The 57,671-nt window shown below is 48.5% G+C and carries 48 protein-coding genes and 5 pseudogenes (2 of these 53 only partly in view); 41 read left to right on the top strand and 12 right to left on the bottom strand.

Annotated features, from left to right (window positions below; translation table 11 throughout):
• On the top strand, positions 1–954 hold the 3' portion of the coding sequence (locus tag DWX59_RS07445; protein WP_117557659.1) for a glycoside hydrolase family 28 protein. Its footprint begins 651 nt before the window's first position; the window shows 954 of its 1,605 coding nt (coding positions 652–1,605); its start codon lies beyond the left edge, outside the window; the stop codon is at positions 952–954.
• A gap of 204 nt (positions 955–1,158) precedes the next feature.
• On the opposite strand, the gene DWX59_RS07440 is transcribed toward DWX59_RS07445, so the two are convergent.
• Positions 1,159–1,536, bottom strand: coding sequence for a winged helix-turn-helix transcriptional regulator (locus DWX59_RS07440; RefSeq protein WP_025486764.1), 378 nt, complete (start codon positions 1,534–1,536; stop codon positions 1,159–1,161).
• A gap of 190 nt (positions 1,537–1,726) precedes the next feature.
• Between DWX59_RS07440 and DWX59_RS07435 the strand changes: the two genes are divergently transcribed.
• From DWX59_RS07435 to DWX59_RS07385, 11 genes are all read left to right on the top strand, one after another.
• Positions 1,727–2,125 (top strand): cupin domain-containing protein, encoded by a 399-nt coding sequence (locus DWX59_RS07435; protein WP_025486765.1) that lies wholly within the window; start codon positions 1,727–1,729, stop codon positions 2,123–2,125.
• 148 nt (positions 2,126–2,273) lie between these two features.
• The gene (locus DWX59_RS07430) at positions 2,274–2,669 is read left to right on the top strand and encodes an OsmC family protein (protein ID WP_207660407.1); all 396 of its coding nucleotides are present in this window, start codon (positions 2,274–2,276) and stop codon (positions 2,667–2,669) included.
• Positions 2,670–2,715: 46 nt separating this feature from the next.
• The gene (gene lpdA / locus DWX59_RS07425) at positions 2,716–4,431 is read left to right on the top strand and encodes a dihydrolipoyl dehydrogenase (RefSeq protein ID WP_117557655.1); all 1,716 of its coding nucleotides are present in this window, start codon (positions 2,716–2,718) and stop codon (positions 4,429–4,431) included.
• Positions 4,418–5,383 (top strand): lipoate--protein ligase, encoded by a 966-nt coding sequence (locus DWX59_RS07420; RefSeq protein WP_117557653.1) that lies wholly within the window; start codon positions 4,418–4,420, stop codon positions 5,381–5,383. The genes lpdA and DWX59_RS07420 overlap by 14 nt, the downstream gene beginning before the upstream one ends.
• 50 nt (positions 5,384–5,433) lie before the next feature.
• On the top strand, positions 5,434–6,432 hold the full coding sequence (locus tag DWX59_RS07415; protein WP_117557651.1) for a 2-keto-3-deoxygluconate permease: 999 nt from the start codon (positions 5,434–5,436) through the stop codon (positions 6,430–6,432).
• 231 nt (positions 6,433–6,663) lie between these two features.
• A complete protein-coding gene (locus DWX59_RS07410) occupies positions 6,664–7,872 on the top strand; it encodes a mandelate racemase/muconate lactonizing enzyme family protein (protein ID WP_117557649.1) in 1,209 nt (402 codons plus the stop codon).
• A gap of 24 nt (positions 7,873–7,896) precedes the next feature.
• On the top strand, positions 7,897–9,069 hold the full coding sequence (locus DWX59_RS07405) for a TRAP transporter substrate-binding protein (protein WP_117557647.1): 1,173 nt from the start codon (positions 7,897–7,899) through the stop codon (positions 9,067–9,069).
• A 47-nt stretch (positions 9,070–9,116) separates the two neighbouring features.
• Entirely contained in the window at positions 9,117–9,677 is a 561-nt protein-coding gene (locus tag DWX59_RS07400; RefSeq protein ID WP_166460186.1) for a TRAP transporter small permease, read from the top strand.
• A gap of 1 nt (position 9,678) precedes the next feature.
• Positions 9,679–10,959, top strand: coding sequence for a TRAP transporter large permease (locus tag DWX59_RS07395; RefSeq protein ID WP_025486773.1), 1,281 nt, complete (start codon positions 9,679–9,681; stop codon positions 10,957–10,959).
• 16 nt (positions 10,960–10,975) lie between these two features.
• Positions 10,976–12,193 (top strand): mandelate racemase/muconate lactonizing enzyme family protein, encoded by a 1,218-nt coding sequence (locus DWX59_RS07390; RefSeq protein ID WP_117557643.1) that lies wholly within the window; start codon positions 10,976–10,978, stop codon positions 12,191–12,193.
• A gap of 143 nt (positions 12,194–12,336) precedes the next feature.
• The gene (locus DWX59_RS07385) at positions 12,337–13,080 is read left to right on the top strand and encodes a FadR/GntR family transcriptional regulator (protein WP_117557641.1); all 744 of its coding nucleotides are present in this window, start codon (positions 12,337–12,339) and stop codon (positions 13,078–13,080) included.
• Between the two features lie 219 nt (positions 13,081–13,299).
• On the opposite strand, the gene DWX59_RS07375 is transcribed toward DWX59_RS07385, so the two are convergent.
• Complete coding sequence (locus tag DWX59_RS07375; RefSeq protein ID WP_025486778.1) at positions 13,300–14,007, bottom strand: helix-turn-helix domain-containing protein; 708 nt, start codon at positions 14,005–14,007, stop codon at positions 13,300–13,302.
• A 229-nt stretch (positions 14,008–14,236) separates the two neighbouring features.
• Between DWX59_RS07375 and DWX59_RS07370 the strand changes: the two genes are divergently transcribed.
• The 3 genes from DWX59_RS07370 to DWX59_RS07360 are packed head-to-tail and all read left to right on the top strand — an operon-like array spanning position 14,237 to position 18,032.
• Complete coding sequence (locus DWX59_RS07370; RefSeq protein WP_117557640.1) at positions 14,237–15,439, top strand: MalY/PatB family protein; 1,203 nt, start codon at positions 14,237–14,239, stop codon at positions 15,437–15,439.
• Positions 15,440–15,494: 55 nt separating this feature from the next.
• Complete coding sequence (locus DWX59_RS07365; RefSeq protein ID WP_117557639.1) at positions 15,495–16,832, top strand: Na+/H+ antiporter NhaC family protein; 1,338 nt, start codon at positions 15,495–15,497, stop codon at positions 16,830–16,832.
• A gap of 21 nt (positions 16,833–16,853) precedes the next feature.
• On the top strand, positions 16,854–18,032 hold the full coding sequence (locus DWX59_RS07360) for a MalY/PatB family protein (protein WP_117557638.1): 1,179 nt from the start codon (positions 16,854–16,856) through the stop codon (positions 18,030–18,032).
• Positions 18,033–18,107: 75 nt separating this feature from the next.
• Here the strand turns inward: DWX59_RS07360 and DWX59_RS07355 are convergent, their stop codons facing one another.
• Positions 18,108–19,013: a LysR family transcriptional regulator gene (locus DWX59_RS07355; protein ID WP_117557637.1), complete on the bottom strand. Its 906-nt coding sequence runs from the start codon at positions 19,011–19,013 to the stop codon at positions 18,108–18,110.
• A gap of 263 nt (positions 19,014–19,276) precedes the next feature.
• On the opposite strand from DWX59_RS07355, the gene DWX59_RS07350 reads away from it, so the two are divergent.
• The 6 genes from DWX59_RS07350 to DWX59_RS07325 all read left to right on the top strand — a co-directional run bounded on the left by DWX59_RS07350 (position 19,277) and on the right by DWX59_RS07325 (position 28,326).
• A complete protein-coding gene (locus DWX59_RS07350; protein WP_166460185.1) occupies positions 19,277–20,590 on the top strand; it encodes an APC family permease in 1,314 nt (437 codons plus the stop codon).
• 41 nt (positions 20,591–20,631) lie between these two features.
• A complete protein-coding gene (locus DWX59_RS07345) occupies positions 20,632–21,846 on the top strand; it encodes a mandelate racemase/muconate lactonizing enzyme family protein (RefSeq protein WP_034578089.1) in 1,215 nt (404 codons plus the stop codon).
• Between the two features lie 31 nt (positions 21,847–21,877).
• A complete protein-coding gene (locus DWX59_RS07340) occupies positions 21,878–23,173 on the top strand; it encodes a nickel pincer cofactor-dependent isomerase, group 22 (protein WP_117557633.1) in 1,296 nt (431 codons plus the stop codon).
• Between the two features lie 31 nt (positions 23,174–23,204).
• A complete protein-coding gene (locus DWX59_RS07335) occupies positions 23,205–24,497 on the top strand; it encodes a GntP family permease (protein WP_117557628.1) in 1,293 nt (430 codons plus the stop codon).
• 163 nt (positions 24,498–24,660) lie between these two features.
• Complete coding sequence (locus DWX59_RS07330) at positions 24,661–26,487, top strand: ABC transporter ATP-binding protein (RefSeq protein ID WP_117558004.1); 1,827 nt, start codon at positions 24,661–24,663, stop codon at positions 26,485–26,487.
• A gap of 3 nt (positions 26,488–26,490) precedes the next feature.
• Positions 26,491–28,326 carry an ABC transporter ATP-binding protein gene (locus tag DWX59_RS07325; RefSeq protein ID WP_117557626.1) on the top strand — a complete coding sequence of 612 codons (1,836 nt, stop codon included), beginning with the start codon at positions 26,491–26,493 and terminating at the stop codon, positions 28,324–28,326.
• A gap of 109 nt (positions 28,327–28,435) precedes the next feature.
• Here DWX59_RS07325 and DWX59_RS07320 read toward each other — a convergent pair whose 3' ends face one another.
• A complete protein-coding gene (locus tag DWX59_RS07320) occupies positions 28,436–28,696 on the bottom strand; it encodes a hypothetical protein (protein WP_117557624.1) in 261 nt (86 codons plus the stop codon).
• 164 nt (positions 28,697–28,860) lie between these two features.
• Positions 28,861–29,115 (bottom strand): IS110 family transposase, encoded by a 255-nt coding sequence (locus tag DWX59_RS07315; protein ID WP_227116571.1) that lies wholly within the window; start codon positions 29,113–29,115, stop codon positions 28,861–28,863.
• 216 nt (positions 29,116–29,331) lie between these two features.
• On the opposite strand from DWX59_RS07315, the gene DWX59_RS07310 reads away from it, so the two are divergent.
• Positions 29,332–29,586 carry a PTS sugar transporter subunit IIA domain-containing protein gene (locus DWX59_RS07310; RefSeq protein ID WP_117557622.1) on the top strand — a complete coding sequence of 85 codons (255 nt, stop codon included), beginning with the start codon at positions 29,332–29,334 and terminating at the stop codon, positions 29,584–29,586.
• Between the two features lie 142 nt (positions 29,587–29,728).
• Here the strand turns inward: DWX59_RS07310 and DWX59_RS07305 are convergent, their stop codons facing one another.
• A complete protein-coding gene (locus tag DWX59_RS07305) occupies positions 29,729–30,229 on the bottom strand; it encodes a CarD family transcriptional regulator (protein WP_117557620.1) in 501 nt (166 codons plus the stop codon).
• Between the two features lie 111 nt (positions 30,230–30,340).
• Complete coding sequence (locus DWX59_RS07300) at positions 30,341–30,544, bottom strand: cold-shock protein (RefSeq protein ID WP_008717240.1); 204 nt, start codon at positions 30,542–30,544, stop codon at positions 30,341–30,343.
• Between the two features lie 347 nt (positions 30,545–30,891).
• Here DWX59_RS07300 and DWX59_RS28995 point away from each other — a divergent pair, with 347 nt between their 5' ends.
• From DWX59_RS28995 to DWX59_RS07275, 6 genes and pseudogenes are all read left to right on the top strand, one after another.
• On the top strand, positions 30,892–31,188 hold the full coding sequence (locus DWX59_RS28995) for a hypothetical protein (protein WP_207660415.1): 297 nt from the start codon (positions 30,892–30,894) through the stop codon (positions 31,186–31,188).
• A pseudogene (locus tag DWX59_RS07295) lies at positions 31,118–31,651 on the top strand (methyl-accepting chemotaxis protein); the annotation flags it as partial. The gene DWX59_RS28995 and the pseudogene DWX59_RS07295, both read left to right, overlap by 71 nt.
• A gap of 58 nt (positions 31,652–31,709) precedes the next feature.
• Positions 31,710–33,194 (top strand): AAA family ATPase, encoded by a 1,485-nt coding sequence (locus DWX59_RS07290; RefSeq protein ID WP_117557618.1) that lies wholly within the window; start codon positions 31,710–31,712, stop codon positions 33,192–33,194.
• Between the two features lie 76 nt (positions 33,195–33,270).
• Complete coding sequence (locus DWX59_RS07285; RefSeq protein WP_117557616.1) at positions 33,271–34,122, top strand: TrmH family RNA methyltransferase; 852 nt, start codon at positions 33,271–33,273, stop codon at positions 34,120–34,122.
• 119 nt (positions 34,123–34,241) lie between these two features.
• Entirely contained in the window at positions 34,242–34,451 is a 210-nt protein-coding gene (locus tag DWX59_RS07280) for a DUF255 domain-containing protein (RefSeq protein ID WP_235844948.1), read from the top strand.
• A 38-nt stretch (positions 34,452–34,489) separates the two neighbouring features.
• On the top strand, positions 34,490–36,376 hold the full coding sequence (locus DWX59_RS07275; RefSeq protein WP_117557611.1) for a thioredoxin domain-containing protein: 1,887 nt from the start codon (positions 34,490–34,492) through the stop codon (positions 36,374–36,376).
• Between the two features lie 62 nt (positions 36,377–36,438).
• On the opposite strand, the gene DWX59_RS07270 is transcribed toward DWX59_RS07275, so the two are convergent.
• On the bottom strand, positions 36,439–37,437 hold the full coding sequence (locus DWX59_RS07270) for a LacI family DNA-binding transcriptional regulator (protein ID WP_117557609.1): 999 nt from the start codon (positions 37,435–37,437) through the stop codon (positions 36,439–36,441).
• Positions 37,438–37,865: 428 nt separating this feature from the next.
• Here DWX59_RS07270 and DWX59_RS07265 point away from each other — a divergent pair, with 428 nt between their 5' ends.
• The 10 genes and pseudogenes from DWX59_RS07265 to DWX59_RS07210 form a co-directional block, all read left to right on the top strand.
• Positions 37,866–39,083, top strand: a complete 1,218-nt coding sequence (locus DWX59_RS07265; protein ID WP_117557607.1) for a DUF3798 domain-containing protein — start codon at positions 37,866–37,868, stop codon at positions 39,081–39,083.
• Between the two features lie 180 nt (positions 39,084–39,263).
• Complete coding sequence (locus DWX59_RS07260) at positions 39,264–40,856, top strand: sugar ABC transporter ATP-binding protein (protein ID WP_117557605.1); 1,593 nt, start codon at positions 39,264–39,266, stop codon at positions 40,854–40,856.
• Positions 40,857–40,858: 2 nt separating this feature from the next.
• A complete protein-coding gene (locus tag DWX59_RS07255; RefSeq protein WP_117557603.1) occupies positions 40,859–41,899 on the top strand; it encodes an ABC transporter permease subunit in 1,041 nt (346 codons plus the stop codon).
• Between the two features lie 5 nt (positions 41,900–41,904).
• The gene (locus DWX59_RS07250; protein WP_166460184.1) at positions 41,905–43,149 is read left to right on the top strand and encodes an ABC transporter permease subunit; all 1,245 of its coding nucleotides are present in this window, start codon (positions 41,905–41,907) and stop codon (positions 43,147–43,149) included.
• Positions 43,150–43,228: 79 nt separating this feature from the next.
• Positions 43,229–44,356 carry an alpha/beta hydrolase family protein gene (locus DWX59_RS07245; RefSeq protein ID WP_117557598.1) on the top strand — a complete coding sequence of 376 codons (1,128 nt, stop codon included), beginning with the start codon at positions 43,229–43,231 and terminating at the stop codon, positions 44,354–44,356.
• A gap of 93 nt (positions 44,357–44,449) precedes the next feature.
• Positions 44,450–44,866 (top strand): annotated as a pseudogene (locus DWX59_RS29865) (peptidoglycan binding domain-containing protein); the annotation flags it as partial.
• Between the two features lie 51 nt (positions 44,867–44,917).
• Positions 44,918–45,238: pseudogene (locus DWX59_RS07230) on the top strand (L,D-transpeptidase); the annotation flags it as partial.
• Positions 45,239–45,327: 89 nt separating this feature from the next.
• Positions 45,328–45,432 (top strand): annotated as a pseudogene (locus tag DWX59_RS29250) (ATP-binding protein); the annotation flags it as partial.
• Positions 45,433–45,769: 337 nt separating this feature from the next.
• Positions 45,770–47,005, top strand: a complete 1,236-nt coding sequence (locus DWX59_RS07215; protein WP_235844972.1) for an AAA family ATPase — start codon at positions 45,770–45,772, stop codon at positions 47,003–47,005.
• A gap of 103 nt (positions 47,006–47,108) precedes the next feature.
• Positions 47,109–47,693: pseudogene (locus DWX59_RS07210) on the top strand (RloB family protein); the annotation flags it as partial.
• Between the two features lie 694 nt (positions 47,694–48,387).
• On the opposite strand, the gene DWX59_RS07200 reads toward DWX59_RS07210, so the two are convergent.
• The 4 genes from DWX59_RS07200 to DWX59_RS07185 all read right to left on the bottom strand — a co-directional run bounded on the left by DWX59_RS07200 (position 48,388) and on the right by DWX59_RS07185 (position 53,141).
• Positions 48,388–49,566 carry an aminotransferase-like domain-containing protein gene (locus DWX59_RS07200; RefSeq protein WP_117557592.1) on the bottom strand — a complete coding sequence of 393 codons (1,179 nt, stop codon included), beginning with the start codon at positions 49,564–49,566 and terminating at the stop codon, positions 48,388–48,390.
• 28 nt (positions 49,567–49,594) lie between these two features.
• Positions 49,595–51,136 carry a MocR-like pyridoxine biosynthesis transcription factor PdxR gene (gene pdxR, locus DWX59_RS07195; protein WP_117557590.1) on the bottom strand — a complete coding sequence of 514 codons (1,542 nt, stop codon included), beginning with the start codon at positions 51,134–51,136 and terminating at the stop codon, positions 49,595–49,597.
• A gap of 90 nt (positions 51,137–51,226) precedes the next feature.
• Positions 51,227–52,171: a LysR family transcriptional regulator gene (locus DWX59_RS07190; protein WP_117557588.1), complete on the bottom strand. Its 945-nt coding sequence runs from the start codon at positions 52,169–52,171 to the stop codon at positions 51,227–51,229.
• Positions 52,152–53,141 carry a LysR family transcriptional regulator gene (locus DWX59_RS07185; protein ID WP_117557585.1) on the bottom strand — a complete coding sequence of 330 codons (990 nt, stop codon included), beginning with the start codon at positions 53,139–53,141 and terminating at the stop codon, positions 52,152–52,154. Before DWX59_RS07185 ends, DWX59_RS07190 begins: the two co-directional genes overlap by 20 nt.
• A gap of 215 nt (positions 53,142–53,356) precedes the next feature.
• Between DWX59_RS07185 and DWX59_RS07180 the strand changes: the two genes are divergently transcribed.
• The 3 genes from DWX59_RS07180 to garD all read left to right on the top strand — a co-directional run.
• Positions 53,357–54,637 (top strand): SLC13 family permease, encoded by a 1,281-nt coding sequence (locus tag DWX59_RS07180; RefSeq protein ID WP_227116568.1) that lies wholly within the window; start codon positions 53,357–53,359, stop codon positions 54,635–54,637.
• Positions 54,638–54,698: 61 nt separating this feature from the next.
• Complete coding sequence (locus DWX59_RS07175) at positions 54,699–56,561, top strand: CE1 family esterase (RefSeq protein ID WP_117557581.1); 1,863 nt, start codon at positions 54,699–54,701, stop codon at positions 56,559–56,561.
• Between the two features lie 137 nt (positions 56,562–56,698).
• Positions 56,699–57,671: the 5' portion of a galactarate dehydratase gene (gene garD / locus DWX59_RS07170; protein ID WP_117557579.1), read on the top strand. The gene runs 545 nt beyond the window's last position; 973 of the gene's 1,518 nt are visible here — the first part of the coding sequence; its start codon is at positions 56,699–56,701; its stop codon lies beyond the right edge, outside the window.

Here is a 57,671-nt window from a genome sequence, read left to right as displayed (position 1 = left end):
AACGTGGTAATCTGCGGAGGCGGGACCATTGCCAGCGGCGGCAGGGAACTGGCGCGGCGTGTGATTGAGTCGGAACGTGAACGGCTGAAGGACTATCTTACGGAGCTGGGCGACGGGGGACGGGCGTATGAGAATCCTGACACAATACCCGGACGGGTGCGCCCGCGCCTGATTCATATGAGCAATTGCCGGAATGTGGTGTTATCCGGGCTTACGCTTAAAAATGGCGCAAGCTGGAATGTACAAATGATTTATTCGGACGCAGTTGTGACAAATGCCTGTCAGTTCCATTCGGAGGGCGTCTGGAATGGAGATGGCTGGGACCCGGATTCCTCCACGAACTGCACGGTGTTTGATTGCAATTTTTATACGGGAGATGATTCTGTTGCAATTAAATCCGGCAAAAATCCCGAAGGGAACAGAATCAACCGGCCAAGCAGACACATCCGTATTTTTGGCTGCCGAAGCGTCTGCGGACACGGTATTGCCATTGGAAGTGAGATTTCAGGCGGAATTGAAGACGTCTGCATCTGGGATTGCGACCTGTCTGGTTCCAGGTATGGGATTGAGATTAAGGCAACGAAAAAACGGGGCGGCTATGTGCGGGAAGTCCATGTGAGGGATTGCGTGATTCCCAGACTGATGATTCATTCCGTAGATTATAATGATGATGGAGCAGGTTCCGAAGTCCCTCCTGTTTTTGAAAATTACAGTTTTGAAAGACTCCATATCCAGGGACGTTATATGGATGGGGGAGAGGGATGGAGGAACTGTAATGCAATGGAACTGTGCAGGTTTGATGAACCTGGATATGAGTTGAAACAGATTGTGTTCCGGGAAATCATGTTGGGAAATGAGGAGGGCGGCAAAGAGGGGATAGTGATGCGGTATTGTAAGGGCGTTGTGTTTGAAGATATCGGGGCAGTTATGAAGGAACCATTGCAAAAGAACTGACCCTCTTGGGAAATACCGAAAGGTATGGATATACGGGGATAACAATATCTATTCAAATGCCCGTTCTAAAACAGGATCCGACTCATTTACATTAGGGTGCTGATGTGAATGAGATGGAAAAAACACCTTGGCTTCTGAAACTGTCATTCAGGAACCAGGGTGTTTTCCATAAGCAGATAACACGGACACTATTCGATTTAAAGGTTAACAGTTATATTTTGTATCCTGGCATTGTCTGCATTGCAGACATTTTACTGATTTCTTTTCATAATTCAGAAGATTGAACATCCCCCATCGTTTAATTTCTTTAAAGACATTTAAAAGGCTTTCGCCCATATCAGTCAGGACATACTCAACATTAGGGGGCATTTCACTGATGACAATCCGTTCGATAATGCCGTCCTCCTCCATTTCTTTCAGCTGCTGCGACAGTACTTTCGGGGAAATATCAGGGATATTTTTTAATATCTGTCCGAATCTTATATTGGAATGCAGCAATTCTTTTATGATCCTTAATTTCCATTTCCCGTTAATCATTCTTAGTGTGGTTTCAATAGGGCATTGTGCCTCTTCCGTATTCATGATAAGTCCCCCTCCGTTGATTGAATATTCCGATTACTTTTAGGTAATTGCTTACATTTTGGTGAATGGTTACATTAAAGTGCGTAATTGACTGAAATTGCATAATGATATATTATCAAATTACAACAAACAATTCAAGGCATTCAAACCGGTTGTATGCAAAAATATGAAGTGAATAAGGAGAAGTTAAATGATGGAAGAAAATGTAAAACTGGTAGGAAAAATCGAGGAGTTACCCACTGTGGATGCATCTAATTTTATCCTGGGAGCAGAAAAGCGCATTGTTTTTGGACCGGATGGCCGGTTCTGGGACAGCCATGTCATGAGAAGCTTCCTTCTGGACCCGTTTTCAGTAGCCCCGCCAAACAGCCACCCATGGGCACATTGGGCGCTGTGCATTGGCGGAGAGGGGAAATTTGTAATCGATGGGACGGAGTATGACATTGAAAGCGGTTCATGGATGCATGTTCCTGGTGGTTTAGAGCATACATTCTGGAATACCTCCAAAACTGAGAAATTACATATCCTTTGCATTGTACCAAAAGAGGGAGATGTAAACCCATTAAATGGGCAGGGAGGATTCTGCTAATAAGTCATTTACCATATATACCCCTTCCTTTGGAGGGGGTATTGCAATATACGATGTAATGGCAGGTTTGTAAGTTAAAGTGAGAAAGGAATTAATAATGGCGATAAAGACATATCAGGTTTCAGTAAATCAGGTTAATGGAGTCAAAATGGAAATAGAAGCGCGGTCACATAAGATTATAGTGGATGAGCCGCTTACTGCAGGGGGGACGGATGAAGGTATGAATCCAGTGGAGATAATGCTGGGAAGCCTTGGTGCCTGCCAGGCCATTACGACCGCTATTTTTGCAAAAATGTACGGGATTAAAATTGATGGAATAAGGGTTGAAGTGGAAGGCGACAAGGATTCAGACGGGATATCAGGTGCCGATCCGAATGTACGCCCCGGCTTTCAGAACATCCGGTTCCACTATTATGTGAAGAGCAACATGCCGGAAGAAAGGATCGGTCAGCTGTTAAGCATTGCAGAAAGGAAATGCCCGGTAGGCGACTCAATCAATCATGGCGTACCATTTGACGAACCGGCATTAACCATGGTGGAGTAAAGGCTCCTGAAACTGGAATGAAGGATTGGTATACAGGGAGGAAGTCATGGATATAAAATTAGAATTTCTTATGGGGGCGGATGCAATTGTCAGTTCCCTATCTGTTAAGGCAGGCGACCAGGTGAAGGCGGGAGATGAACTTTTGCAATATGAGGCTTCAAAGGGAATCCTGCCTATCCTTGCTCCTGCAGATGGTATTGTGGAAGAGGTGCTTGTTGACCAAGGAGACCGCATCGTCCTGAATGATGTGCTTGTGAGGATGGACACAGATACCGTATGTAAAGAGGAAGAGGCAGGAAATAGGAGCACGCCGGTTAAGAAATGCAGGGAGGAAAAGACTGATTTACTTATTATTGGAGCTGGCCCAGGAGGATATGAGGCAGCCATATATGCGGCGCAGAATGGGCTTAAAGTAATCCTTGCAGAGGCCAAGACAGTAGGAGGGACCTGCCTGAATGAAGGATGTATCCCGACAAAGGCCCTCAACAAAGGAGCCAGGACGTATCAGGATATATTAAAGGCGGCTAAGATGGGGATTGAAGTACCGCACCCGCAGATTAATATGCCGCGCCTGATTGAATGGAAGGATGAGGTAAAGGAAACGCTTGTTTCAGGAATACTCGGCCTGCTTAAGAACCATAGTGTCAAGCTTCTTACAGGTACGGCCAGATTCCTGTCAGGGAATGAGGTGATTGTGGAACAGGAAGAAGGTCAGGTGCATGTAAGTGCCGCCAACATCATCATTGCGACAGGCTCTAAATCCGCTGGACTCAGAATACCCGGAGTACAGCTGCCACAGGTAATGGACAGCAGGGAAGCCTTGTCTTTAAAAAAATTGCCGTCATCCATCACGATTATCGGAGGAGGCGTCATTGGTATGGAGTTTGCGTTCATATATCACAGCCTTGGCGTCAGCGTACAGGTTATCGAGTATCTGGAGGGCATACTCCCAATGGTTGATAAAGACATCTCAGGCAGGCTGCGGTTAATTGCAGAACGTAAAGGTATCCTGATCCAGACAGGTGCCAGGGTCAGCCGGATTGAGAACGGATTAAATCAGGAAGCGGTTGTCATTTACGAAAAAGACGGAAAAGAAGCATTTGCAGTAAGCGAGAAGGTTTTAATGGCTGTTGGACGCGTGCCGGATTATGAAACCCTTAATATTGAAGCCGCCAACATAGAAACCAGAAGGGACAGACGGGGTATCCAGGTGGATGGGCACATGCAGACCAACAGGCCTGGTATATATGCTATCGGTGATGTGAACAATATCCTCCAGTTAGCCCACGCGGCTTCACATCAGGGGATGGCGGCCGTACGTCATATACTGAAAATGGATGGCGGGGAGAAACAGGATATTGTACCTAATGTTATTTTTACCATGCCTGAGATTGCTTCTGTAGGAAAAACGGAAATGGATTGCCAGAAGGATGGAATATCCTATGAGGTCTATAAGTTCCCATTCTCCGGAAATGGAAAGGCGCTGATCATGGGAGATACAGATGGGTTTGTCAAACTGGTTAAAGACCGTGTTACAGACGAAATAATCGGCGGCTCCATCATAGGACCCGATGCCTCTACCCTTATAAATTCCATAACAGAACTTGTACAGTTCCATATCAGGCAAAGGGATGCGTCTGAAGTGATTTTCCCTCATCCCACAACAGGAGAAGCCATATCCGAGAGCATCCTTGGTTTAGGGGTAGGGGCGCTGCATTCCGTCAACAAAAAAGAGGAGCATATAATCCATGCGGTTGATTGATAATACATCCGTAAATCCATATTTTAATATGGCAGCAGAAGAGTACCTTCTCAATACCGGCAAGGATGATGTGTTCATGTTATGGCAGAATGCCCCCTGCGTAGTCATCGGAAAAAACCAAAATGCATTGTCTGAAATTGATTCAGATGTTCTCAGACGGGAAAATGTGGGACTGGTCCGTAGGTTAACCGGAGGAGGAGCTGTTTATCATGATCTGGGCAATTTAAACTACTCCCTCTTTTTACATCACACTGACAGGAACTATGATTTTTCCCAATTCAGCAGAATCGTGGCTGACTGCTTAGGGCGGATGGGGCTAAAGGCGGAATATTCAGGAAGGAACGACCTGCTGCTGGACGGATGCAAGATTTCAGGCTGTTCCCAATTATTACATAACGGCCGTTTGCTGCATCATGGAACATTATTGATATCCTCGGATCTTACCGCACTGAGCAGGGTACTGAGGCCATCTGCTGAGAAATATACGGGAAGGGCCATACGTTCAGTTGCCAGCCGTGTCTGCAATGTAAATGACCATCTCAAGGTAAAGGTAACCGCAGCCCAGATGAAAGACAGGTTGTTCCGGTCAATGGACATAAATCCGGCGGATACTTTCTCTGAAGAAGAACTTAAGGAGATAGGGCGCCTGCAACATGAAAAATACTCCACATGGAAGTGGAATTATGGTGATTTTCCAAGATATGATTTTGCGAATCAGGCAAAATTTGCATCAGGGCTGGTTCATGTTACATTTTCCACAAAACATGGTTATATGGAATGTTTAAAGTTTTCCGGGGATTTTTTTGGTAACAGGGATATCCGGGAGTTAGAACTGCTGCTCAGGGGAAAGCGCCATCAGGAAAACAGTCTTATGGAAGCGTTAAATAGTATAGATATGGAAGATTATATACACGGTGTTTCGGCCAAAGAAATTATAGGGCTATTATTTTAATACATGAAAGGTTTTAAAACTATCATTATGGACTGTGGAGGGAACTATATATGAAAATATTTAAGAATATCCAAAAGATACCAGGCGGGCTTATGATTGTCCCGCTCTTTCTGGGAGTGCTGATGAACACCTTCATTCCACAGATATTACAGGTTGGCGGCCTGACGACGGCTATGTTTTCTTCGGCAGGAACCAACACTACGATTGCGATAACATTATTCTGTGTGGGAGCCCAGATTGACTTCAGGCAGGCGGGCGAGGTACTGAAACGGGGAACCGTATTGATGTTATCCAAATTCCTGGCCGGAGCTGTCCTGGGTGTAGGAATTGCACATCTGTGTGGCATGAGCGGTATTATGGGAATCTCAGCCATTGCTATTGTTGCAGCGGTAACAAACTCCAATGCCGGACTGTACATGTCACTGACCAGTATCTACGGCGATGAGAAGGATTTAGGCGCTCAGTCCGTGCTGTCCATTAATGACGGGCCTTTTCTGACCATGCTGGTATTTGGGGCGACCGGTCTGGCCGATGTACCGGTTATGGCACTGCTGGCCGCAATCGGACCGGTCCTGGTGGGGATGATTTTGGGTAATTTGGATAGGGATATAGCAAAATTCCTTCAAAATGGCCCCACCTTCATGATTCCGTTTTTCTCATTCTGCCTGGGGGCGGGAATTTCCATTAGGACATTGGCTACAGGAGGGCTTCCGGGAATCATGCTGGGGATTTTAAGCGCCGGTGTTTCTGGGCTGTTCTGTATCCTGGGTGATAAATTCATTAACCGGAGACCAGGTTATGCCGGCGCAGCTATTGCAAGTACGGCGGGCAATGCAGCTGCCACGCCTGCCATGTTTGCGGCAGCTGTTCCGGAGATGGCGCCTTATGTGGAAAGCGCAACGGCACAGTGCGCATGTGCGGTTATTGTGACTTTGATATTGATACCGCTCATGACTAACTGGGCAGTAAAAAAATGGGGCAGTGCCGCAGAATTTGAGGAGAGGAAGGCTGCCAAAACCATCGGAAGGGCAGTGGAAGAGTCGGCTTAGGCAGGCAATGGCATCGTATCATACAGATTATCATGTGATTTGAATAATGATCCTGCAGCAGGCTGGAAGTATTTATATTACTTCCAGCCTGTTTTTGTATGCCGGAATCGTATATTAATAATTACGAATAAAAAAATATAAAAACAGTTGACAAAACTATACAATTTGCTATAATGGAATCGGGCGAACAACTAAACAACCAATCATTTAATAAAAATAAGGAGGGTATATATGAAGATTGTCAGTGTTGACTGTATGATAATAGACAGCGGCAACCCATGCAAGGGAAGGAACACCTGGAATCCGGTCATCATCAGAATCAATACGGATGAAGGAATCTCCGGCTTTGGCGAGGTCGGCGTGGCTTACGGAAAAGGATTCCGTGCCGGATTTGGTATGATACAGGATTTTGCAGAGGTCATACTGGGAGAAAATCCCATGAACAGTGAGAAGATATGGGAGAAAATTTACCGGACCACATTCTGGGGGCTTGGGGGAGGAACCATTGTCAGCGCTGGTATGAGTGCAATTGACATTGCCTTATGGGATATTAAGGGAAAGGCCTTCGGTGTGCCTGTATATAAACTGCTTGGCGGAAAGACCAATGACAGATTAAGGGTCTATGCGAGCCAGATACAATTTGGATGGGGAGCGGACCGGGTTGTACCGGACCGGGATTTAATGATCCGTCCCGAGGATTACGCGGCTGTTACAAGAAAAGTCATGGAAGAGGGGTATACCTGTGTGAAGGTGGATCCCATTGCCCTCAGCAGGCAGGAACCGGATGGAAAAGGCGAATGGAGGACCAGGGGAGTACTGTCTGAGCGGGAGCTTAGCACTGCGTACGACAGGGTCGCGGCCATAAGGGAGGCCGGCGGGCCGGATATGGACATCATTATCGAACTGCATTCCTATACAGATACGACTACCTCCATCCAGTTAGGGCAGCGGCTGGAAAAGCTGAACATTTTTTATTACGAGGAACCCGTCCACCCCATGAATCCCCAGAACATGCTGGAAGTACATAAGAAATTGAATATCCCCATTGCCAGTGGGGAGCGGATTTACGGACGGACAGGCTTCAGGGAGTTCCTTGAGGACCGCTCGCTGCAGATTGTACAGCCGGATATCTGCCTGTGCGGGGGTATTACTGAAGCAAAGAAAATCTGTGATATGGCAAACACCTATGACTGTGCTGCACAGATCCATGTGTGCGGCAGTCCCATTTCCAAGGCGGCAGCCCTTCAGATTGAGGCGGTCCTGCCTAACTTCATCATTCACGAGCATCATGGGTGGGCACTGCATCCGGATTGCAGAAGCACCTGTTTATATGACTATCAGCCGGTGAACGGATATTATGATATTCCGGAACGTCCGGGGCTTGGTCAGGAATTAAAACCTGAAGTCATCAAAACAGCGCAGATGGTTACTGTCAAGTAAAATGGATTGGAAAAGGAGAAGAGCATGAAAAGAGGAATAAAGACATTATTGGCGATGGGGATGGTTCTTTCATTGTTAGCAGGCTGTGGGGGACAGAACAAGGCAGGAGCGGACAGCGGACAGCCGGCCCAGGATAACAAAGGCAGCGGCAAAACAGCCAGCGGGGACAATGGTGATGGATATACTGGAATCAGCGCAATAGAAGCCTGTGAATGGGCAGCTGACAAGTATCCGGACGCAAAGGTGATACGTTATACCAATAACACATCCAGCAATACATTTGACACAAACGGCGGGGCGATTCCTGCAATGGTCCTGCATCTGGCAAAAGAACTGCCCTTAAGGACCGATGGGAGATACCGATTGGAATTATATGCAGACGGTACGCTGGCCAAAACGGTTGATGATATTGTATCCGGGTTAAAGAGCGGGGCTTTTGAGATGAACTGCCTGTCAATTGGAAATTTTGGCGATTACACCAATGCATTTTCCGAAATGAATATACCATTCTTTTTCAGCAATGAGGAACAGGTCAGGGGTATCCTTGAGGCAGGCCTGAAACAGGATATGTGCAGCCGTGCAGAAAGCGATATAGAGGGAGTGATATTTAAGGGAATAGCACCCTTCGGATTCCGGCAGATGACAAATAATAAGAAAGAAATTGTTGCGCCCTCTGATTTAAAGGGTTTAAAGATGCGTATACTGACTGACCCGCTTCAGGTTGCTGCGTTTGAGACCATGGGAGCCTCTGTTACTAACGTTACTTACAGTGAACTGTACACGGCCCTGCAGCAGGGAGTCGTAGATGGTGAAGAAAATCCGTACCAGAACCTGTATGTGGATAAGTTATGCGAAGTACAGAAATATTGTACCGAAACAAATCATCTGTTCCAGATGTCAGTACAGGTAATCAGCAAGAACTTCTGGGATGGGCTGACACCGGAGGATCAGGAAATATTTGAGACACTGATTGCAGAAGCAGAAGAAAAGGGATATGAGCGGGTAAATGAATTAAACCAGTTCTATAAGGATGAATGTGAAAAGACGGGAATGCAGGTAAGGATCTTAACGGATGAGGAATTGGCTGCTTTTAATACGATGATGGAAGAAAGCGTCCATGAAAAAGCGGTTGCCATCATGGGACAGGACCGTTGGGATAAGCTGAATCAGTATCTGTCGGACCAGGCAGCCAAGTAAGCCAAGGGAAGGGTAATTAATACGGACATATGAAAGGAGCGGGGGGATTGAAGACACAGAAAGATATAAAATACTATCTGTCCCATTTTGAGGAATATATAGCGGCAATCCTGTTTGGGTTCACCGGGATACTTTTGGCAATCCAGGTGTTCAGCCGGTATGTTTTGAACCATTCATTTGCATGGACGGAAGAACTTGCCACATTATTATTTGTTCCCATGATTTACTGCGGTATAGCGGCAGCTGTCACCAACAGGAAACATGTATCAATTGAAATTGTCCAGCAGTTCGTGCCATACAAGATAAAAAAGGCATTAATGATAACTAGCCAGATCATATTCCTGTTTTTCTGTATTTACATACAAAGACCTTTGTATAAGGTAATTGAGGCCCTGGGGGACAGTGAGACTTCATTGCTCAGGATACCTAAGAAAATCATATATTTGTGGATACCGGTTCTTTTAATCCTTACCGGTATCCGCATCATACAGGATATCATACGTTTATGGAATGAAAATGAAACCAATCTGGGATATTCCAAGCCTGCAATTGACCTGGATTCCTGCGAGAAAGAGGCGCTGGAAGCCAAAGAAAGGGGGGAATTATAGTATGGAATTGACAACTATGTTTATTGTGATGTTTGCAATGTTTTTCATCGGTGTACCAATCGGTGTCTGCCTGTTGCTTCCCATCTTCCTGTTGATTGCGATGAACGGAATTACGACACAGGAATTCATAGCGTCCATTATGTATACAGGAGTTGCCAGTTATACCATGATAGCGCTTCCTTTCTTCATACTGGCTGGAAACCTGATGAATGCCGGCGGCCTGTCAAAACGTCTGGTGGCCATTGCCAACAGTCTGATTGGCAGGATTACAGGAAGCCTGGGCATGGTAGCGATTCTTGCATGTATGTTCTTTGGGGCGGTATCCGGTTCTGCTCCTGCGACAGTGGCGGCTATCGGCGGGATCATGCTTCCGGAGATGGTCCGCCATGGATATAACAAGTACTATGCAGTTGCGCTTATTACGGTTGCCGGTTCATTGGGCGTGATTGTGCCGCCCAGCTTTCCCATGGTGGTGTACGGGGTGACGATGGGGGTTTCCATTGGCGATTTATTCATGGCAGGATTAGGACCGTCCCTGTTGGTTGGGCTTATTCTTATGTTAATCAACTACTTCTATTGTAAGAAGCACCATATTGTAGGAAAGAGGAAATTCACTGTAAAAGAACTGCTGTTTTCCATGAAGGACGGCTGGCCTGCGCTTTTCATGCCGGTTATTATCCTGGGCGGTATCTATGGCGGGATTTTTACAGTAACGGAGGCATCCGTCGTTGCCTGTGTGTTCGGTGTGGTGGTTGGCTGCTTTTATTATAAGGAACTGAAACTGAAGGAGATTTTCAACCAGCTGAAATCGACCAGCACATTTGTTGGCGGGACCTTGCTTACCCTGGCGCCTGCCGCCGCCCTGGGGCAGATATTTGCCTATATGGGTGTAACCCGCTCCATTACGAGATTTTTTACCAACACGGTAGACAGCAAGGTGGTTGTCATCCTATTGGTATTCCTGATTCTGTTCATAGCGGGAATGTTTGTCCAGACCACGCCTATGATTGTTATCTTAGGACCCATTTTATTAAATGTACTTCAGCCCTATGGAATTGACCCCATACAGTTCGGTATCATCATGGTGTTGGCTTTATCCATTGCCTTTTGTACACCGCCCTTGGCCACCAACCTGTTTGTGTCCTCTTCCATGACGGGGATACCCATGGAACGGATAGTCAAGCCGATGATCCCATTCGTGATTGGACTGGCCATTGTTTTATTTGTTGTAGCGTTTGTACCGGCGGTGATTTACCTGCCGCTCAGGTTATTTGGTGGATGATAAGGAGGAAATTAAAATGAAGATTACAAAGATTGACGTAATGCTGTTACATTCCAGTAAGGAGATGAAGGAGGTAGAACCAGGAGCACCGGCAGATTGGAATAATATTGCGTGGAGACCGGTTGTCTGCCGGATTTACACAGATGAGGGAATCTATGGGGATGGCGAAGCGGCTATGGCATACGGCTCTGCTGCTCCGGGCGCTTTTGGTATGGTAAAGGAACTGGCCGGTATGATCATAGGGGCCGACCCCATGAAAACAGAACCCATCTGGGAGAAAATCTACAAGCAGACATTCTGGGGACAGAACGGCGGACCGGTATTCTTTGCAGGGTTATCCGCATTGGACATGGCCTTGTGGGATATAAAAGGAAAGGCACTTAATGTTCCCCTCCATGTCCTGCTTGGCGGCAAGTTCCGCGATAAGCTGCGTACCTATGCAAGCCAGCTGCAATTCGGCTGGGGGGATTCCCTGAATCCGGCTTTAAGTGCGCAGGATTACGCTGATAATGCCTTAAAAGCAGTAGAGGAAGGATATGACGCGGTAAAAATAGACTTCTTCACATTTGACAGGGCAGGAAAGACCTTTTCAGAGGAACAGCGTACAGGTTTATTAAAACCGGAATATGTGGATTTGGTTGAAGAACGTGTGAAGGCAGTGCGTGAGGCAATTGGTCCGAATGTTGACATCATCATGGAAAACCATTCCTTCCTGGATGCGCAGTCAGCGGTGCAGATTGCCAGAAGGGTGGAGCAGTATAACATATTCTGCTACGAAGAGCCGAATACACCGACACCCAAGACAGCCAGGTTCATTGCAGACAGAATCAATATACCGGTTGCCAGCGGCGAAAGGATTTACACGAGATGGCAGTATGCGCCATATTTTGAGGACCAGACAATCCAGATGATCCAGCCGGATATCGGTACCTGCGGAGGTATCACGGAAATCAAGAAGATTTGTGACATGGCCCATACGTATGATATTGGAGTCCAGGTACATACCTGCGCCAGCCCCTTATGTACGGCAGCAGCCCTCCATGTGGAAGCATGTATACCCAACTTTGTGATTCATGAGCATCATGTATATAATCTTCAGAAATTTAATAAGGACTTGTGTATTTATGATTACCAGCCGGTTAATGGAGAATATGGGATTCCCTCCCTGCCCGGACTTGGAAATGAATTATCAGAATACGCCCTGACCCATTGTGATAAGGTAGAAGTAAAATAATGACATGAAAGCGCAGAAAGCCTTAGTGCTTTCCGCGCTTTTTGTAAAAGCCGTGGAATGCCTTGCCAGTTATAGGAAAAAACGGTATAATCCTTATAGCTGGATTAATCCATTTAAAATTGAGAAAATTGGGAAGTGATGATATGAGTGCTTTTGAAGAGGGTATGAAAGTAAAGAGGATGCCTGTAAATGAACAGGTTTTTGAGAACATGAAGGAGGCCATCAAGAATGGCAGGTGGAAGGCCGGAGAAAAAATCCCGTCTGAAATTGAACTTTCCTCCATGTTTGATGTAAACCGTCTGACGGTACGGACTGCCATGCAGAGGCTGATTGGGATGGGGCTATTAGAGACACGGGTCGGGGATGGTACGTACGTAAAAGAATTTTCATTTGGAAGTTATCTTGAAAGGGCCAGCGAATTCTATCTGGGGCCGGAGCTGCTTGATAAGGTCTGCGAATTCCGGTATGCCATTGAGATTGAGGCTTCCAGACTGGCGGTCATTCATGCCACGGAGCAGGATATAAGGATATTGGAGGATGCCTGCGAAAAATTTGAAAATTTAAAACGGGATTACTTAGAGCAGCCATCGGAAGATACATTTAAGGAGATAGTAAAAGCAGATACGGATTTCCACAAGAAGATCTGCGAAGCTTCCCATAATGACTTATTTGTATATGCATTCCTGATGTTCCAGGAGTTACTGAACCAATATATCCACATTGTCCTGCAGGAGCGCCTTGAATATTGGAAGAAGCAGAAAAAGAAGGGCGAACCATGGAGCGATTTACACCGTGTCATTTGTATGGCAATCAGGAACCATGATTTTGACGCCTGTAAAAGGGCATATACAGATGTGATTGATTATAAGATAGATTTGGAAAAATAGAAAAAGTACGTATATATCAAAGAACCCAGGTAAAGCCGGAATTGCTTTTCGCTGGGTTCTTTTTATTACTACTGCCTGACAGAGAAGGGGAGTTCAGTCGTCCCCATATTGAAGAGCATCTGCCTCTGGTCCGGGGCCTATCATCGGGAGGGCAGTGAAAATACACTATCCCAATGCCAGAAATGTGACTACCATGCAGGGATGAAGTGACTGGTAAAATCAAGTGACGGAAAGCATGTTATAAAGCTTCAGCAGCCGGATATCGTCTTTGGAGACCTTCAACAGCCGGACTAAATCAGCATCCTCCTTCAACCGGTTTTTTGAGAACAGCATCTTGATGGCAATCGGCATCATGGGGCGGGAAGAAAAGCCATTGAATAAGCCCCATTTAGTGTCTGAATCCAGATAGGACGCCAATATCTGGACGCTGGCTTTTTCCATCGGCGTATCCTGGTTGGTCAGTGAAATATACGTCATGGCGTCGTAGTGCTCAATATAGCCCCAATATGTATTTTCACAGTTCTGATAATTCTTGAAATCTTTGAAGTTCATATACATCATAATCTTGTATTGCCCTTCCTCTGTTTCTGACAGGACATCAAATACACAGCCGACAATATGGTTGCTTCTGCCATCGTATAGATAGGAGTAGATTTGTGATACCCCATTAAAAAATGCGGGACTGCTGTTCTTTGAAGATATGGCAGTGCGTTTTGGGGAACAATACAGCAGCTGCTCCACATGGACCTGAATGGCATCCGCGATTTCATAGAGGGTTTCGATATCCACGGCAATCTCACCTTTTTCATATTTTGAAATAGTGGACTTGCTTTTATGGATTGCATTTGACAGATCATCCAAAGTCATTTTCCTTTTTTTGCGTATCAGGCGTATCTGGTTCCCAATCTGTGCGCTGACTTCTGACATACTCATTTACCTCCTGAAAGTATCGTACAAATCAACATTATTTCGAATTTTTTGTTTTTTTTCGATGTTATCCATAATTCTATCATATAGAACTATAAAATTCTATCCTGAGTAGAAAAATTGTATAAAAATTCCACTGTGAAGAAAAAATGGCTGCTTTGACCTGAAAGCATTTGGTTGTTAAAATTAACTTATCAAAAAGCAGCTGCAATGGAAAGGAATGTAAATTATGTATAATTTTGATGAAATTATTGACAGAAGGCATACAAATGCCATGAATACGGATGGATTCCGGGACTATATTTTTCATGCGGATGAGACCATGACGTTTCCATATAAGGATGAGGAATTTATCCGTATGTGGGTGGCCGATATGGAGTTTGCCACTCCGGATGTAGTCATTGACGGGATGAGGGAACGTCTGGATAAACGTATTTTCGGGTACACCAGGGTGTTTGAAAAAAGTTATTATGACGCTTTGGCGGACTGGTGCATGCGGCGTTATGGCTGGACCTTTGAACGGAAGGAACTGGTGATGTCAAATGGTATCATACCGGCGCTGTATGAACTGGTGGAGTATATCTGCCAGCCGGACGAGAAGGTGCTGTTCATGACCCCGTCTTATGCATATTTCAAATATGCGGCAGATTTTAATAAGCGTGAGTACGTATGTTCTGATTTGAAGAATGATGAGGGGCGTTACAGCATTGATTTTGAGGATTTTGCCAAGAAGGCCGCGGATGGGAAAACCACGCTGTTCATTCTCTGCAATCCTCATAATCCCAGCGGCCGTGTCTGGACGGAGGAAGAGTTAAGGAAGATGGCGGACATCATTGAGAAGAACCAAATGTGGGTGATTTCCGACGAGATACATTGCGATCTGCTCCGCAGGAATCAGAAACATATCCCCATGGGCAAGGTAATGCCTGATTACGGGCGTCTGATTACATGCATGGCACCCAGCAAGACGTTTAACCTGGCCGGAATGATGATTTCTAATGTCATGATCCGTGACGAGGACTTAAGGAATACCTGGCTTGGCCGCCACTATAATTTTGATAATCCGCTGAGTGTTGCCGCAGCACAGGCTGCATATGAGAAGGGAGAGCCATGGCTGGAGGAACTAAGGGCTTATCTGGATGATAACTTCCGCTTGGTCGGGGAGTATCTGGCAGAACATCTTCCAAAGGCAAAATACCGTGTTTCGGAGGCAACCTATCTGGCCTGGGTGGATTTAAATGACTATTTTGCCATGGATGAGGACCTTCCAATGTTCTTTGCCTACAAGGCAGGGGTCCTGTTAGAGGGCGGGAACATGTTTGTGCAGAATTCAGATGGTTTCATCCGCTTGAACCTGGCATGCCCAAAGGCCACGCTGGCAGAGGGGCTGAGACGTATCTGCGAGGCTGTGAATACAAAACATACGGTGTGATTGATTCTAACCGGCACATATTGGCCGGGGTTAATAAAATAGGGGGTACACATACATGGATGAGAGGTGCGGTAAGAATTACAAAGCGCTGGCATTTTTGCCAATGCTGATATTTTTAGGACTATATGTTGGATGCGGGGTGGTATTTACCATCATGGGGGTGGAAAATCCCTTTGGAAAAATGCCGCGTTATGTAGCTGTCATGGCTGCAATCATAATCGCAATGATATTTTATGACCGGAAAACGCCTATAAGTAAAAAAATAGATATTTATTGTCAAGGCGCTGGAAATTCCGGGGTTATGCTGCTTGGAATCATCGTGCTGATGGCAGGAGGATTTTCCTCCGCCGCAGCCGCTATGGGAGGAAAGGAGTCCATTGTGAATATGGGCCTTACCTTAATCCCGTCCCATTTCCTGATACCGGGTATATTCATCGTGACCTGTTTTATTTCCACCTGTATCGGCACATCCATGGGAACACAGGTTGCCATGATACCGGTGGCGGTTGCTGTTGCCCAGGGAGCCGGCCTGAATGTGGCAATGGCAGGTGCATCAGTGATTGCAGGCGCATATTTCGGTGATAACCTGTCCATGATTTCAGATACCACAATCTGCGCCACCAAAGGGGTAGGGGCAGAGATGAAGGATAAGTTTAAGATGAACTTCCTGATTGCATTGCCGGCAGCAGTGATTACAATTATCCTTTACGCAGTCCTGGGTTCCAATGGAAGCGGTCCGATTGATACGGAAGGGCTTCATTACAGCGTGCTTGAAGTATTGCCTTACATAACGGTCCTTGTCACTGCAATTGCAGGTTTGGATGTACTTCTTGTCCTTCTTATTGGAATCCTTATGTCGGGAATCATAGGAATGGCCATGGGGACCATTACCTTTTTTGAGTGGACAATGGCCATCGGTTCCGGCATGGAAGAAATGTTTTTCCTTGCAGTATTTTCCATGCTGGTATCTGGCCTGATTGAATTGATTAAATACTATGGGGGTATCTCCTGGCTGGTTAAGACGATGACAGAGAAAATCAAGGGCAGGAAAGGCTGTGAATATCTGATATCCCTGGTAAGTATGGTCATATCCGGGACCACGCTTAATAATCCGGTAGCCATCATCATTACGGCCCCGGTTGCAAAAGAGGTGGGCTCTAAGTATAAGATTGCACCGAAACGGCTGGCCAGTCTTTTGGATATCTTCTCCTGCGCAATCCTGATGCTGGTTCCTCATGACAGCAGTGTCCTTCTGGTACAGCAATACGGAGGCGCAACCTATCTTGAAACCGTGAGATACGCTTTTTATCCTGTTTTATTGATTTTGTTTACCTGTATTACAATACAATTCGGTTTGCTGAGGACAAAGGAAGAGAAAGAAAGTGGATTTTAAATCAGGAGGAGGAAAGACAATTTGGACAAACAGGAGTTTTTGCAATCATATCTGGTGGACCGCCACAAAACAGACAGTTTAAAATGGGATGGACTGCAGCAGAAATTCGGGGAAACGGATTTACTTGCCATGTGGGTGGCGGATATGGAATTTAAGACCTGTGACGGGATTGTGGATGCGATGACAAAACGGACGCGGCATGGGGTGTTTGGATATAGCTGTGTTCCGGATGATTACTATGAGGTGTTTTCAGGATGGATGGAGCGCCGGTATCATTTTCCTGTCAAAAAGGAGTGGGTACGTTTCTCAACGGGATGCGTGACGGCAATTGCATGGATGATTCATGCATTTACCAAGCCGGGGGATTCCTGCATGATCCTGACGCCGGTATACTATCCTTTCCACAATGTGGTTACAAACGGGGACAGAAAGCTGGTCAAGGTGGAACTTGATTATAACGATGGGTATTTCACCATGAATTACGAAGCAATTGAGAAAGCCATCGTGGAGAACCAGGTAAAAATGTTCATCCAGTGTTCGCCCCACAATCCGGCGGGCAGGGTATGGACAGAGGATGAGCTTGACAGGGTTTTGGCTGTCTGCCAAAAGCATGATGTCCTTGTTATCAGTGATGAAATCCATCAGGATATTATATTAGGGGACAAGCCCTTTGTCCCGGCTGCGGTCGTATCAGGAGGCAGGTACAGGGATATGGTGGTTACCCTCAATTCCGCTTCCAAGACATTTAACCTGGCCACGCTCCTTCACTCCCATATTATCATTACCGATGACGGACTACGGGGAAAATACGATCAGTTTGCGTCGGCCCTGAACCGTACGGAGGTCAGCATCATGGGTATGGTTGCGACAAAAGCCGGTTACACATATGGCGGGGAATGGCTTGGACAGGTACTGGATGTCATACGGGACAACTACCGGTATCTTAAGGAGGAACTGAATAAACGGCTTCCCGGGATGACGGTGTGCGCGCTGGAAGGAACATATCTGGTAATGATTGATTTACGAAGTTATGTGAATCCGGAACAGACCTTGGATTTCGTCCAGAAACATTGCAGGCTGGCTGTGGATTACGGTGAATGGTTCGGCCAGGCATATAAAGGATTCATCCGCCTGAACCTTGCCACTGACCCGGTTTATATAAAGCAGGCGGTTGAAAGAATTGCAAAAGAGATAGGATAATGGATTTTTCAGCAAACAGCCCTTATTGGCCATGTATTCCATAAGGGCTGTTTATTTATGTATCCGGCAGTATCATCAAAGTTTCTTTGGATCCATAAGGGGATGTTCCTTAAAGTAACCAACCGCAAAATCCAGGAAAGTCTGTTCCATATCTGATAACAGTTTATCCTGCTCCCAGCTTATGGCCTGCGTGCGGGTCATGATGGGGGATGACAAAGGGATGGCGGTAATGGTATCCAGGGGAATTGCATTCACGGTGGCCCCTACCATTGTGGTGATGTTGACACCACGGTTTTGCTGGACCAGCTTTACACGCATCAGGTAGTCCCCATAATAGACTTTTCTCGGCTCGAAACCAGCCTGGCGGCACAGTGCCATCATGAAATTATGGGCAGAAGAATTTTCCCTTCTTACGGATATGAAATTCTCATCCTTCAGTTCCTCCAGCCGTATATCAGAGCGGCCAGCCAGGGGATTATGGACGGACATTAAAACAACAGGCCTTTCAGGCGGAAAGACCTTGTGGGACTGGAAACGCCCCGTGTCCACATCTTCAATGATTCCCAGGAAGAAGTTCCAGGGAAACGGCGATGGGGCATTGTTCAGCTCGTCTAACGTGATGACCGTGTACTCAAGAACCACCTCGGGATGTGACTGCTCATAGGCATAGATCATATCAATCCACACAGGAAAACTGGTCAGGGCCACCTTGAGTATGGGACAGTTGGTCTGGGTCAGGGTAAGTACTCCGCAATCCAGTGTATTGAGTGCAGTCTGTACATAGCGGTAAAAAATCCTTCCATTTTCATTAAGGCGCATCTGCTGCCTGCTTCTGTCAAAAAGCTGGGTGCCCAGTTCATTTTCTAGTTTTTTGATTGTGCTGCTCAGGGAGGGCGGTGATATCATCAACTTTTCTGCAGTCTTAGATAAATGCTCCATATTAGCCAGCTCTGCGAAATAACGTAACTGTAATAATTCCATGATAGGACCTCTAAAAATCTTATGAGAAGGAGTGAAATGGCATATGTGCAGCCAGGCGGCACCTGTACGTTAGTCTTAAGTCTAACAACTCTTAAAAAAGAAAGTAATTCACTAAAGTATGGAGATATTGTAACATAATATTAGTCAATTGTACAGAATATCTGTATGATTCCAGTGCGCACAGCCGATATCGTACAAAATCTGAAAGTACATGACGGAGGAAGGAAACTATTTTAAAAGTGTAAGTTTGAGGGGGTGCTATTTTGACAGAAACAAAAAAATTGGGGCTGGTTGATTTGGTTGCCATATCCTGCGGTCAGGTAATCGGGGCAGGCGTGGTCACATTAATCGGAACAGCCATCGTGGCCACCGGGACATCTGCATGGCTGGCTTACGGAGCAGCGGTAGTGGTTGGATTCATCAGTATCATACCTTTTATCTTCATAAGCAGTACGACCATGCTTCAGGGCGGGGAATACAGTATTGTAGCCGATATGCTCAATGAGAAGATGGCTGGTTTTTACGCCACGGCATTCATATCACAATGCCTGAGCCTGTCTTTGCTGGGGACATCGCTGGGGAGTTATGTCAATTCCATATTTCCTGAGATGAATGGGAGGCTCATTGGTTTAATCGCTGTCTGTTTCTTTTTTGCCCTGAATCTGCTGGGGGTCAATATGATGGCAAATGCCCAGAAGATCCTTTCAGCCATATTGGTCATTGCCCTTCTGATATTTGGGATATATGGAATGACAATGGTGAATCCTGCTGTGTACGATATCAGCAGTCCGGGATTTTTTACAGAAGGTTACGGCGGTTTTGTGAATGCGATTGCGATTTACGCATTTTCCACATACGGCCAGTATATGGTAATGAACTTCAGTAAGGATGCGAAAAACCCCACCAGGGATATTCCGCTGGCAATCCTGATTTCAACTGGCGTCATATTGATTTTATATGTGACGGTGGCAATTGCTAACTGCGGTGTCCTTCCCATAGAGGAGGTGGCAGGGAAACCATTGACCCTGGCGGCAAAGGAGATATTCGGCAATCTGTATCCTGTATTTATCATTGGAGGGCCGGTGATGGCTCTTATGACAACAATGAATTCCACATACGGTTCCCGGGCCAATCCGCTTTTGAGGGCGGCAAGGGATGGCTGGTTTCCTGCATCCATTGCAAAGATGAATAAAAGAAATGTCCCGTACATCATCATGACATTGATTTTCCTTGTGGGAATCATCCCCCTGCTTGCGGGGCTGAGCATAAAGACCATTACCAATAATCTGGTATTGGTAGGCTATACCCTGCGTATGGTCACGGCGGTATCAATCATACGACTGCCAAAATTAATGCCTGAACAATGGAAGAAATCCTTCCTCCATGTACCGGACAGTGTATTTTATACAATCATGATACTTACATTCGCAGCTAATTTTTACATGGTGTATCTGTCGGCCAGGGGGCTGACCACCAAGATACTTCTTATTAATGTTGTATTTATTGTCTTTTGTGCAATCTATGCCGTGGCCAGATACAACAGCGGCAAAGTGAACCTGGAAAGCGCTAAACATTGAAACCTGGATAAACAGGATGAATCTTAAAAGGAGAATTGATTATGAAGATTACGAGTATTGATGCATTACAGTTGCCAAGCGGTAATAAAGGAGCCACGACACGGGGCGCATGGAGTCCGGTGCTGGTCCGTGTGAACACGGATGAGGGCATATGCGGATGGGGTGAGGCAGGCCTTGCGTATGGAAAAGGCTGGAGGGCCGGCCGCGGAATGATTCAGGATTTTGCAGAGCAGATTATTGGGATGAATCCCATGAATACAGAAGAGGTCTGGGAAACCATATTCCGCAAGACATTCTGGGGAATGGGCGGAGGGACCGTTGTTTCCGCGGCCATGAGCGCCATTGACATAGCCCTTCTTGATATCAAGGGCAAAGCATTGGGTGTTCCCATCTATCAGCTTCTGGGAGGTAAGACCAATGATAACCTGCGTACATATGCCAGCCAGGTGCAGTTTAACTGGGGTTCTGATATCACCAAGCAGGAACTGGTGGAACCTGAGGAGTATGCGGACGTGACCCTGCGGGCAATGGAAGAGGGATATGACTGCGTTAAGGTAGACCCCATCATTGTACCTGATTCATCCGGAAAATCATGGAACATACGCGGACCGCTCCAGAACCATGTCATAAAAACAGTCTATGACCGTGTTGCGGCAATGCGCGAAGCTGGCGGGGAAGACCTGGATATCATCATAGAAATGCATTCTAATACGGATACCATGGCAGCCATCCAGATTGCACAGGTATTGGAGCCTCTTCGGATATTCTACTATGAAGAGCCGGCCCATCCGCTGAATGTGGAGAACTTTACGGAAATCAAGAAAAAGACCAGCATCCCCATTGCTTCCGGCGAACGGATTTATACAAGACAGGGATTCAGGCAGTTTTTTGAGAAACGGTTATTGGATGTGGCGCAGCCGGATCTGTGCCTGTGCGGCGGTCTGTCAGAAGCAAAAAAGATATGCGATATGGCGTGGCTGTATGACTCCAATGTTCAGATCCATGTATGCGGAAGCCCGATTTCCAAGGCTGCTGCCTTGCAGATTGAAGCTGCAATCCCTAACTTCCTGATTCATGAGCATCATCAGAGGGCGCTGAATCCCGTGAACCGGTCCACCTGCAAATATGACTATCAGCCGGAAAATGGAACATATAAGGTTCCGGAACTGCCGGGACTGGGACAGGAACCAACCGAAGATTGTATTGCCAAGGCAGATATTGTTACAGTGGCAGCTGGTATGAAATATATGAAATAAGTTTTGCTAAAACACAGCCGGGAGGTGGGTTATGGGAAATGTAATATCAAATCTGGTTCAGGATGTGAAGGTTCCCAAAATGTTTAAGGTACAGCAGGTATTTGACGACCGTCATATTGAACCGCAGGAGATACCGGAATTAATAGAAGGCATGCTTCGGCAGGACAGATTTGCGTCCCGCATTCAGCCGGGTATGGATATTGCAATCACATGCGGCAGCCGGCAGATAAAAAATATTGTAATCCTAACGAAATCCATTGTTGCATTTGTAAGAAGCAAAGGCGCCAATCCGTTTATTGTGGCGGCCATGGGCAGCCACGGAGGCGCCACGGGTGAGGGGCAGCGCGCCATACTGCGTGCCCTTGGGATTACCGAGGAGACAGTGGGCTGCCCCATCCAATCCGGCATGGATGTTGTGAAAATAGGATGTACTGAGGATGGAAGGGACGTACTGATTGACAAGAATGCGGCTGGGGCAGACGGTATCATTGTATGCTGCCGGGTTAAGCCGCATACCAATTTCAGGGGGCCTTATGAGAGCGGCATCATGAAAATGATGGCCATTGGACTGGGAAAACAGATTGGGGCAAGCGTGTGCCATGATGAGGGTTACGGACGTATGGCGGAGAATGTTCCTGCCTTTGGCAAGGCTGTCATCCGGAATTCAAATATCCTTTTTGCAGTTGCCGTTATCGAGAATGCATATGATGAAACAGCGGAAATCGCAGTGCTGGGCAGCAGTGAGATTGCTGATAAAGAGCCTGAACTGTTAAACAGGGCCAAGGCGCTGATACCGAGGATACAGGTGCCGGAGTGCGATGTCCTGATTGTTGACCGGATTGGCAAGAATTTCAGCGGAAGCGGTATGGATCCTAACATAACAGGCACCTTCCTTACCCCGTACGCATCGGGCGGAATCAGGAGCCAGCGCGTAGCGGTCCTGGACCTGAGCGATGAAAGCTGCCATAGCGGGGTCGGGATTGGAATGGCCCATGCAACCACACGCCGCTTTTTTGAAAAAATGAGTTTCGGCCAGACATATCCGAACCTTATTACTACCAAGATGATAGAAAACGCAAGAATCCCTGTTGTCATGGAAAACGACAGGGAGGCAATCCAGGTATGCCTGAAGACCGTGACCAATGCAGATTCCCATAACTGGAGGCTGGTAAGGATACCTAACTCCCTGAATATCAGGCGGATATGGTTATCCGAGGCATTCTATGAGGAGGCAAAGGAAAATAAGGGCCTGATAATTGAATCAGAGCCACGGGATATGGAATTTGACTGTCATGGAAATCTGATTGGATTAGGTGAAACGCCATGATGCTGCCGTTCACCCAGAAGGAGTTGTTACAGTGAATTTAGCCGGAGTGATTATAGCGATTTTATTATTGATTATTTTGATATACAGGCGGGTCAGCCTGATACCTGCTACCATGGTCTGCGTCCTGGTACTGGCATTTACCAATGGGATATCGTTTACAAATCTCATGGTGGACCATTATGCGGTTTCCATGTCGGGCTTCATTGCCAAGTATTTTATGGTATTTGTCACAAATGCATTGTTTGGCAGGGTGATGGAGGAAACGCTTTTGGCAGCGTCATTTTCCAAAATGGTGGGAAAGGCGTTTGGGGAACGCAATGCTGTTTATGGAGCCATGCTGGCAACGGCGCTGCTTTCCTATGGAGGGGTCAGCGTATTCGTCATCGTCTTTACCGTATACCCTATTTTTCTGGCAACCTTCCAAAAGGCAGACCTGCCCAGAAAACTGATTCCTGCATGTATCATGAGCAGTTCCTGTACATTCCCGCTTTCCATGCTGCCGGGCGGGGCCCAGCTCAATAATATCATCCCGGTCACGTATCTGGGCACATCGCCAATGGCGGCCCCGGTTGTGGGAATGGCCTGTTCCATTGTGGCAATGGGTTTCCTGTTCCTGTACTTCTGGTCCGTATTTGCAAGGGTAAGGGCAAAAGGCGGACATTTTGATGCGGATAAAAACATTCAGGAGCGGATTGAACGCTTCCAGGCGGAAGCGGGTGTCAGGCCGTGGTTATCCGCCCTTCCAATGCTGCTCATTATTGTCCTGATCAATGGATTCGGAATGGACCTTTCCTATGCAGTGCTTGCAGGGACTGTCCTGGCCATGGCAATCGGCCGCAAAAACCTTCCGGATAAATTAGGAACAGTGAATGAAGGGATTAAAAAGGTTGGGTCCGCCATGGTCACCACGGCCGTATCAGTGGGCTTCGGCGGCGCGGTCCTTGCCTGTTCAGGGGCCAAGGTCATATTGGACGCCATCGCGGCCCTTCCCTTAAACCCCATGGTTTCCTTAAGCGTGGCATCGGCATTTGCAGGAAGCCTGACAGGTAATGGGGGAGGCGGGGCCGATGTTGCCATGGGTTTATTATCCGGCCCTTACCTGGCCATGGGGATCCAGCCTGAAATCATGCACCGTATTGCAGCCATTGCCACTGCGGGATTCAGCTGTCTCCCCCACAACGGAATGCTTATTACCATAATGGATACCTGCGGGTTTACTGCAAAGGATAGCTATAAGTTTATTTTTGTTTCTACCGTCATATGTTCCCTGCTGTGTCTGATTGTGGCGGATTTATTAGGATTTGTTTTATATCCTGTCATGTAGGCATTAAGGGCAGGCATTAAGGCTGCAAAAGCTATTGATTTTGAATGGCGCATCATGTATACTACATGTAACAGATTGGTGAGTCATCGCCATTAAGGAAAAGCCTAAAAAAGGGGCGAGCAATCGTCTCTTTTTTCGTATGGGAAAAGGGTATGGAAACAATATGAAGAAAAATACGAAGTCCAGATATAGGAAAATCCAATTAATATTCAGGTTCCTTCAGGGGTCCAAGGTTTATTTCGGGGCAGCGGTGGCTGCATCGCTGATATCCACTGTGTTAAATGCACTGACACCTCAGATCTTCCGGTTCAGCATTGATGAGGTACTGGGCGGGAACGGGGGAGGACGTCTGTCAGGCAACCTCTGGGAACTGGCATGGATGATTGTGGCCGTGGCGGTGGCTTCAGGGATATTCACCTACATAAGCCGTACCAACACGGCCAAAGCAGGTGAGAATTTTGCGAAGAACTTAAGGGATACGCTATTTATCCACGTACAGAAGCTGCCGATGAAGTGGCATGACAGGAACCAGACAGGGGATATCATCCAACGGTGCACCTCTGATGTGGAAGTAATCCGCGGCTTTGTGGTGACACAGCTTTTGGAGGTGTTCCGCACCGTGTTTCTTGTGATTACGTCCTTTGCCATGATGTTTTCCATGAATGTGAAGCTTTCCTGCGTGGTCCTGCTGTTCGTACCGGTGGTAATCGTTTATTCCACCGTGTTTTATAAACTGATAGCAAAGCGGTTTACCATCGCGGATGAGGCAGAGGGGGAACTTTCCACCGTTGTGCAGGAAAATGCCACAGGGGTGCGGGTGGTCCGGGCATTTGGCCGGGAACAATTTGAGATGGAGCGGTTTGATGAGAAGAATAAGGCCTTTGCCAGCCTGTGGATCCGGCTGGGCACCTTGTCTGGGCTGTATTGGGGGATTGGCGACCTGATAACGGGGCTTCAGGTGGTTGCGGTGATTATTTTCGGGGTGGCACAAGCAGTAAACGGCGCTATCTCAGTAGGTGAGTTTATTGCATTTGCAGCATACAATTCCACCCTTGTATGGCCCATCCGCGGCCTGGGTCGTATCCTTTCGGATATGAGTAAAGCAGGCGTTTCTTTTGAGCGCGTGGACTATATCATCCGTTCCCGGGAAGAAGCCTATGGGGAAGAAGCCTATGGGGAAGAAGCCGATGGGAAGGAAGCCGATGGGAAGGAAGCCGGGATGTCCGGCGGCAGGTATGATATTTCCTTTCAGCATGTGACGTTTGGATATGAGGAAGGCAAGGAAGTGCTGCGGGATATTTCATTTACAGTGCCCCAGGGCAGGACCTTTGGGGTGTTAGGCGGAACGGGAAGCGGGAAGTCTACCATCATCCAGCTCCTTTCAAGGCTGTATGAGCTGGAGGATAAAGGGGGCTGTATTTATATCGGCAGCAGGAAAATACAGGATATCCCCATTGAAGAACTTAGGAGAAACATCGGGATGGTGCTGCAGGAGCCATTTCTTTACTCCAGGTCAATCCGTGAAAACATAGCGGCTTCGGTACCGGATGCAACCATGGAGGAAATCCGCCATGCTGCGCGGATTGCGTGTGTTGACGAAGCCATCATGGGATTCCCGGACGGATATGAGACCCTTGTGGGGGAGCGCGGGGTCACTTTGTCCGGAGGGCAGAAGCAGCGGATTGCCATTGCAAGGATGCTGCTTCGCAGAACACCCATCATGATATTCGATGACTCGTTATCAGCTGTGGATTCCCAGACGGATTATGAGATCCGCCGCGCGCTGAAGGAACATATGAGGGAGGCAACGGTCATCCTCATATCCCACAGGGTCACATCCCTGATGGGTGCGGATGAAATCATGGTGCTCAGCCAGGGCAGGATAGAAGAATGCGGGACCCATGAAGAGCTGATACAGCGAAATGGGATTTACCGCAGGATTTATGAAATACAGATGAGCCGCGACGACAGAGAGAAGATGGAGGGATGACAGATGGCAGCATACGAAGAACAGGAATATAACAATCCTTTCAGCTTCAGGATATGGATGAAACTGTTTCCGTTTTTTAAACCATATAAAAAATTTTTTGCAATCACCCTGGGACTTAATATCCTGCTGGCAGGCGTGGATATCCTGGTACCGCTGTTCCAAAGCTATGCCATTGACACGTTTATCATACCGGACCGTTTAGACGGGCTTGGGGTATTTGCCCTGGTATACATTCTGGTCATTGCATCCCAGACCGTCTGCGTCTATCTGTCGGTCCATGCGGCCACCTCCATTGAGATGAATGTGGGAAAAGATTTAAAAAGGGCGCAGTTCCAACATCTGCAGACCTTATCATTTTCCTATTACAATACCACCCCTGTGGGATATATCCATGCCAGGGTGATGAGCGACACCTTAAGGATTGCCGGAATGATAGCGTGGGGACTGGTGGATATGTTCTGGGCCTTTATTTATGTCATCAGCGTGTTCATCATCATGTTCATCCTGAATGCGCGGCTGGCCCTTATCATCACTATGATTGTTCCCTGCATTGCCCTGCTGACCGTGTATTTCCAGAACCGGATCCTTAAGTGGAACCGGAAGGTAAGGAGGATTAATTCCCAGATCACAAGCGCCTACAATGAAGGGATTACCGGGGTCAAGACGTCAAAGAGCATGGTCATTGAACGGGACAATGAGAAACGCTTCTTTGAAAAGACATCGGATATGCACCTGGCGGCCGTCCGTTCAGCGAAGCTGAATGCGGTCTATATCCCGGCCATCCTGTTTTTTAGCTCAGTGGCCTCGGCGGTGGTCTTGGCAAAGGGCGGCTATATGGTGCAGGAAAATCTCATAAAACTCGGCACATTGTCTGTGTTCATCTCCTATGCCCTTGTCATATTTGAACCGATTCAGCAGCTGGCCAGGCTGCTGGCAGACCTGATTTCCTGCCAGGCGAACATCGAAAGGGTGATGGACCTGCTGGAGCAGAAGCCCCATGTGGTGGACCGGCCCGATGTGCTTTTGAAGTACGGGGACACCTTTTCGCCCAATAAGGACAATTGGGAGAAAATCAAGGGGGATATTGTGTTTGAGGATGTTTCCTTCATGTATCCGGACGGCAAGGAATATGTATTGGAGCATTTTAACCTTCATGTGCCCGCGGGCATGAATATTGCCATTGTGGGCGAGACCGGGGCAGGGAAATCCACCCTTGTGAATCTTGTGGGCAGGTTCTTTGAACCCACCAGGGGAAGGATATTGATTGACGGCGTGGATTACCGGGAACGGTCCCAGCTGTGGCTTCACAGCCAGATCGGCTATGTGCTGCAAAATCCCCATCTGTTTTCAGGAACCGTGAGGGAGAACATAAGATACGGCCGTCTGGATGCAACGGACGAAGAGATTGAAGCGGCGGCGGAGAACGTGTCTGCGGATAAGGTTGTCATGAAGATGGAAAAGGGATATGACAGCGATGTGGGCGAAAGCGGAGGACTGCTGTCCACCGGGGAGAAGCAGCTGATTTCATTTGCGCGGGCGGTTTTAGCCAATCCTGCCATCTTTGTCCTGGATGAAGCCACATCCTCCATTGATACACAGACGGAAAAGCTGATTCAGGAAGCAACGGACCATCTGCTGAAAGGACATACGTCTTTTGTGATTGCACACCGTTTATCCACAATCCGCCAGGCAGACCTTATATTGGTTGTGAAGGACGGGAAAATCATTGAGCAGGGCACACACCTGGAACTGCTGGATAAAAAGGGATACTATTATGAACTGTATTCCAGGCAGTTTGAAGAAGAGGCTGCCATGAAGATATATGCCGGAAACATGTAAAACCTGGTAAAAACCCATTCGTGTAGAATAAGCTGCCGGTCCTTTGGAACCGGAGTCCGGAATATAAATACTGTGCCAAAGAAACCGATTCATAGGAACACGCCCTGGTTCAACCAGCACCATGATATTCCAGCAGGAAGTACAGGTTGACTGCAATCATAAGAACAGCCAGGGCAATGAATACCCCGTTGGCAGCCTTGACCACTATGGATGAGGTATTCCTGATGGAATAAACAAGGTACCCAATCCATGCCGTACAGGCAATGAAAATAATCCCTCTGTTGGGAATCAGCAAGGATAAGAGGAAAAGCAGGTTTACAACAGACATTGCTTTCCCGGAATTGAAAACCGATTTTAGTTTATCCTTCATGACGGTACCTCCTGACCTGGTTTAATCCATGACCTGCCGCGGGTCCGGCAGACGCCACATTGTATCTATCTTTAGTATAGACGAAAAGTAATCCATAATCAATACATTGAGACTGCCTGATGTATGGGAGCCGGCAAGGCCGGCCACCCCCCGTCAGGCAGTTTTTATTTTGTTCCGAATAAGATAATAATATTATAAACCAGTTCCTTATTGGAGAAGCAATCATATGTATTAAGGTTTTTGTGATGGACCATACAGCTGGCAATCATACCGGCAAGCTCATCAGCGCCAGGCTGATTGTTTTTAAAGGATGAGGAAATGTATCGGTTCTCATCAAAGTCCATGGCGCAAACAACGTTGGATTTTGAACTTACATCAATACCAATGAACAAAGTGGACATATAGTTGATTTTAACCATGTCATTACGCTCCTTTCCAATCAGGATTAGTGAAGGTTTATCCTGCGCTGCATATGGTGACCGCAACCTCGCGTTATGAGCATTCACCCAGCCTTTTCTGCTGGTGCTGCGGCTGGGGATGCAGCTTCTGTGTGAGCGGAAGGTGCCATAAGTGCCAGGCTGCTTATGAAAATGTAACTGTTGACTGTATAGATGGAATCAGGATGAGCGGGGTATTTGGCGCAAAAGGAAAATCAGGGCCGCGGCTCCATACTGTTTCTGACGGATATTCTGGGAGGTTCCCCCTTTAAGAATGCGGCGGTAATAAAATCTGCCATGGAAAACTGTTCGGTCATATACGGAACAAATCTGGCAATGCTGGTGGAGTGCGTCATGAGATTACAGTTTCCTGAGCAGCATGAGGGAAACGGATGGGAAGAAAGTGTTCAGGACATCCTGCAATCAGGGATGGAAATGGCCGGGGTGTTTTAAACGCCCCGGCCATGCCGATATCTGCTTCATATAAATCCGGTAATTCCTCTTGGACACTGTTTTTGCTGTTTATCTTTTCCGCATAGTCTGCCTTTCCCATGTCCCGGTCTGGCAGTATGCTGCACCGGGACATGGAACGCGCTTAACAGGCACAGCCGGTCACATTGTGTATATAAGCGGGCACCGTGTCGGGTCCGATATCCAGCGCTGCTGCCAATTCGCCAAAGAGCAGCTTCCGGGCTGTTTTCACACCATCTTTTTCGCGGATGTTCAAAACGCTTCCCCTGCTTTTGCGGGATTGCTCCATCTGCAGGATTTCCTTAATCATGGCGGCCAGTTCCGTACAGCTTCCGGATTGGAAGACCTGCTTGTAAACCAGAGGGCGTTCCTTATCATTCCGATACCCTTTGCACTTGACATTGGGCCAGGACTGTATGAAAGTCTGCGCCTCCCGCCTGGTCATGATGGAACGCATCATAACCTTGGTGGTGTCTACAGGGATGCAGATTGTCCGGTTAGCTTCGAATTTTGGTATTAAACGATAGTATAATTTATCATTATCTGAAAAATCAGTCTTTGATATATCATCTACCTGGCAAACACCCACGGTTCCATAAACAATAAAATCTCCTTTTTCAAACAAGCTGCCACCTTTCTGGACAAATCCTGTCCAAACAAGTTAACGGGTATTGTTGAATCTTGCGTTTTTTACATGCAGGACCGCCGGAACATCTGCCTGACCAATATCTTAAAATTACGCTGCGCAGACGTTGACTGCCTGCAGGCCGCGGTTGCCGTTGGTAATGTCAAATGTGACGGACTGACCGTCATCCAGTGATTTAAAGCCATCGGTAGCAATTCCGGAAAAGTGGACAAAGATGTCCTCGCCGTTTTCTGCGTTCGTAATAAAACCAAATCCTTTTTGTGAGTTAAACCATTTTACTGTACCTTTATTCATGAAAGATACCTCCTAATATTATAATATGATTTTATATAAAATAAAAAAATCACATATTTTTGTAAACCATCATAGGAATAATGACTTACAAAAACATGTGAAATCAAAATCTTATAGAAAATACTTTTCAAGTATACTTTACTTTTAGAACTTTGTCAAGGATAATAATATTATTTCTGAAAACAGCGGAATATCCATTAATGGTCCGGCTTGCCTTTAAACTAAGCCAATCTCCTTGCCTGCTAACACATTCGCTGCCGCCTCCGGTTGATATTTTCCCAATGCTTTGTTATACTTATGTCGGTATGATATATGTTTAGGGAAAGCAGTCCAAAGCAATCCGGTTGATGGGGCTGAATATAATCTGGCAGGAGACAGTACATAATGAAGGATATGAAGCTTGGAAAAAACTGGTTATATCATATGCGGTATTGCTTATTTTACTTGTTGCGGGAACCGCGGTGAGTATCATCAGCCTGGTAAGCTTAAACCGCCAGATTGAGATATTTTACGACGGCCCGTTCCTTGTAAAGGGCAGCGCCAATATCATAAACTCTAATTTTGAACGGATGCAGGATGCGGGATATGATGGCCGCCATAAGCAGCAGTTCCCGCGAAATTGGCAAGATAATCAAGACAATTGACGGCATAGCGTTCCAGACCAATATCCTGGCCCTGAATGCGGCTGTGGAAGCGGCAAGGGCAGGTGAGGCCGGGAAAGGATTTTCCGTGGTCGCGGAGGAGATACGCAATCTTGCAATCAGATCATCCGAGGCGTCTAAGAATACGGCAGCATTGATTGCCACGTCCCTGGACACGGTACAGGCCGGTCCGGATATTGCGGATGAGACCGCCCGCTCCCTTGGGATGGTGCTTGAGAGTGTCCGGCTTGTGACCGGGAGCGTGGGGCGGATTGCCGCCTCCTCCAGACAGCAGGCCCTTTCGCTCCGCCAGATTGAAAAGGGAATGGGCCAGATTTCCGATGTGGTGCAGACCAATTCCGCAACAGCGGAAGAAAGCGCGGCTGCCAGCGGGGAACTGTCGGCCCAGGCCCAGTTCCTGAAAGAACTGGCAGGGCAGTTCCGGCTGAAACCGGAAAACCTTTAAGACAGGAAGGATATACCTGTCTTAAGAAAGTGAAAGACAGTGAGGGAGGATTCATATCATGCCGGTATTTGATTTCAACAATACACCAGATAAGAAACAGGAGTGCGTATGCACATACACGGTGCTGCATTCCAATGAAAAGGCCGCCACGCCGGAGAGGCCCATGCTGGTCCTGGATAACAGCAGGCGGGAGTGGAAACATCATTCCTGCGGTGTGTTTGCCAACCAGGCCAGACAGACCGCTTTTGAATTCAAGGAGAAGGACGGAACCTATCCGGCGGATATCCTGCAGGTTGACGCCCGTTTCATCAGCCTTCTTAAGTGGCTGGGGGAGAACCACATAAGCGTCCGTCTGTCCGGCCAGAACCGGGAAGAAGGGTATGCGGTTTATAAGATACGTGAGGTGGCCTTTGGGGGCGGGACCAAGCTTTCTGCCGAGGACGGTTTTCTCCAGTTCATGATAGACAGGCTGCTGGCAAGCAGCGCGCCGGCAGAGGAGCTGGAAGAGGAGGAACAGGAGGAAGGCGGCGACAATATGAAGCTGACCAGCCTGCAGAGCATCTCGGATTTCATGAACTGCGCCGGCAGGACGCTTCCGGACAATATCCGCCTTTGGGCCAGAAGGAACCTTGCAGTGGCCCGTTCCCACGAAGTCACCCCGGAAGAAAGACGCCATGCACAGCGGGCCCTTTCCATCATGATGAACATCCAGTGGAAAAATAATTATTTTGAGTCCATTGACCCCAGGGAGGCCCGCCGCATCCTGGATGAGGAGCTTTACGGCATGGAACGGGTGAAGCAGAGGATTATTGAGACCATTATACAGATTAACCGTACCCATACCCTTCCCGCATACGGCATGCTGCTGGTAGGACCTGCGGGAACCGGTAAATCGCAGATTGCATACGCGGTGGCCCGCATCCTGAAGCTTCCGTGGACAACCCTTGATATGAGTTCCATCAATGATTCGGAACAGCTCACAGGCAGTTCCCGCATCTATACCAATGCAAAGCCGGGAATCATCATGGAGGCATTCTCCATGGCAGGGGAATCCAACCTTGTTTTCATTATCAATGAGCTGGACAAGGCGTCCTCGGGCAAGGGCAGCAGCAATCCGGCGGATGTCCTGCTGACCCTTCTTGACAATCTGGGATTTACGGATAATTATATTGAGTGCATGATTCCCACGGGAGGCGTTTATCCCATTGCCACTGCCAACGATAAGAGCCAGATCAGCGCGCCCCTCATGTCCCGTTTTGCAGTGATTGACATCCCGGATTATACGTCAGAGGAAAAGAAGATCATTTTCTCAAACTATTCCCTGCCCAAGGTGCTCAGGCGCATGGGCCTGGATGAACAGGAATGTGTGGTGCCCCCGGATGCCGTTGACGCGGTGATTGAAAAATACTCCAATACCACGGGTATCCGGGATTTGGAGCAGGCGGCGGAGCACATGGCTGCCAACGCCCTTTACCAGATAGAGGTAAACCATGTATCATCCGTCACCTTTGATGCAGGGATGGTGCGCGGACTTCTGGGATAGAAGGACCAGGGCTGCCCGGCGTCCATATGCCGGATTGCCCCGGATATCTGACAGACCATGGATCAGGAGAACGTTTATGGCAAATATCATTGAAATAACGGATTTTTCCGCGCCGGAGCTGGATATCTACGCCCGGCTCACGGAAGCGCAGCTTTTAAACCGCCATGAGCCGGAGAAGGGGATTTTCATTGCGGAAAGCCCGAAGGTCATTGAGCGTGCCCTGGACGCGGGATGTGTCCCCATATCCCTGCTGATGGAAACAAAGCACGCAGGGACGCAGGCCAGGGAAATCATACGGCGCTGCGGGGAGGTACCTGTTTATACCGCTGAATTCCACGTGCTGACGCAGCTTACCGGATTCCACCTGACCCGGGGCATGCTGTGCGCCATGTACCGCCCGCAGCTGCCGGGCTTAGAGGATATCTGCGCGGGCGCCCGCCGGATCGTGGTGCTGGAAGATGTCATGAATCCCACCAACATCGGGGCTGTTTTCCGCTCAGCGGCCGCCCTGGGCATGGATGCCGTCCTGCTGACAGCCGCCTGCAGCAATCCGCTGTACCGCCGTGCCATACGGGTAAGCATGGGGACTGTGTTCCAAATCCCGTGGACCATCCTGGACAGTCGGTCCTCCTGGCCCGGGCCGGGAATCAGCCGGCTGCGCGGACTGGGATTTAAGACGGCGGCAATGGCTCTTAGCGATGATTCCATCTGTATTGACGATGCAAGGCTGACGGCGGAAGACAAACTGGCGCTCATCCTGGGTACGGAAGGGGACGGGCTGTCGCAAGGAACCATTGCGGACTGCGATTACACGGTCCGGATTCCCATGTCCCACGGCGTGGATTCCTTAAATGTTGCGGCGGCAAGCGCGGTTGCGTTCTGGCAGATTGGGAGGTCTTTCCGTGAGGATGGGGAATGGGGGAAATGAACACAGGCAGCGGATTCACTGCAAAAGGACAGCTGCATTTCCGGCCGGGAATATTTCATGGCCAAAACGGGGAAGCTAACTGAGAAAAAACAATACCAAATAAGACAAAAAGGATATGTATGCAGCTGCAGACATATCCTTTTTCTGAGAAAGGAGGTGGTCCCGTGGACAATCATAAGAATAAACCCAATAGGTTAATCAATGAAAAATCACCCTATCTGCTGCAGCACGCATATAACCCGGTGCAGTGGTATCCGTGGGGGGAGGAAGCATTTGAGAAAGCAAGGTCGGAAGATAAACCTGTTTTCCTATCTATTGGGTATAGCTGACGGTCTGCAGGAAAAGTACGTGTCACTGGTGCCATGTGATGGAACGGGAGTCCTTTGAAGATGATGGGATTGCCAGGATTTTAAACAGGGACTATATCTGTATCAAGGTGGACCGGGAGGAACGGCCGGATGTGGATTCAGTATACATGTCAGTGTGCCAGGCCATGAACGGGCAGGGAGGATGGCCATTGACCATCCTCATGACCCCTGACTGCAGGCCGTTTTTTTCCGGGACCTATTTTCCGCCCAAAGCGCGGTATGGCAGGGTGGGACTGGAGGAACTGCTGGCCGCTGTGTCTGCGCAGTGGAAGGAGGGAAGGGAGCGGCTCCTTAAAGGCGCCGCTCAGATAGAGGCATTCCTAAAGGAACAGGAACAGGCGGATGTACAGGCAAAACCGGGGTTGGAAGTGGTGCACCGGGCCTTCAGGCTGTTTGCGGACAGCTTTGATAAAAGGAACGGGGGCTTTGGCCAGGCGCCTAAGTTCCCCACGCCCCATAATCTTATGTTTTTAATGGAATACGGTGTAAGGGAAAATCAGCCAAAGGCAGTGGACATGGCAGGGTCTACCCTGACACAGATGTACAGAGGAGGGATTTTTGACCATATTGGCGGAGGGTTTTCCAGATATTCCACGGATGAACAATGGCTGGTGCCCCATTTTGAGAAAATGCTCTATGACAATGCCCTGCTGGCAATGGCCTATGCAAAGGCATACGGCCTCACCGGGCGCGGCCTGTATGGATATGTGGTACAACGGATCCTTGGTTATGTGGAAGCAGAGCTGACCCATGGCGGCGGCGGTTTCTACTGCGGGCAGGATGCGGACAGCGATGGTGTGGAAGGCAGGTATTATGTGTTTACGCCAGAGGAAATCAGGCAGGTTCTGGGGCCGGACAGGGGAGATGCCTTTTGCAGTCAATATGGGATTACCGGGAAAGGGAACTTTGAAGGAAGGAATATACCGAACCTGTTGGAAAATGAGGATTTTGAGGCTGCCGGAGGAGAAGCGTCCCCTGGGGCGGGAATGGATGTTCAGACATGCTGCAGGAAGTTATATGATTACCGCATCCGCAGGGCGCGTCTCCACAAGGATGATAAGATCCTGGTCTCATGGAACGGATGGATGATATGCGCCTGTGCAATGGCAGGGGCAGTGCTGGGCATGAGGAAGTATGTGGACATGGCTGCGGGGGCAGAGGCATTTATCAGAACACATCTTGTAAAGGACGGGCGTCTGCTGGTGCGCTACCGGGACGGGGATGCTGCGGGCCAGGGAAAACTGGACGACTATGCCTGTTATGCACTGGCATTACTGGAACTGTACAGGGTCACATTTGAGACGGATTACCTGAAGCAGGCAGTTGGCTGGGCAGACATCATGGTCCGGCAGTTCTTTGACCGGGAACGCGGCGGTTTCTACCTGTACGCAGAGGACGGGGAGCAGCTGATCGTAAGGACAAAGGAAGCGTATGACGGAGCCGTGCCCTCGGGGAATTCTGCGGCTGCCCGTGTGCTGCAGCAGCTGACCCAGATTACCGGACAGACAAAATGGCAGGAGATACTGGATAAGCAGCTTCACTATCTGGCCGGCGCCATGGCCGGATATCCTCCGGGACACAGCTATGGGCTGCTGGTCATGATGGATGTGCTGTATCCAACAAAAGAACTGGTGTGTGTCCTGTCCCCGTCTTATGGCGGTGAAGGGCGGATGCGGCTGTTGGCCAGGCTAGGATATCTGGCGCAGACCACGCCTGGATTGTCGGTGACGGTAAAGACAGAAGACAATGCACAGGCGCTTGGGGAACTGGCCCCTTATACCAGGGATTACCCGCTGCCTGGGAAGGGGGCAATGTTTTACCTTTGCAGCGGCAGCAATTGTATGCCGCCGGTTACGGAGCTGGGAGCAATCGTGGATAAGCTGTAGGAGCGGAACCTCCCCAGCAGGGGGCGAAACCTCCCTTGCGGGGGGAGGAACCTCCGCAAGGCTTACGTGCTCCCCCGGATAATCAGCCTGCCTTTGTACAGACGGTCCTCCGGCGTTTCACCGTTGGCCATACAAAACAATGCATCCGCAACTTCGGATGCAAAGTCCGGGATTCCGCTGTCAATGGTGGTTAACTCAGGGGTTGTTATCTGGGAACTGGCAATATTTCCTGATCCCACAATGGCAATATCATCGGGTATGCGCAGATTCAGTTTCCTGATACATTGCATGACCTGGGCAGCCATATGGTCATCGCTGGCAACAAATGCGGTTGGGCGTTCACTGGCATTGTAGGAGGTCATGATATAAACCACATCTTCCAGAAGGCTTGCCTCGGACTGCGTATGCCTGCAGAAGAAATCCGGATTGACCTGGATTTGATTGGACCGGAGGGTTTCTGAATACGCCCTTGCCCGGAAATCATCGCCGTCAGCCCCGGCTGCCCTGTATTTTAACGGGGCAACGAAAGCAATCCGCCTATGCCCCTTCATGATTAAATAGTTTAATATCTGTTTCACATCGTTATATATATCAGGAGCCCGGATGACAATCCTTGGATCAAGGCCTATATATTCGCGGCTCTGATATAATATCAGGGGGATGCCGTTCTGGACAATCCGGTTCAGCTGTTCAGCCGTAAAGGCATTGCTCGCCATGAATATGGCGGCGAACCGTCCTTCTATGAGCCTGTTAATGAAAGTATCTTCCTTCTGGCTGTAAAACAGACAGGAGAAAAACCCCTTTTGGAATAACTGAGCCGAAAGCTCTTCATATAATTCTGCCTGTAAGGTATCCCCAACCAGTGCAATCTGGTTGGAACGGTTGGTCCTAAGGCTTTTAGCAAAAACATTGGGGGTGTATTCAAGCTCTTTTACAGCTTTCAGGACAGCCTCCCGTTTTTCCTGGCTGACATAATTTGAATCATTAATCACATATGAAACAACGGCCGGGGAAACTCCTGCCAGTTTCGCAACATCATTACGTGTGACCCTCTGCCTCATGGATATACTCGCTTTCTAACCTGTTTGGGACTATTGAAAGTACCTGGATATTTTCCCAATTTATTTTATCATAGTTTTAAAGTTTGCGCCAGATGATTGTTCGGTTTTTTATAAACTCGAGTATATACAAATGGGGATTTTAGAGTGATATCGTGAAATGGACACGCATCACAGTGCGGATATAAAATGGGAAAACAGAATATGAATTGACTAATTTGTTTATATAATTGCGTTTAAAAACAATTATATATAAAATATATACAAAAATTAGGCGCATTTTCCTTGAAGGGACTAATATAGAAATGAAAAATAAAATATAAATTCGTGTCGATATTTTATTGACAGCCATCTGGGACATATGCTAGAATGTAATTGCTTACATACATGTATGGTTGTGGAAATAGTACAATGATCAGGAGGAGAAGAATATGTTGAAAAGTTTTTTAGCAGCAGCACTAGCGGTATCTATGGTTGCAGGTATGACGGCATGCGGTTCAAGTTCAGGACCAGCTGCCCCTGCGGCGGCAAAGGACACGGCGGCAGAAGCACAGTCACAGGCAGAGGCAGCGCCGGAGGAGACATCCGGAACTTATAAAATCGGACTGATGATCAGTCCCCTGGCCACCCGCGAGGAATATTACAGGACGGCTGAACTGCTGGTTGAAAAGCATGGGGCAGACAAATTCATCATGGATGTTTTTCCGGAGGACCCGCAGAATGAGCAGGAGGTTACAATCTCCAAAGCGTTAAATATTGCCATGGACCCGGATGTAAAGGTAATGATATTTGATAATGCGGATATCGGCACCATTGCAACGGTGAACAAGATTAAAGAGGAACGCCCTGACATTAAGTTCCTGTTTGGTTCCCTGAATGAAGACGTATATGAGATGGCTAAGGTTGGGGACCTGCTGCTGACCATTGACCCGGAGCTGTACGGGAAAGCAGTTGCACAGATGGCGGTTGACACAGGCGCCAAGGTTTTTGTTTTCTACAGCTTTGCCCGCCATATGAGCAATTCCATGAAGGTCCGCTACAGGGATGCCATGCAGGAAGTATGTGAAGCAAACGGAGTCAGGTTTGAACAGGTCACCATGCCGGATCCTGCCGGTGATGCAGGAATCAGCGGCGCCCAGCAGTTCCTGTTAGAGAACATCCCTTCCCTGATGGAGCAGTATGATACCAAGGATGTTGCCTATTTTGCAACGGTCAGCACAATCCAGGAGAGCATGTTAAAGGCGGTTGTGGAAAACGGCGGTATCTATCCATGCCATACGGACCCATCACCTTTCAGCGCATTTTCCGGCGCCCTGGGCCTTGAAGTGGATGATGAACATAAGTACGATGCAGGGTACGTGACAAAGCTGATTTCCGATAAGCTGGGTGAGTATGATATGAACGGAAGGGTTGGGGGCTGGGATAAGTCCTATATCCGCTGCGAACTTGAGTTCCTGTTCCAGTATGCGGTTGACTACTGCGACGGCAAGGTGGACGAGGCGGACGGCCTTCCTGACGTGGAAGAAGTGAAGAAGCTGATGAAGGACATTTATGGGGACAGCGTTACCTACCAGAACTGCGTGAATGACCAGACCGGTGAGGAATATAAAAACTGGTACACTGTTTCAAGGGATATGTATATATTCTAACCGGTACGGCCCGGCGCAGATGGCGGGTGCTGGATTCACTGGCATTTGTGCCAGGCTGTACCTGTAACGGGCAGGCCCTTATACAGGGCCTGCAGGCATCCTGCCACAGGCGGGGTGCCGTGGCAGCGCAGGTTATATCATGAATGTTATATCATGAACAGGGTTTGTCAGGAGAAAAGAATGCAGAATACAATTCTGGAAATGAAAAATATTGTAAAAGAATTCAATCGGAACAAGGTGCTCAAAGGCGTCAGCCTGCAGGTGGACAAAGGGGAGATTGTCTCCCTGGTAGGTGAGAATGGGGCTGGAAAGTCCACATTGATGAACATCCTGTTTGGGATGGCCGGCATTGTGAATACAGGAGGATATGAAGGGCAGATCATATGGGAAGGACAGCCCGTACAGATGGTCTCGCCGGGACAGGCCATGAACCTGGGCATTGGGATGGTGCATCAGGAGTTCATGCTGCTTCCGTCCTATACGGTAACCGAAAATGTAAAGTTAAACCGTGAAAATACAAAACACAATGTGGTCAGCCGCCTGGTGGGCAGCAGCATGAGCACCCTGGACCGCCGGCATATGAAGTCGGACACAAAGGAGGCCCTGGATAAAATCCATCTGAAGGTGGACCCGTCCACCGTGGTAGGAAGCATGTCGGTGGGCTATAAGCAGTTTGTGGAAATAGCCAGGGAAATCGACAAGAAGAATATCAAGCTGATTGTGTTTGATGAGCCCACGGCAGTCCTGACCGACATGGAATCTACCTGGCTCCTGGATACAATCAGGGAGATTTCAGCGGCCGGGGTTGCCGTGATCTTCATCAGCCACAAGCTGGATGAGGTCATGGAGATATCGGATAAGATCGTGGTGCTCAGGGATGGGGAACTGGTGGACACCATTGGAAAAGGGGAAGTGGATGTGGTGGGGCTGGCAAAGCTGATGGTGGGAAGGAATGTTGACTTTTCAGCCATTGAAGGCAGGCCCCCGGAGGAGATGGGAAAAAACGGCCCGATCATGCAGATTAAAGGTCTGGGCGTTAAGATGCCCGGGGAGAATGTGAAGGGCGTTGATATCGATATACATAAGGGCGAGATACTTGGGTTCTGCGGACTGGCAGGACAGGGGAAGCTTGCCATTGCCAACGGGATAGCCGGCCTATATCCCTCCACCGGGGAGGTCATATACAAAGGAAAGAAGCTCCCCTTCGGCCGTCCCCTGGAAATCCTTAAAAGCGGGATCGGTTTTGTATCCGAGGACCGAAGCGGAATCGGCCTTCTTATGGATGAGAGCATCCGGATGAATATCTGCCTGCTGGCAATGCAGATCAAAAACCGTTTTTTCAAATCCTATGGTTTCTTCCGGCAGTTAGACCGCAGGAGCATGAAACGGACCGCGGACGATATGGTCCGGGAACTGGGAATCAAATGTGTAAGCAGCGAGCAGCATCCATCGGACTTAAGCGGCGGGAACCAGCAGAAGGTCTGTATTGCCAAGGCAGTGGTATTTGAACCGGACATGCTGTTTGTATCGGAACCCACCCGTGGGATTGACATCGGCGCCAAGAAGGTGATACTGGATTACCTGCTGACCCTGAACCGGGAAAAGGGGATTACCATTGTCATTACATCCAGCGAGCTGGTGGAACTGCGTTCCCTCTGCGACCGGATTGCGGTGGTCTATGACGGCCGTGTGAAAAGTGTCCTGAAACCAACGGATTCCGATGAGACATTCGGCCTTTTGATGTCCGGCCTGGACGCAGTGGAGGTGCAGTAAGGATGAAAGTTAAATTAATGAAATACATAGAGGATTTTGGATTTACAAGGATTGTAGCAGTGACCTTTTTCCTTGTGGTGGCCTGCATGGTCCCGGCCCTGGGACTGAATACCGCCACTTTATTTTCCCAGGCATTTACGCGTATGGCCATGAACGGCGTGCTGGTGCTGACCATGGTGCCGATCATGGTCTGCGGCGCAGGCATGAACTTCGCCCTTCCCATCGGCATCATATGCGGGCTGATCGGGGGCCTTATCAGCCTGAACCTGAGGCTGACGGGGCTTGCGGGCTTTGCCGCGGCAATCATATGCTCCATTCCTTTTTCACTGGTGTTCGGATATCTTTACGGGCAGCTGATGAACCGGGTCAAGGGTTCTGAGATGATCATCGCCACTTATGTTGGTTTTACCATGATTTCCATCATGTGCATTGTCTGGCTGTTCGCCCCCCTGAACAACCTTGTCCTGCGGATGCAGATGGGCCGCGGGGTCAGGAAGGATGTTACGCTGGCAGAATACTGGGCGGATATCCTGGATGGATTCCTGCCGATCCATTTGGGGGACCTGGTCATTCCTACGGGAACCTTCCTGTTTCTTTTTGCCATGTGCTTTCTGATGTATCTTTACCTGCATTCCAAGACAGGCACCATGATGCGGGCCGCGGGACAGAACCCCGGACTTGCCAGGGCCAACGGAATCAATGTTGACCTAATGCGGATATGGGGCATTACCCTGTCCACGGTCCTTGGCGGTATCGGAATCCTGGTCTATGCCCAGAGTTTTGGGTTCCTGCAGTTTTATGATTCGCCGAAAATGATGTCATTTTCCGCAGTGGCCGCAGTGCTCATAGGCGGGGCTTCCAATAAAAAAGCATCTATTTTTAACGTATTGTTTGGAGTCATGATTTTCCAGGGGCTGCTCACATTGTCCCTGCCGGTGGCCAATGTTATTTTGCCGGAAAGCAATATTTCGGATATTGTAAGGATGATTATTAGCAATGGTATTATTCTGTACGCGTTAGGAAAGGGCTCGAGGCAAAAATGAATCAGATGAAAAAATGGATTTCAGAAAATATTGTGGTTTTATTCTTTTGTATGCTGTGTATTGCGGCATATACCATTGCGGGACAGAATCCCTATGTGGTTGCCAGCGACCTGATTAACCGTGTCATGAGGAACAGTATCATGGTCCTGGCCCTTATCATACCCATCCTTACCGGTATGGGACTGAACTTCGGCATTGTGGTGGGGGCCATGAGCGCACAGGCAGCCCTTATCTTCGTGACCCACTGGCGGCTTACTGGCGCGGCCGGTATTGGGGCGGCGCTTTTGATGTGTACGGCGGTTTCCGTGCTCTGCGGCTATCTTCTGGGCAGGTTATTTAACAGGACAAGGGGCCAGGAAATGATTACCGGCATGATTGCGGGCTATTTCGGCCAGGGCATATATCTGCTTATATTCCTGGTGCTTCTGGGAACCGTGATTCCGTTCTGGGATGACCAGCTGAGTATCAGCACGGGCATTGGGGTAAAGGACACCCTGAACCTGCAGGAAGGGATGAAGGGCGCCCTGGATGCGGCGTATAAACTGCCGCTTTCCACTGTGTGCATCATCGGTTTTGCCATATTCACTGCCTATACCGGATTCCGGCTTTGGAAATCAAAGGATGAGGAACAGAAAGCAGGGCGTGTGAAGCAGATTGCCAGATGGGCCTGTCTGGGTATCCTGCTGGCAGCGCTGCTGGTGGTTCCGGTGACCTCGGCCGTCATCCGCAGATGCAGCATCCCGGTCATTACACTTATTTTTATCCTGCTGGTGAGCCTGCTGTGCCAGTTTGTCATGAACACAAAGCTGGGGCAGGATTTCAGGAGCGTTGGGAACGATATCCACATAGCGGAGTCCGCGGGTATCAACGTGAACAAAATACGTATCATTGCAACCATATTTTCCACGGTCCTGGCATCCTGGGGGCAGTTTGCCTTCCTGCAGAACATGGGTACCTTCAGCACCTATACGGCGCAGCAGAATGTGGGAACCTTCTCCATCGCCGCACTGCTGGTGGGGGGCGCGTCCATTGACCGGGCCAATGTAAAACAGGCCTTTATCGGAGTGGTCCTGTTCCAGCTGCTGTTTTTGCTGGCCCCGGCTGCCGGTACAAAGATTTTCAATGACAGCCAGGTGGGGGAATATTTCCGTACCATCATATCAAACGGCGTCATTGCCGTGGCATTGGTGCTGCATGCAATGCATAAGGCCCAGGAGAATGCAAAGGCAGCGGCGGAGGCGGAAGCCTAAGGCGTGTCTGAAAATTGGAATCAAGATGCACAGGCTGTTTGCAGGAATGAAATGAATATAAGAAAAAGGAGAATCCTAAATGATACATATACCAGAAAACAAGAGGAATGTCCCCTCGTTATTTACCTGTCTTGACGGAACAGAGGTGAAAACCGCAGAGGACTGGACAGGAAAACGCAGACCGGAGATTTTAGGGATTTTGAGAAAGGAAGAGTATGGATGTCTCCCGGATATGGGCGACGTGCAGATCAACATACGTGTGGCCGCTGTCAGGCAGGGCGGGAAAATCATGAACGGACGGGCGGTCCGTAAGACCGTGGAGGTTGAGGCAATCCGCGGGGACCGGAATTTTATCTTCACCTTCGAGGTGTTCATTCCCGCCAATGCGGATAAACCGGTTCCGGCTTTTGTGGAAATCTGCAACAGGGGCACAATGAACTGTGACCCGGCAAGGGAGTTTTACAGTTCCTTCTACCCGGCTGAAACCATTATTTCCAGAGGTTATGCATGCGCCGTGTTCAGGACCCAGGAGGTGGCCCCGGATTATGAGGAGGGATTTTCCATTGGTTTTCACCGGCTGTTTCCGGAATACCAGGATTCCCGCCCGGACGATGCATGGGGGACCATTACGGTGTGGGCATGGGCTGCAAGCCGGGTGATGGATTACTTTGAGACAGAGCCCCTCATAGATGAGAAAAGGGCTGCCGTGGTAGGCCATTCCAGGGGAGGCAAGACAGCCCTGTGGTGCGGGGCCCAGGATGAGCGTTTTGCAATGGCTGTCAGCAGCTGTTCGGGAAACAGCGGGGATGCGATTTCCCGGGGAAAAACAGGAGAGAGCATCAGCCAGATCCTGAACCGCTTCCCGTTTTGGTTTGCGAAGAATTATCAGAAATATGCGGGACATGAGGAGGAAATGCCCTTTGACCAGCATTTCCTGGTAGCACTGATGGCGCCCAGGCTGGTATACACGTCAACAAAGACCAATGACAGCTGGGCGGACCCTGCTTCTGAGTTTGAATCCCTGGTACAGGCATCGCCCGTCTATGGGCTGTTCGGTCTTAAAGGGCTGGACCGGCAGGAACCGCCCCTGCCGGAAAACCCGCTTCATGAAGGCAGTATGGGGCATCACCATAAAACCGGGGACCATGATATGGACGAGTATGATTGGAACCAGTATATGAATTTTGCGGATAAGCATATGGTATGATAGGGGACAGGATATGGTCAATGAAGGGGGTGTAAAAAAACTCCCCTAAAGAAAAATGGGGATGGTAAAAAAATAGTGATTCTGGCCAATCAGATGGAGAAATGGAAGCCGTATATGGATATAAGGGTAACATATTGTTTTGGGAGCAAAAGGGAAGTCCTGGACGGCAGTACCATTGTCCAATGGCTGGATACGGACCATAAGGGAGATGTTACGATTGACCGGAGCAAGGTGGAAGAATATGTCCGGGAATTATCGGTAAAATTTAATACGGCTTATTGCACTAAAAAATTGGAAACTTCTTATGGACAGGTTGTTTCCATCACAAAAGGACATTATGGCTGGATGATTGATAAGAAATCAGAGATAGAGGCGCTGATTGGAATCATACAATCCGGGGCTAGAGCGTGTTTGAAAATTCATTCCCGCCATCTGCACGCCCCACTTCGCGGTATATTTGGTCCCAATTCGGTCAACGTAGCCCGCTACGCCTCCCTCATCGGGACCAAATCTCCCACAAAGTGGGACGCACAGCTGACGGAAAGCAATTTTCAAACACGCTCTAGCCAGGAACGGGAGCCGGTTTATCTGCAGACAGCAGCCAGTCATGATGGACCAGATTTTGGAAATACCTATGTGGAGATGAACCTCACATCACAGCACATGTTTTTTTATAAAGAGGGTAAGCTGCTGATTGAGTCTGATTTTGTGTCAGGAGATGAGGCAAAGGGCTTTCGTACCCCGGCTGGTGCTTATGAAATCACATACAAGCAGATGAACGCAACCTTAAAGGGAAAGGACTATAAGACTCCAATCAAATACTGGATGCCGTTTAATGGAAATATCGGAATGCATGACGGATACTGGCGCACCAGTTTCGGACCTGTGCTCTGTTATTACCCGGAAGGAGCAGCCATGCCGCCACTATCCGCTACTGGATTGCCAAAGACCGGGAAAAGGCGGGGAAAAAGAAAGGCCACAAGCCCCTGATAGTCACCACCAACCTGTCCTTACAGGAACTTCAAAACCCGGAGAAAACAGCTTATGCCCAGATTTATGACCGCTTGCTTGAAATATTTCCGCTTTCGCAATCCGAATACGGCGGAGGAAACTGCCGATTACATAGCAAAAATATTTGTGGAAGTGAACAAAATCAAAATGGAACGGATATTACAGGAGGAAGCAGCGCAACGGAAGATGCCATGTGCAGGGAGTGAGAGCCATTCGATTTGAGTGGCTCTTTTTAACGAGTAAAAAAGCAGGTTATTTTATGATTTATGTTTTTGGTCTATGACTAAACTCGTTTTAATTTAGTCTTAAAAATAAAAATTATAAGCACATATTTGAGAAAATATCTCGAATAGTGTTTGTAAAAAAGGAAAAAGCGGTATAATAAGGATATAAACATTGGAGGTGGATATCATGCTATGTCAATTTACTGTTAAAAATTTCAAAAGTATTAGGGATGAAATGACTTTTGATATGCAGGCCACTGCTATATCAGAACACGAAGATAGAGTAATCAAAGACAAGGATGGGGAATTGTATTTGCCGGTATCTGCCATTTATGGCCCTAATGGTGGCGGAAAATCAAATGTGCTGGAAGCACTTCATATATTGGCAGCAAAAGTATTACGCCCATTATACGCAACAGATGATAATAGCTATCATCCTTTTCAAATGAAGAAAATTTTGATTGAACCTTTCGCGTTTGGCGAAGAAGAGAAAGAAGCGCCTACGGAATTTGAACTTTTCTTTCGTACTAAAACTGCGGAGTATAGATACGTCTTAACGGTCAAAAAGGATATCGTGCTTTACGAGAGGATGGATCGTGTGAAGTTAGATACTGGAAGGCAATCGGCGCTTTTTGAACGATCAGACGAAGGTATTGAGTTGAAAGGTGTTTTTGCAAAGTTGAAAATTAGTGATGAACTTTCTGAGACACTGACATTGCTTTCTTACTTAGGAATCACATACAGAAAAAATGAAGTGATAAAGGATATACTGAATTGGTTTGAATATGGTATTGACTTTTTGAATTATGGAAATTCGATTCAGGAATTACGGATGGCAATAGCAAATTCTGATGATGTGAAGTCACTTGTTTTGGACATGATTCAGGAAATGGATTTGGATATTGTAAATTTCCGTGTAGAAGAAATGGAAAATGAACGGATTGAGGTTTATACCAAACATATTGTGGATGGTTATGAATCCGAGCTGAATTTGTCCGATGAGTCCAGCGGTACAAAAAAATTATTTGGATTGCTGCCATTTATTGCAGATAGTTTGGCTTCCGGCACTACATTGGTAATTGATGAATTAGATGCAAAAATCCATCCGGCTTTACTGCGTCACATTATTATGATGTTCAATGATATGGAAATTAATCGGCATGGGGCACAGTTGATATTTACATCCCATGACCTCTCTACCATGAACAGCGAAGTATTCCGAAGAGATGAAATCTGGTTTGTCGCAAAAGGAAACAGGCAGAATTCAAAGCTGTATTCTCTGGTAGAGTTCAAAAACGATAAAGGAGAATCTGTCCGCAAAGATGCAAAATTTGATAAACAGTATCTGGAAGGCAAGTATGGGGCTGACCCGTACCTCAGAAAAATCATAGATTGGGGGAAGGTCAATGCCTAAGAAAGCTGGAATGGAGGCGTGGAAGAAAAAGCGTCGGCAGGAACATTTGGAGAAAAAAGAATTCCGGTACTATATCTTCTGCGAAGGTTAGCAGACCGAGCCATTATATTTTGAGGGATTTAAGCGATGTATTGAAGACAATCCAATTTATAGAGATATGGTGCTTATTGAAATAGAGCCATGTCAGGCGGAAACGATGCGTGTAATTGGAATGGCTGAGAAGTATGTGAAGAAGAACAAAATCGAGAAAGGGCAGATTTGGTGTGTATACGAGAAAGACAGCTTTCCGGCAAAAGATTTTAATGGTGTAGTGCAGAGAGCGGAACGATTGAATCAGGAAAATCCGGATGTGCAGTACCATGCTGCATGGAGCAATGAGTGTATTGAGTTCTGGTTTCTTCTGCATTTTGCGTATTACACAGCAAATAATCACCGGACAGAGTATATTGCGTTCCTGAATGATAAGTTCAGAGAATTGGGGATAGGAAAATATCAGAAGAACATGAAAGATATTTTCAATATTCTGATGGAAAAAGGGAATCCGAAATTGGCAATTCGATATGCGAAACGTATCATGAAAGATGGACAAGGCAAAATGCCGGCAGATATTGCACCAGGAACGAAGGTGTATGGGTTGGTAGAGGAACTGGTGAAGTATTTGCCGGAAGAAAACAAGAAAAAATTTTAGGAGAAGGTAAAATGAATATGTCTTATGCCAAAATGGATATTAGGAAAACACTCACGACAGGAGTGGCACCTCCCAGACTTAGTAAAACCGGTTCGCCGGAATACATAGGAAAGGTCGCTGGATGTCCGGTGGACATCCGTTTAGCGAGGACCGAAGCGGAGCGAAGACGGTAGCGCCTATGACAGCATACGAGATTATTTCAATCTTTATAGGTATATTAGCATTGCTGATGTCCTTTGGAAGCTTGATTGCCCACCCTGTCTGATCCACAGGGTGAGCGGTGTCCGTAAGGGCATAACATAACCTTTTGGGAGCATCCACTTTTGAAGTGGGTGTTTTCTTTTTACATCTCTATTATAATCAATCCATTCCACAATTTCAAATGATTCTTAGAAATTCCCTCTCAAAATCCCACGCCGGTGAGAGCGGTTCGTCTGTTTTTTATCCCATATCCATCAAAAACGCCCTCATTTCCAGCCGCCGGCACCCAGATCAGCCTTCACTAAATTATCAGTTGGCTTGCAATATTTCTACCTTAAATCAGATAATAAGCGCTTTACCAAAATGTGTCTGATTCTGGCAGATCCCGCCAGGGAGCACCGCTGCGGGCAATCCAGACCATGTAATTTAACATCGTACGGTTATCCTTGGCCTTATATGCCCGGTGAATTAATAAGACTGCCGTCAGATTGTCTTATACATCCAGTACCTGTCCTATCCGCGCAATCCCTTCCTCAATCCTGTCCTCCGGCATATTGGAGAAATTAATCCTCAGGGTGTTCGGTTTATTCCTGTTGGGATAGAAGGAATTGCCGGGCACGAATGCAACGTTGTATTCAAGACACTTTTCAAGCAGCGCAACCGTATCAACGGCATCATTTAATTCTATCCAAAGAAAAAGCCCGCCTTCCGGTTTCGTGTATTTTATATCGGATGGGAAATAGCGGTTTACGGCGTCAAGGGCCACATCCCGGCGCTTTCTGTAGACCTCGCGTATTTTCCTGATATGCGCGTCAATATCATATTGTTCCAGATAGGCGGAAATGACCATCTGGGCAATGGTACTGCACTGCAGGTCCACACCCTGTTTGACAAGGACATACTTGCGTATGACCTCCGCTTCCCCGGCAATCCAGCCGATGCGCAAGCCCGGACAGAGGATTTTTGAAAATGTCCCGGTGCATATGATATTGCCGGTACAATCAAAGGATTTTATGGATGGCAGGAAGCTGCCTTCATAACGGAGTTCCCCATAAGGATTGTCCTCGATTACCGCAACATTGTATGCGGCTGAAAGTTCTGCCAGCTTCTGCCTGCGCTTAAGGCTCCATGTCCTTCCCGTTGGATTCTGGAAATTAGGGATTACATAAACCAGCTTTGCATCCGGTTCAGTCTTTAATGCATGTTCCAGTTCAGACATGATCATGCCCTCCCCATCCGTGGCAACCTCCATAAACCTGCATCCATATGCCTTGAAGGCGCTGATTGCAGCCAGATAGGTGGGGCTTTCGCACAGTACCACATCCCCCTCGTCCAAAAATAATTTTCCTGAAAGGTCAAGGGCCTGCTGGGAGCCATTGGTTATCATGATATCATCCACATCAAATGAAGTGCCTAACTGGGTGTTCATGCGCTGTGCGATCCATTTCCTTAAGGGCCGGTAGCCTTCCGTGGTGGAATACTGCAGGGCCTGGCAGCCATGGTGGTCCAGGACATGATCATTTGCCTGTTTGATTTCTTCTATGGGAAACAGTTCCGGGGCAGGAAGGCCTCCGGCAAAGGAGATGACCTCCGGCTTTTCTGTCAGCTTTAACAGTTCCCGTATTTCGGATGCTTTCATATCCGCCATTCTTCTTGCGTAGTTATATTTCATGATGGTTCTCCTTATGGAATTGGATTTATTAAAGGATAGGATTGATTTCGCCGGCAGTCACTGCCTCTTCCTCCTTTTGGGCGGCAATGAACGGGCGGATGGCGCTGCACAGGATTTCTATCCCGCCTGCAATCCGGTCCTTTGGAGGATAGGTGTAGTTGAGCCTGATATGGCCATCTCCCTTTTGAGGGGACAGATAGGTGGGCACACCGGGCAGCACGGCAACGCCTTCTGCTGCTGCTTTTGCAGTAAGTTCAGACGCAGGGACTCCTTCAGGAAGCCTGCACCACAGATAATAACCGCCTTCGGGCCGGTTCCAGGATAATCCGGGAGGCGCGTATCGGTTCAGGGCTTCTATCATAATATCGCGCCGCTCCCGGTATTCCCTGCGGATAAAGGCGAGATGATGCTCCATGTCCCGGCTGCCCATGAAACGTTCCACAATCTGCTGGGAAATGCAGCTGGAATGCAGGTCGGTCAGCTGGCGTATGCCGGACAGCCGGGATATCAGTTTCCTGCTGGCGCACATCCATCCCAGCCTCAGGCCAGGGGATATTGTCTTGGAGCAGGTGCTGAGATAAATCACATGTCCGTCCTGGTCCATTGATTTTAAGGGGGACATGGGCTGGGCCTCATAGTACAGTTCGCTGTAGGGGTCGTCCTCCAATATGGGGATGCCGTACCGGCCGGCCAGTTCCAGCAGGCGGATACGCCGGTCCATGCTCATTGAAACGCCGCATGGATTGTGGAAGACCGGCATGGTGTAGATCAGCTTGGGCTGATAACGGGCCAGCAGCTGTTCCAGTATTTCCACATTCATCCCGTCCCCGTCCATGGGTACGGCCATGATTTTCGCCCCGGCCAGACGGAAAGCCTGTATGGCAGGAAAGAAGGAGGGTTCTTCGATTATCACCACATCCCCGGGATTGATGAAAGCCCTTGTAATAAGGTCAATGCCCTGCTGCGAACCGGATAGTACCATGATTTCCGATGGCTGGCAGAAACAGGAGCGCTTCTGCATATAGGAACATATCACTTTGCGCAGGGAGTAAAAGCCTGTCACGGGCGAGACCAGCAGCCGTTCGCGGCCGGTTATCAGCTGGTCCTCAATCCCTTCAAAGGCCTGGGCCGGGATGGTGTCAACCGAGGCAATCCCGGCCGCAAAGGATATGACATCCTTCTGGTTGGCTATCTCCAGATATTTATTTACATCAAAATTATCATGATGCTTCAGATAATCGCTGAACAGATACTCCCACATGGGTTCCCTGGGATAGGGACGCCTGTCCGGCCTGCCGCTGTCCGGCCTGCCGCTGTCCGGTCTGCTGCTGCCCGGCCGGACGGCAGTGGTCCCCCTTCCCACGTGGGAATCCATCAGGCCGTCGGCCTTTAATTCCTTGTAGGCGTTCAGTATGGTGGTCCGGTTGACACCAAGGGCGTCCGCCAGCTGGCGCTCTGAGGGAAACCTGAATCCCTCGGGGATTTCACCGGAGACAATCTGCGCCTGGATCTGTTCCGCTATCTGCCTGTATAAGGGGATTTTTTTTGATTTATCAATATGGATGTTCATGCCTGCCTCCGATTGGTTGGGTATGATGGGATTGTAAACGGAAAATGTCTATATATCAACATCCAATTTGGATTGATTTTATACAACCAATTATCCGGGGGGACTCTGGGAGGGGATGGCTTTATGGAATTTATCATAAAAATCAAAGTCTATCTTCCCCCACGCCTTTTTAATGATTCCCGGCACATCCCTTTTGTCTTTATCCGGTTTTTTGTAATTAGGATATGCCAGTATGAAATGAAACGGTTTCGGCGGATGGAGGGGGAGTATGAAAAAGTGCTGTTCTGCATGGGAAGGAATCATGGAGGAAGGCAGGAAGGTGGCGCCCCGTCCCTCTTCAAGGAAATTCCTGGCCATGATATGGTCGTCCACTTCATATATACGGTTCAGGGATATATGGTGTTTTGCAAGGATTTCATTTTCAATGCCGCGGGTATAGGAGCCGTTTTTCAAAAGGATGAAGGGCAGGGGACCGCAGTCCTCTATGGTTGGGGGGCCGGTCAGCTGCCTGCGCAGATATGCCTTGGGGACGATGAGCAGCAGCTGGTCCTGGCCCAGGATATCTTCTGAAAGCAGGGTATGGTTTAAGGGCTGTGAGCAGAGCAGCGCAAAGTCGGCCAGGTCGTTAAGAAGATAGGCAGCGCTAACCATGGAAGCTGCCCGCATCAGCTCAAAATCAGCGCCCGGAAGCAATGCGTTCAGTTCCGGGATGATGACGGAAGCTGTTTTTTCATAAAGCATGGGAGCCACTGCAAGCCGGATGGAATGGTGCTTTTGGGGAATGATATTAAGCCTGTCCATGGTGGCTTCCCGTATCTCAAGGATTTTCCTGGCTCCGTTCAGATAAATCTGCCCGGCCTCGGTTGGGACCATCCTGTGGTTTTCGCTTCTGAACAACGGATGGCCCAGCTGGGCTTCTTCGTTTTTTAGGCACTGGCTGACGGCGGAGGGTGAGATGAAGTATGCCTTCGCAACCCCGGTCATGGTGCCGGTCCGTTCCAGTGCCAAAAGGTATTCAAATCTGGTTGTATTCATAGGCGTCTATCCTTAATTTCCTTTGTTCAAGATAATAATCGGCATACTGGTGCATGTAATAGGGGGAGCCCCAGTTGTTCATCACAAGGTGGATCAGGTATTCCTCTGCCTCTGAAAGGGGATAACCGCTCCTCAGGCCGATTCCCTGGTATACGATGATACGCGGTGAAAGGGAATACACACAGATGCCGTCGTCCGGATTATAATAGGAATCCGGAATCATGGCCGCCCCCACGCCGTTGAGCACCATTTCGTAGAGAAGGGGCACCACGTTGGAGCGGAATATGATATTGGGCTCCAGTCCTGCATTCCGGTAAATTGAGAGGACCATGTTGCCGTAAGAGGTTTCGGGGGCGCTTCCAAGGATGGGGGTGTCGCCCAGATCTGCCAGGTCCATGACCGGATAGGGACGGCCTGGCAGACATTTTGTGTAATCGTAGGAAAGAGGATGGCCCTTGGGAAGCATGAGCAGCAGTTCCTCGTCCATGAATTTAAGGTATTCAAGGCCCGGCAGGCTGGTTTCCATGGCGCCCAGCAGGGACATGGTAATCTCGCCCTCTGACAGCATTTTTTTCAGCACCGGGTTTTTATCGCTTACAAACTGCAGGTCGATATCCGGATACTGACATCGGAAATCCGGAAATATTTTGGCAAAAGCCTGGGCGCCCCGTATGGGGCTTCCGCCCAGGATGATGCTTTGCTTTGCCTTCTGGGACAGGGCGTCCAGCTTCCTTCTTATATCAAGGGCGGCTTCCAGGCATTCCCTGCAGCCTTCCAGGTAAATCTGCCCGGCTTCCGTGAAAATCAGGCCTTGCCTGGAGCGTATGACCAATGACAAGCCAAGTTCCTGTTCCAGGTCCCGGAGCCATTTGGAAAGGGCTGGCTGTGACAGGTTAAGGCGCCTGGCCGCCTTGGTGAGGGAACCTTCTCCGGCCAGTGCCGCCATATATTTCTGGTCCTTCAAGTCCATGGCAAACCTCCATAACTTTTACTTAAAATTAACATGAATTTAATATGGTTGTCAATAAGAAATATTTAATCTATACTGAAAACATAAGATTTATAAGGATGACACAACCGCATCTAATGGCCGGCATAGGATGGAATACAGGTTTGGGTTATCGGAAGTATGAATATAATAAATGAATTTTACTTAATCGATAAGAAAGTATGAGGGGTACATTTATGCAGATGTATATTGTGTTAGGTTTGCTGGTTTTTATGATTGCCATGTTTTTTACACACAAGGTTCCTTATGGCGTGACCACCATGACCTGCTGTGTGATGCTTGCTTTAACAGGTGTGTTTGATATTTCAACGGCGTTTTCAGGCCTGGCCAACAAGACAACGATCCTGATAGCCTGTATGTTTACGGTTGCCTATGCCTTTGGCAAGACAAGCCTTATTAATAAGGTCAGGAACAGCATGGAGAGGATTAAGGGAAAGAGCGGGCTTGGGTTTATCGTCTTTTTATTCCTGGTAACCATTGTACTGTCACAGCTTATGGGAAGGACGGCTATTGTCTCCATTGTTGCCCTGTTCCTGGTTTCCCTTGATGATAAGGATGAAATCTGTGCCTCCCGTATGATTTTCGCTGCATTTGCCGTCATGGCCGCATGGAGCCTTAAATTCCCGGTGGGGCTGGGGGCAACCATGTCCCCCACCGCCAATGCATATTATGAGGGGATTATAAGTAATCCGGCCCTGATGCTTCTGCCCGGGGATTTTATTAAAGTTTCCTTTATACCGGCAACCGCCCTTACCATCTATGCTTTATTTGCATGGAAATCCATTCCAAGGCATGCGGTCAATACCTCTGATGTAAAGGAAGTCAAGGAGACCGCTGCCATATCAAGGCGTGACGAGATAATTATTAATATCGTATTTATCGGCGTTCTTTTAGGATTCATTTTCGGGGCCAAAATTGGCAGCCTGATGTATGTGATCCCGGCTGCGGGCGTATTGGTGCTGCTTTACACAAAGACCCTGACCGCCAAGGAAACAGTGGATTCCCTGACCGGCGACATGGTGTGGATGATTGCAGGCGTCCTGGTCATGTCGGATGCCATCGGCAGGTCCGGTGTGGGTGATATGATTGGAAATGGCCTCCTTGTGCTTCTTGGGGACAAGCCCTCCGGCATTTTCGTGCTTTTTGTATTTGCAGTCACCGCCATTGTGATGACCACCTTTATGTCTAACACGGGAACCGCTGCTGTCCTTACTCCCATTGCGGCATCCCTGTCCATGGTTGCGGGTATGGACCCAAGGGGAATTGTCCTGATCATCAATATTGCATCCATCATGGCCATTGCCTTTCCCAGCGGTTCCGCGGAGTGCGCCCTGGCCTTTGCCATTGGACAGCATGAACCGGGAAAACTTCTTAAGTTTACCCTGCCCTATCTGCTGATAGCGGTTGTGACACTTGTTATTTCAGCCAGCATCTTCTTCCCGGTGTATCCGGCGTAGGATCAGGATGTGTTTAGCTTGTCAGGCAATTTATGTAATATGGAAAGGTGAGGTATTAGCTATGAAATCATATTTACAGGAACCGGTGGCCCAAGCGCTGCCGGACGCTTCCCTGGTGACAATAGACAGAAAGAATTATTACAGACAGTTCCTTCATGGGTATTACCAGTTTGACTGCGCTGTCAGCGGGGCAGTGACCCGTTCCGCGAAATTTTACATACCCGAGGGTTCCGTCTACAACCAGCCCACTGTCTTTATCGGTATACCGGGAGGAAGGAATCCCTGGGACTTCATGGTGGAAAGCGGATGGAAGGAGCTTTCGGATTATTACGGGCTTTATCTGGTGCTGATGGAAGCAGGGGACGGGGGAGTCTGGAGGAATGACCAGGCTGACATGGATTATCTCAACGCCCTGAACAATGACCTTGCGGTACGGCCTTTATTCTGTTCCTTCCAGGCCAATTTCTATGCGGCTGCCTATGGGGACGCGGCGGATGCGGTGGGCGCCCAGAGCAGGAGGATGCCCAGGGCCTATGCTGCGGTGGCTTTGCTTGGAACCAGCGGGATGACAGCGGAAGAGGCAGAGGTTTTGAGGACAACGCAGTCCCGTGTGGAAGGCGTCTGTTACAGCCAGGTGCAGTGTCCTGTGTGGCTTTTATTCGCAGGAAAGGATGAAGCGGCAGAGCGGGAGATTGGCTATTACAGGTATGCGAATCACAGCAGGGATTCCGGTATTGTATCCGGGGCCGGTTCCAGTGCAGTGTCCGGCGCCTCATCCAATCCTGCATCCGATGGTATGGATGGGATGAGGATTACCTGGGTCCCGCAGGAAGGCGGCACCGTGGATGAACATTGGTGTGCCAATGTGGTGGCGGATTTCGGACCATGGGAAAAGAGCGTGGACCGGAACTACAGCGAGGCGGTCCTGACAGAACTGTTTGACGGAATCTACCGCTATCCGGGTAATAACAATGGCGCCCTGAGGCGGGCAGGCAATATATATGAAAGAGGATTTAAAAAGTTTTCAGCCGATGTGTGGGGCGGATACTATGGGGACAGACGCGATACCTACCGGAGGGAATGGTATGCATACGTTCCGGAGTCCGCGCCAAAGGACGGAACGATACCGGCTGTGTTTGTGTTCCACGGCGCCGGAGGAAGCGGGGATGAGATTGCGGACCGTATAGGCTGGAGCCATGCGGCTGATAAATATGGCTTCATGATAATCATGCCCACTGCGTCCGAACCCAATGAAGTGCGTTCCATCAGCGGTATCCGAACCAATAACATTTTCAGGGCCATGTGGAACACTGGCGGGCCGCAGCCGGAACGTCCGGAGGATATGAGGTTCTTAGACTTCCTGTACCAGTGGCTGACAGAACATTATCCGGTTGATAAGAGCCGTATCTACGCCAGCGGACAGTCCTCCGGCGGCATGATGAGCTGGGCCTGCGCCGCTTACCGCCCGGACTATTTTGCGGCAGCGGCTCCATTTTCTGCAAGACATATCGATATAGAGGCAGTGGAACATGGGAGCAGGGAGAGGCCGCCGGTGGAAGGCTCCATGATTCCCATAATAGCCAACCTGGGCTGCTGCGACGCTGCCTTTAAAGGCGGGTTTACACAGGCACAGGAATTGGTGGACTACTGGTGCGTACGGTATGGCCTGACTAAGAGGTGGGCGGATTACACCTATATGGACGGGGGGAAGAACTGCAGCTTTAAAGACGGACTCGTGGCCCATTATGTGTTTGAGACAGGGGATGGGGTTCCTATGCTGCATCTGACGGAAACCGATACCAAGGCCCATGCAACCTGGCCAAGTGAATGTGAGTCTGTATGGAATGGTTATTTTACAAAGTTTTCCAAAGATCCGGTGACCAAAGACCTGTATTATGAGGGCAGGATTTGCAGACGCACATGAGTACTCTAACAAAAAATTAGAGATATAAAAGATTAATCAATTTTACTTATTGTTTAGGATGATATATGATAAAGGCAGTCAAGCGGGAACATCCGCTTTAATCAGCCAGATTCTAAATAGCAGCAGGAGGAAACGCCATGAGCCAGCCATTGTACATAAAAATCAAAGACCAGGATAATGTTGCCATTGCCGTGAAGGACATCAAAGCAGGGACGGAAGTAATGGATGGGGTCATTGCCCACCAGGACATCCCCCAGGCCCACAAGATTGCCCTGTGCGATATTGAAAAGGGCAGGGAAATCATCCGCTACGGGGTGGTCCTTGGATACGCCGTGGACGGGATAAAAAAGGGGGACTGGATTAACGAACACATGCTGGAGCTTCCCACGCCGCCGGATGTGGATGATATGGAATTTGCCACGGATCTGGTCACGGATCTGCCACAGCCGCCTGTCATGACCTGGGAAGGTTACCCCAATCCATGGGGAGGCCCGGCAGGCACCAGGAACATCCTGGGCATCAGCACCACGGTCCAGTGCGTGACCGGTGTTCTGAATGTGGCGGTGGAGAGGATGAGGAAGGAACTTCTTCCAAAGTATCCCAATGTGGATGACATTGTCCCCCTGAACCATGCGTATGGATGCGGTGTGGCAATCAATGCGCCGGAAGCAAAGGTGCCCATACGGGCCCTCAGGAACCTGGCAAAGCATCCCAATTTTGGCGGACAGCTGATGGTGGTGGGCCTTGGCTGCGAGAAATTCACCGTGGAAATGCTCCTGGACAAGGCGGATATATGCCCTGAGAATGTCATCATCCTCCAGGAGATAAAAGGCTTTCATGCAATGGTTGAGGCGCTGATGGAAATGGCGGAAAAGAAGCTGGCAATTTTGAACCGGCGCAGGCGTGTGACACTCCCCCTCTCAGACCTGCTGATCGGTATGCAGTGCGGGGGCAGCGATGCATTTTCAGGTGTCACGGCCAATCCGTCTGCGGGCTATGCGGCGGACATGCTGGTAAAGGGCGGCGCAACGGTCCTGTTTTCAGAGGTCACGGAAGTCCGGGACGGCGTATACCTGCTTGGACACCGGTGCGTTAATGAGGAAGTGGGAA

The sequence above is a fragment of the Enterocloster aldenensis genome (genome assembly GCF_003434055.1).
GTDB lineage: Bacteria > Bacillota > Clostridia > Lachnospirales > Lachnospiraceae > Enterocloster > Enterocloster aldenensis.
Note: the sequence above shows the minus strand (reverse complement) of the source record. Positions and strands in the feature narration are given on the sequence as shown.

Excerpts from the sequence above, each read along its gene's own strand:
- DWX59_RS07345 (WP_034578089.1), top strand. The coding sequence starts at position 20,632 with ATGAAGATTACGAGTATTGATGCATTACAGTTGCCAAGCGGTAATAAA.
- DWX59_RS07385 (WP_117557641.1), top strand. The coding sequence starts at position 12,337 with ATGAGTGCTTTTGAAGAGGGTATGAAAGTAAAGAGGATGCCTGTAAAT.
- DWX59_RS07395 (WP_025486773.1), top strand. The coding sequence starts at position 9,679 with ATGGAATTGACAACTATGTTTATTGTGATGTTTGCAATGTTTTTCATC.
- DWX59_RS07290 (WP_117557618.1), top strand. The coding sequence starts at position 31,710 with ATGCCGGTATTTGATTTCAACAATACACCAGATAAGAAACAGGAGTGC.
- DWX59_RS07275 (WP_117557611.1), top strand. The coding sequence starts at position 34,490 with ATGGAACGGGAGTCCTTTGAAGATGATGGGATTGCCAGGATTTTAAAC.
- DWX59_RS07260 (WP_117557605.1), top strand. The coding sequence starts at position 39,264 with ATGCAGAATACAATTCTGGAAATGAAAAATATTGTAAAAGAATTCAAT.
- DWX59_RS07175 (WP_117557581.1), top strand. The coding sequence starts at position 54,699 with ATGAAATCATATTTACAGGAACCGGTGGCCCAAGCGCTGCCGGACGCT.
- DWX59_RS07285 (WP_117557616.1), top strand. The coding sequence starts at position 33,271 with ATGGCAAATATCATTGAAATAACGGATTTTTCCGCGCCGGAGCTGGAT.
- pdxR (WP_117557590.1), bottom strand. The coding sequence starts at position 51,136 with ATGAACATCCATATTGATAAATCAAAAAAAATCCCCTTATACAGGCAG.
- DWX59_RS07190 (WP_117557588.1), bottom strand. The coding sequence starts at position 52,171 with ATGAATACAACCAGATTTGAATACCTTTTGGCACTGGAACGGACCGGC.
- DWX59_RS07390 (WP_117557643.1), top strand. The coding sequence starts at position 10,976 with ATGAAGATTACAAAGATTGACGTAATGCTGTTACATTCCAGTAAGGAG.
- DWX59_RS07420 (WP_117557653.1), top strand. The coding sequence starts at position 4,418 with ATGCGGTTGATTGATAATACATCCGTAAATCCATATTTTAATATGGCA.
- DWX59_RS07410 (WP_117557649.1), top strand. The coding sequence starts at position 6,664 with ATGAAGATTGTCAGTGTTGACTGTATGATAATAGACAGCGGCAACCCA.
- DWX59_RS07440 (WP_025486764.1), bottom strand. The coding sequence starts at position 1,536 with ATGAATACGGAAGAGGCACAATGCCCTATTGAAACCACACTAAGAATG.
- DWX59_RS07245 (WP_117557598.1), top strand. The coding sequence starts at position 43,229 with ATGATACATATACCAGAAAACAAGAGGAATGTCCCCTCGTTATTTACC.
- DWX59_RS07180 (WP_227116568.1), top strand. The coding sequence starts at position 53,357 with ATGCAGATGTATATTGTGTTAGGTTTGCTGGTTTTTATGATTGCCATG.
- lpdA (WP_117557655.1), top strand. The coding sequence starts at position 2,716 with ATGGATATAAAATTAGAATTTCTTATGGGGGCGGATGCAATTGTCAGT.
- DWX59_RS07280 (WP_235844948.1), top strand. The coding sequence starts at position 34,242 with ATGCAGCTGCAGACATATCCTTTTTCTGAGAAAGGAGGTGGTCCCGTG.
- DWX59_RS07375 (WP_025486778.1), bottom strand. The coding sequence starts at position 14,007 with ATGTCAGAAGTCAGCGCACAGATTGGGAACCAGATACGCCTGATACGC.
- DWX59_RS07250 (WP_166460184.1), top strand. The coding sequence starts at position 41,905 with ATGAAAAAATGGATTTCAGAAAATATTGTGGTTTTATTCTTTTGTATG.
- DWX59_RS07325 (WP_117557626.1), top strand. The coding sequence starts at position 26,491 with ATGGCAGCATACGAAGAACAGGAATATAACAATCCTTTCAGCTTCAGG.
- DWX59_RS07430 (WP_207660407.1), top strand. The coding sequence starts at position 2,274 with ATGGAAATAGAAGCGCGGTCACATAAGATTATAGTGGATGAGCCGCTT.
- DWX59_RS07300 (WP_008717240.1), bottom strand. The coding sequence starts at position 30,544 with ATGAATAAAGGTACAGTAAAATGGTTTAACTCACAAAAAGGATTTGGT.
- DWX59_RS07365 (WP_117557639.1), top strand. The coding sequence starts at position 15,495 with ATGGATGAGAGGTGCGGTAAGAATTACAAAGCGCTGGCATTTTTGCCA.
- DWX59_RS07320 (WP_117557624.1), bottom strand. The coding sequence starts at position 28,696 with ATGAAGGATAAACTAAAATCGGTTTTCAATTCCGGGAAAGCAATGTCT.
- DWX59_RS07315 (WP_227116571.1), bottom strand. The coding sequence starts at position 29,115 with ATGGTTAAAATCAACTATATGTCCACTTTGTTCATTGGTATTGATGTA.
- DWX59_RS07340 (WP_117557633.1), top strand. The coding sequence starts at position 21,878 with ATGGGAAATGTAATATCAAATCTGGTTCAGGATGTGAAGGTTCCCAAA.
- DWX59_RS07415 (WP_117557651.1), top strand. The coding sequence starts at position 5,434 with ATGAAAATATTTAAGAATATCCAAAAGATACCAGGCGGGCTTATGATT.
- DWX59_RS07185 (WP_117557585.1), bottom strand. The coding sequence starts at position 53,141 with ATGGACTTGAAGGACCAGAAATATATGGCGGCACTGGCCGGAGAAGGT.
- DWX59_RS28995 (WP_207660415.1), top strand. The coding sequence starts at position 30,892 with ATGGGGCTGAATATAATCTGGCAGGAGACAGTACATAATGAAGGATAT.
- DWX59_RS07265 (WP_117557607.1), top strand. The coding sequence starts at position 37,866 with ATGTTGAAAAGTTTTTTAGCAGCAGCACTAGCGGTATCTATGGTTGCA.
- DWX59_RS07370 (WP_117557640.1), top strand. The coding sequence starts at position 14,237 with ATGTATAATTTTGATGAAATTATTGACAGAAGGCATACAAATGCCATG.
- DWX59_RS07270 (WP_117557609.1), bottom strand. The coding sequence starts at position 37,437 with ATGAGGCAGAGGGTCACACGTAATGATGTTGCGAAACTGGCAGGAGTT.
- DWX59_RS07435 (WP_025486765.1), top strand. The coding sequence starts at position 1,727 with ATGATGGAAGAAAATGTAAAACTGGTAGGAAAAATCGAGGAGTTACCC.
- DWX59_RS07355 (WP_117557637.1), bottom strand. The coding sequence starts at position 19,013 with ATGGAATTATTACAGTTACGTTATTTCGCAGAGCTGGCTAATATGGAG.
- DWX59_RS07255 (WP_117557603.1), top strand. The coding sequence starts at position 40,859 with ATGAAAGTTAAATTAATGAAATACATAGAGGATTTTGGATTTACAAGG.
- DWX59_RS07405 (WP_117557647.1), top strand. The coding sequence starts at position 7,897 with ATGAAAAGAGGAATAAAGACATTATTGGCGATGGGGATGGTTCTTTCA.
- DWX59_RS07200 (WP_117557592.1), bottom strand. The coding sequence starts at position 49,566 with ATGAAATATAACTACGCAAGAAGAATGGCGGATATGAAAGCATCCGAA.
- DWX59_RS07330 (WP_117558004.1), top strand. The coding sequence starts at position 24,661 with ATGAAGAAAAATACGAAGTCCAGATATAGGAAAATCCAATTAATATTC.